The 55,469-nt window shown below is 66.1% G+C and carries 55 protein-coding genes and 1 riboswitch (1 of these 56 running past the window's edge); of the genes, 18 read left to right on the forward strand and 37 right to left on the reverse strand.

What is annotated here, in order from left to right:
* The 6 genes from GEU84_RS17650 to pcaD form a co-directional block, all read right to left on the reverse strand.
* The coding region (locus tag GEU84_RS17650) for a CoA transferase subunit A (protein ID WP_174539965.1) at window positions 1-331 on the reverse strand (331 nt) is incomplete at its 3' end.
* A 10-nt stretch (window positions 332-341) separates the two neighbouring features.
* Window positions 342-1,178, reverse strand: coding sequence for a 3-oxoadipate:acetyl-CoA acetyltransferase (locus GEU84_RS17655; RefSeq protein WP_152828393.1), 837 nt, complete (start codon window positions 1,176-1,178; stop codon window positions 342-344).
* Between the two features lie 7 nt (window positions 1,179-1,185).
* Complete coding sequence (pcaG, locus tag GEU84_RS17660) at window positions 1,186-1,788, reverse strand: protocatechuate 3,4-dioxygenase subunit alpha (protein ID WP_152828394.1); 603 nt, start codon at window positions 1,786-1,788, stop codon at window positions 1,186-1,188.
* On the reverse strand, window positions 1,788-2,522 hold the full coding sequence (gene pcaH / locus GEU84_RS17665) for a protocatechuate 3,4-dioxygenase subunit beta (protein ID WP_152828395.1): 735 nt from the start codon (window positions 2,520-2,522) through the stop codon (window positions 1,788-1,790). Before pcaH ends, pcaG begins: the two co-directional genes overlap by 1 nt.
* On the reverse strand, window positions 2,515-2,910 hold the full coding sequence (gene pcaC / locus GEU84_RS17670; RefSeq protein WP_152828396.1) for a 4-carboxymuconolactone decarboxylase: 396 nt from the start codon (window positions 2,908-2,910) through the stop codon (window positions 2,515-2,517). The genes pcaH and pcaC overlap by 8 nt, the downstream gene beginning before the upstream one ends.
* Window positions 2,903-3,688: a 3-oxoadipate enol-lactonase gene (pcaD, locus tag GEU84_RS17675; RefSeq protein WP_152828397.1), complete on the reverse strand. Its 786-nt coding sequence runs from the start codon at window positions 3,686-3,688 to the stop codon at window positions 2,903-2,905. The genes pcaC and pcaD overlap by 8 nt, the downstream gene beginning before the upstream one ends.
* An 84-nt stretch (window positions 3,689-3,772) precedes the next feature.
* Here pcaD and GEU84_RS17680 point away from each other — a divergent pair, with 84 nt between their 5' ends.
* From GEU84_RS17680 to GEU84_RS17690, 3 genes are all read left to right on the forward strand, one after another.
* A complete protein-coding gene (locus GEU84_RS17680; protein ID WP_174539967.1) occupies window positions 3,773-4,678 on the forward strand; it encodes a LysR substrate-binding domain-containing protein in 906 nt (301 codons plus the stop codon).
* A gap of 81 nt (window positions 4,679-4,759) precedes the next feature.
* Window positions 4,760-4,966: riboswitch (cobalamin riboswitch) on the forward strand.
* 57 nt (window positions 4,967-5,023) lie between these two features.
* Entirely contained in the window at window positions 5,024-6,262 is a 1,239-nt protein-coding gene (locus GEU84_RS17685) for an aromatic ring-hydroxylating oxygenase subunit alpha (RefSeq protein ID WP_152828399.1), read from the forward strand.
* Between the two features lies 1 nt (window position 6,263).
* On the forward strand, window positions 6,264-7,337 hold the full coding sequence (locus tag GEU84_RS17690) for an FAD-binding oxidoreductase (protein WP_152828400.1): 1,074 nt from the start codon (window positions 6,264-6,266) through the stop codon (window positions 7,335-7,337).
* Window positions 7,338-7,367: 30 nt separating this feature from the next.
* On the opposite strand, the gene GEU84_RS17695 is transcribed toward GEU84_RS17690, so the two are convergent.
* The gene (locus GEU84_RS17695) at window positions 7,368-8,726 is read right to left on the reverse strand and encodes a BLUF domain-containing protein (protein ID WP_174539968.1); all 1,359 of its coding nucleotides are present in this window, start codon (window positions 8,724-8,726) and stop codon (window positions 7,368-7,370) included.
* A gap of 532 nt (window positions 8,727-9,258) precedes the next feature.
* Here GEU84_RS17695 and GEU84_RS17700 point away from each other — a divergent pair.
* Window positions 9,259-9,996: an SDR family oxidoreductase gene (locus GEU84_RS17700; protein ID WP_152828402.1), complete on the forward strand. Its 738-nt coding sequence runs from the start codon at window positions 9,259-9,261 to the stop codon at window positions 9,994-9,996.
* Between the two features lie 115 nt (window positions 9,997-10,111).
* Window positions 10,112-10,948, forward strand: coding sequence for an amidohydrolase family protein (locus GEU84_RS17705; protein WP_152828403.1), 837 nt, complete (start codon window positions 10,112-10,114; stop codon window positions 10,946-10,948).
* On the opposite strand, the gene GEU84_RS17710 is transcribed toward GEU84_RS17705, so the two are convergent.
* The 13 genes from GEU84_RS17710 to GEU84_RS17770 form a co-directional block, all read right to left on the reverse strand.
* Window positions 10,949-11,725 (reverse strand): class I SAM-dependent methyltransferase, encoded by a 777-nt coding sequence (locus GEU84_RS17710; protein WP_152828404.1) that lies wholly within the window; start codon window positions 11,723-11,725, stop codon window positions 10,949-10,951.
* Window positions 11,726-11,750: 25 nt separating this feature from the next.
* A complete protein-coding gene (locus GEU84_RS17715; protein WP_152828405.1) occupies window positions 11,751-13,373 on the reverse strand; it encodes an amidohydrolase family protein in 1,623 nt (540 codons plus the stop codon).
* Window positions 13,370-14,236 (reverse strand): dimethylsulfonioproprionate lyase family protein, encoded by an 867-nt coding sequence (locus GEU84_RS17720; protein ID WP_152828406.1) that lies wholly within the window; start codon window positions 14,234-14,236, stop codon window positions 13,370-13,372. Before GEU84_RS17720 ends, GEU84_RS17715 begins: the two co-directional genes overlap by 4 nt.
* Window positions 14,237-14,248: 12 nt before the next feature.
* Window positions 14,249-15,088 carry an ABC transporter permease subunit gene (locus tag GEU84_RS17725; RefSeq protein WP_152828407.1) on the reverse strand — a complete coding sequence of 280 codons (840 nt, stop codon included), beginning with the start codon at window positions 15,086-15,088 and terminating at the stop codon, window positions 14,249-14,251.
* On the reverse strand, window positions 15,085-16,026 hold the full coding sequence (locus GEU84_RS17730) for an ABC transporter permease (protein ID WP_338144830.1): 942 nt from the start codon (window positions 16,024-16,026) through the stop codon (window positions 15,085-15,087). Before GEU84_RS17730 ends, GEU84_RS17725 begins: the two co-directional genes overlap by 4 nt.
* 118 nt (window positions 16,027-16,144) lie before the next feature.
* Complete coding sequence (locus tag GEU84_RS17735; protein ID WP_152828408.1) at window positions 16,145-17,323, reverse strand: ABC transporter ATP-binding protein; 1,179 nt, start codon at window positions 17,321-17,323, stop codon at window positions 16,145-16,147.
* A gap of 4 nt (window positions 17,324-17,327) precedes the next feature.
* A complete protein-coding gene (locus tag GEU84_RS17740) occupies window positions 17,328-18,428 on the reverse strand; it encodes a polyamine ABC transporter substrate-binding protein (RefSeq protein ID WP_152828409.1) in 1,101 nt (366 codons plus the stop codon).
* A 49-nt stretch (window positions 18,429-18,477) separates the two neighbouring features.
* Window positions 18,478-19,704, reverse strand: coding sequence for an aromatic ring-hydroxylating oxygenase subunit alpha (locus GEU84_RS17745; protein ID WP_152828410.1), 1,227 nt, complete (start codon window positions 19,702-19,704; stop codon window positions 18,478-18,480).
* Window positions 19,691-20,803: an aromatic ring-hydroxylating oxygenase subunit alpha gene (locus tag GEU84_RS17750; protein ID WP_152828411.1), complete on the reverse strand. Its 1,113-nt coding sequence runs from the start codon at window positions 20,801-20,803 to the stop codon at window positions 19,691-19,693. The genes GEU84_RS17745 and GEU84_RS17750 overlap by 14 nt, the downstream gene beginning before the upstream one ends.
* Complete coding sequence (locus tag GEU84_RS17755) at window positions 20,803-21,981, reverse strand: aminomethyl transferase family protein (RefSeq protein ID WP_152828412.1); 1,179 nt, start codon at window positions 21,979-21,981, stop codon at window positions 20,803-20,805. The genes GEU84_RS17750 and GEU84_RS17755 overlap by 1 nt, the downstream gene beginning before the upstream one ends.
* The gene (locus GEU84_RS17760) at window positions 21,978-23,516 is read right to left on the reverse strand and encodes a phytoene desaturase family protein (RefSeq protein WP_152828413.1); all 1,539 of its coding nucleotides are present in this window, start codon (window positions 23,514-23,516) and stop codon (window positions 21,978-21,980) included. Before GEU84_RS17760 ends, GEU84_RS17755 begins: the two co-directional genes overlap by 4 nt.
* Window positions 23,503-25,116: a phytoene desaturase family protein gene (locus GEU84_RS17765; RefSeq protein ID WP_152828414.1), complete on the reverse strand. Its 1,614-nt coding sequence runs from the start codon at window positions 25,114-25,116 to the stop codon at window positions 23,503-23,505. The genes GEU84_RS17760 and GEU84_RS17765 overlap by 14 nt, the downstream gene beginning before the upstream one ends.
* Window positions 25,113-26,450: an aspartate aminotransferase family protein gene (locus GEU84_RS17770; protein WP_152828415.1), complete on the reverse strand. Its 1,338-nt coding sequence runs from the start codon at window positions 26,448-26,450 to the stop codon at window positions 25,113-25,115. Before GEU84_RS17770 ends, GEU84_RS17765 begins: the two co-directional genes overlap by 4 nt.
* A gap of 185 nt (window positions 26,451-26,635) precedes the next feature.
* Here GEU84_RS17770 and GEU84_RS17775 point away from each other — a divergent pair, with 185 nt between their 5' ends.
* Window positions 26,636-27,304: a TetR family transcriptional regulator C-terminal domain-containing protein gene (locus tag GEU84_RS17775; RefSeq protein WP_152828416.1), complete on the forward strand. Its 669-nt coding sequence runs from the start codon at window positions 26,636-26,638 to the stop codon at window positions 27,302-27,304.
* On the opposite strand, the gene GEU84_RS17780 is transcribed toward GEU84_RS17775, so the two are convergent.
* Complete coding sequence (locus GEU84_RS17780) at window positions 27,305-28,072, reverse strand: NYN domain-containing protein (RefSeq protein WP_174539969.1); 768 nt, start codon at window positions 28,070-28,072, stop codon at window positions 27,305-27,307.
* 212 nt (window positions 28,073-28,284) lie between these two features.
* Here GEU84_RS17780 and GEU84_RS17785 point away from each other — a divergent pair, with 212 nt between their 5' ends.
* Window positions 28,285-29,439 (forward strand): aromatic ring-hydroxylating oxygenase subunit alpha, encoded by a 1,155-nt coding sequence (locus GEU84_RS17785; RefSeq protein WP_152828418.1) that lies wholly within the window; start codon window positions 28,285-28,287, stop codon window positions 29,437-29,439.
* Between the two features lie 140 nt (window positions 29,440-29,579).
* Window positions 29,580-30,323, forward strand: a complete 744-nt coding sequence (locus GEU84_RS17790) for a sirohydrochlorin chelatase family protein (protein WP_174539970.1) — start codon at window positions 29,580-29,582, stop codon at window positions 30,321-30,323.
* A gap of 34 nt (window positions 30,324-30,357) precedes the next feature.
* Here the strand turns inward: GEU84_RS17790 and GEU84_RS17795 are convergent, their stop codons facing one another.
* The 5 genes from GEU84_RS17795 to GEU84_RS17815 all read right to left on the reverse strand — a co-directional run bounded on the left by GEU84_RS17795 (window position 30,358) and on the right by GEU84_RS17815 (window position 36,775).
* Complete coding sequence (locus tag GEU84_RS17795) at window positions 30,358-31,752, reverse strand: glutamine synthetase family protein (protein WP_152828419.1); 1,395 nt, start codon at window positions 31,750-31,752, stop codon at window positions 30,358-30,360.
* Between the two features lie 28 nt (window positions 31,753-31,780).
* Entirely contained in the window at window positions 31,781-33,169 is a 1,389-nt protein-coding gene (locus GEU84_RS17800) for an aspartate aminotransferase family protein (RefSeq protein ID WP_152828420.1), read from the reverse strand.
* Window positions 33,170-33,366: 197 nt separating this feature from the next.
* The gene (locus GEU84_RS17805) at window positions 33,367-34,929 is read right to left on the reverse strand and encodes a 5-guanidino-2-oxopentanoate decarboxylase (protein WP_152828421.1); all 1,563 of its coding nucleotides are present in this window, start codon (window positions 34,927-34,929) and stop codon (window positions 33,367-33,369) included.
* Window positions 34,926-36,125 carry a pyridoxal phosphate-dependent aminotransferase gene (locus GEU84_RS17810; protein WP_152828422.1) on the reverse strand — a complete coding sequence of 400 codons (1,200 nt, stop codon included), beginning with the start codon at window positions 36,123-36,125 and terminating at the stop codon, window positions 34,926-34,928. The genes GEU84_RS17805 and GEU84_RS17810 overlap by 4 nt, the downstream gene beginning before the upstream one ends.
* A complete protein-coding gene (locus GEU84_RS17815) occupies window positions 36,122-36,775 on the reverse strand; it encodes a TetR family transcriptional regulator C-terminal domain-containing protein (RefSeq protein ID WP_174539971.1) in 654 nt (217 codons plus the stop codon). The genes GEU84_RS17810 and GEU84_RS17815 overlap by 4 nt, the downstream gene beginning before the upstream one ends.
* Before the next feature lie 77 nt (window positions 36,776-36,852).
* Between GEU84_RS17815 and GEU84_RS17820 the strand changes: the two genes are divergently transcribed.
* The 4 genes from GEU84_RS17820 to GEU84_RS17835 all read left to right on the forward strand — a co-directional run bounded on the left by GEU84_RS17820 (window position 36,853) and on the right by GEU84_RS17835 (window position 40,089).
* Window positions 36,853-37,641 carry an ABC transporter ATP-binding protein gene (locus GEU84_RS17820; RefSeq protein ID WP_152828423.1) on the forward strand — a complete coding sequence of 263 codons (789 nt, stop codon included), beginning with the start codon at window positions 36,853-36,855 and terminating at the stop codon, window positions 37,639-37,641.
* Between the two features lie 63 nt (window positions 37,642-37,704).
* Window positions 37,705-38,475 carry a transporter substrate-binding domain-containing protein gene (locus tag GEU84_RS17825; RefSeq protein WP_152828424.1) on the forward strand — a complete coding sequence of 257 codons (771 nt, stop codon included), beginning with the start codon at window positions 37,705-37,707 and terminating at the stop codon, window positions 38,473-38,475.
* A gap of 15 nt (window positions 38,476-38,490) precedes the next feature.
* Window positions 38,491-39,234 carry an ABC transporter permease gene (locus GEU84_RS17830; RefSeq protein ID WP_152828425.1) on the forward strand — a complete coding sequence of 248 codons (744 nt, stop codon included), beginning with the start codon at window positions 38,491-38,493 and terminating at the stop codon, window positions 39,232-39,234.
* A gap of 87 nt (window positions 39,235-39,321) precedes the next feature.
* A complete protein-coding gene (locus GEU84_RS17835; RefSeq protein WP_152828426.1) occupies window positions 39,322-40,089 on the forward strand; it encodes an ABC transporter permease in 768 nt (255 codons plus the stop codon).
* 34 nt (window positions 40,090-40,123) lie between these two features.
* Here the strand turns inward: GEU84_RS17835 and GEU84_RS17840 are convergent, their stop codons facing one another.
* Entirely contained in the window at window positions 40,124-41,047 is a 924-nt protein-coding gene (locus GEU84_RS17840) for a DMT family transporter (RefSeq protein ID WP_152828427.1), read from the reverse strand.
* Window positions 41,048-41,226: 179 nt separating this feature from the next.
* Between GEU84_RS17840 and ade the strand changes: the two genes are divergently transcribed.
* Entirely contained in the window at window positions 41,227-42,924 is a 1,698-nt protein-coding gene (ade, locus tag GEU84_RS17845) for an adenine deaminase (RefSeq protein ID WP_152828428.1), read from the forward strand.
* 182 nt (window positions 42,925-43,106) lie between these two features.
* On the opposite strand, the gene GEU84_RS17850 is transcribed toward ade, so the two are convergent.
* From GEU84_RS17850 to GEU84_RS17885, 8 genes are all read right to left on the reverse strand, one after another.
* On the reverse strand, window positions 43,107-44,183 hold the full coding sequence (locus GEU84_RS17850; RefSeq protein ID WP_152828429.1) for a DUF1513 domain-containing protein: 1,077 nt from the start codon (window positions 44,181-44,183) through the stop codon (window positions 43,107-43,109).
* Between the two features lie 2 nt (window positions 44,184-44,185).
* Window positions 44,186-45,181: an imelysin family protein gene (locus GEU84_RS17855; RefSeq protein WP_420899291.1), complete on the reverse strand. Its 996-nt coding sequence runs from the start codon at window positions 45,179-45,181 to the stop codon at window positions 44,186-44,188.
* Between the two features lie 23 nt (window positions 45,182-45,204).
* A complete protein-coding gene (locus GEU84_RS17860; RefSeq protein ID WP_152828430.1) occupies window positions 45,205-46,749 on the reverse strand; it encodes a di-heme oxidoreductase family protein in 1,545 nt (514 codons plus the stop codon).
* 103 nt (window positions 46,750-46,852) lie between these two features.
* Entirely contained in the window at window positions 46,853-47,338 is a 486-nt protein-coding gene (bfr, locus tag GEU84_RS17865; RefSeq protein WP_152828431.1) for a bacterioferritin, read from the reverse strand.
* Window positions 47,286-47,582 carry a (2Fe-2S)-binding protein gene (locus GEU84_RS17870; RefSeq protein WP_152828432.1) on the reverse strand — a complete coding sequence of 99 codons (297 nt, stop codon included), beginning with the start codon at window positions 47,580-47,582 and terminating at the stop codon, window positions 47,286-47,288. The genes bfr and GEU84_RS17870 overlap by 53 nt, the downstream gene beginning before the upstream one ends.
* Window positions 47,583-47,649: 67 nt before the next feature.
* On the reverse strand, window positions 47,650-48,924 hold the full coding sequence (locus tag GEU84_RS17875) for an imelysin family protein (RefSeq protein ID WP_152828433.1): 1,275 nt from the start codon (window positions 48,922-48,924) through the stop codon (window positions 47,650-47,652).
* A gap of 97 nt (window positions 48,925-49,021) precedes the next feature.
* The gene (gene hemP, locus GEU84_RS17880; protein WP_241427759.1) at window positions 49,022-49,156 is read right to left on the reverse strand and encodes a hemin uptake protein HemP; all 135 of its coding nucleotides are present in this window, start codon (window positions 49,154-49,156) and stop codon (window positions 49,022-49,024) included.
* Window positions 49,157-49,179: 23 nt separating this feature from the next.
* On the reverse strand, window positions 49,180-49,320 hold the full coding sequence (locus GEU84_RS17885; protein WP_174539972.1) for a hypothetical protein: 141 nt from the start codon (window positions 49,318-49,320) through the stop codon (window positions 49,180-49,182).
* Between the two features lie 317 nt (window positions 49,321-49,637).
* On the opposite strand from GEU84_RS17885, the gene GEU84_RS17890 reads away from it, so the two are divergent.
* Window positions 49,638-50,402, forward strand: coding sequence for a tellurite resistance TerB family protein (locus GEU84_RS17890; protein ID WP_152828435.1), 765 nt, complete (start codon window positions 49,638-49,640; stop codon window positions 50,400-50,402).
* A 78-nt stretch (window positions 50,403-50,480) separates the two neighbouring features.
* Here GEU84_RS17890 and bhcR read toward each other — a convergent pair whose 3' ends face one another.
* Both bhcR and GEU84_RS17900 read right to left on the reverse strand, forming a co-directional pair.
* Window positions 50,481-51,320: an HTH-type transcriptional regulator BhcR gene (gene bhcR / locus GEU84_RS17895; protein WP_152828436.1), complete on the reverse strand. Its 840-nt coding sequence runs from the start codon at window positions 51,318-51,320 to the stop codon at window positions 50,481-50,483.
* 5 nt (window positions 51,321-51,325) lie between these two features.
* Window positions 51,326-51,526 (reverse strand): hypothetical protein, encoded by a 201-nt coding sequence (locus GEU84_RS17900; RefSeq protein ID WP_174539973.1) that lies wholly within the window; start codon window positions 51,524-51,526, stop codon window positions 51,326-51,328.
* Here GEU84_RS17900 and bhcA point away from each other — a divergent pair.
* From bhcA to bhcD, 4 genes are all read left to right on the forward strand, one after another.
* Window positions 51,501-52,691 (forward strand): L-aspartate--glyoxylate aminotransferase BhcA, encoded by a 1,191-nt coding sequence (gene bhcA, locus GEU84_RS17905; protein WP_152828437.1) that lies wholly within the window; start codon window positions 51,501-51,503, stop codon window positions 52,689-52,691. The two genes, GEU84_RS17900 and bhcA, sit on opposite strands and share 26 nt — an antisense overlap.
* A 67-nt stretch (window positions 52,692-52,758) precedes the next feature.
* Window positions 52,759-53,730 (forward strand): beta-hydroxyaspartate dehydratase BhcB, encoded by a 972-nt coding sequence (gene bhcB / locus GEU84_RS17910; RefSeq protein ID WP_152828438.1) that lies wholly within the window; start codon window positions 52,759-52,761, stop codon window positions 53,728-53,730.
* Between the two features lie 10 nt (window positions 53,731-53,740).
* Window positions 53,741-54,904, forward strand: coding sequence for a 3-hydroxy-D-aspartate aldolase BhcC (gene bhcC, locus GEU84_RS17915; RefSeq protein WP_152828439.1), 1,164 nt, complete (start codon window positions 53,741-53,743; stop codon window positions 54,902-54,904).
* 71 nt (window positions 54,905-54,975) lie between these two features.
* Window positions 54,976-55,469 carry the 5' portion of an iminosuccinate reductase BhcD gene (gene bhcD, locus GEU84_RS17920; protein ID WP_152828440.1) on the forward strand. It continues 469 nt past the right edge of the window, so only the first 494 of its 963 coding nucleotides appear in the window; the start codon lies at window positions 54,976-54,978; the stop codon falls past the right edge of the window.

Consider the following 55,469-nt stretch of genomic DNA (forward strand, 5'->3'; position numbering starts at 1 on the left):
CCGCCCGCATCCGCTCGGCCAAGGTGCCCTGCGGGGTGAACTCCAGCTCCAGCTCGCCCGCGAGATACTGGCGCATGAATTCGGCATTCTCGCCAACATAGGAGGAGATCATCTTGCGCACCTGCCGGGTTTCAAGAAGCTGCCCCAGCCCGAACCCGTCAACCCCCGCATTGTTCGACGCCACCGTCAGATCTTTCGTGCCCGCATCCCGGATCGCCGCAATCAGCAGCTCCGGGATCCCGCACAGCCCGAAGCCACCCGCCGCAATCACCATCCCGTCAAACAACACACCATCCAGCGCCGAAGACGCATCCGCGTAGAGTTTTCCCATGTCGTCCTCCCTAGGCCGCGACCGGGCGCAGGCCCAGAATGCTGCGCGCCTGCTGCCATGTTGCCACGGGCCGTTCGTATTTGTCGCACAATTCCACCGCGCGCCGGACCAGCGCCGCATTGGACGCGGCCAGCGTGTTGCGGTCAATCCGCACGTTGTCTTCCAGCCCGGTGCGGGTATGGCCGCCCTTGCGGATCGCCCAGTCATTGATCGTGTGTTGCGCCGCACCAATGCCCGCCGCGCACCATTGCGCATCGGGGGCCAGACGTTTCAGCGTTTCGATGTAGAAATCGAAGATCGGCTCATCCGCAGGCATGGCGTTTTTCACGCCCATGACGAATTGCACATAAAGCGGGCCTTTCAGCCGCCCGTCCGCGGCCATCCGCGTGGCCTGCACGATATGGCTGAGGTCAAAGGCCTCAATCTCGGGCTTTACATCATGCGCCAGCATTTCCGAGGCCAGCCAGTCGACCAGATCCGGCGGGTTTTCATAGACCCGGGTGGGAAAGTTGTTCGACCCCACCGAGAGCGAGGCCATGTCGGGCCGCAGGGGCAGCATGCCGCCGCGTGCCTGCCCGGCACCGGACCGCCCGCCGGTGGAAAGCTGCACGATCAGGCCGGGGCAGTGCTTTTCCAGCCCTTCCTTCAGCGCCGCGAAACGCTCGGGGTCTGCCGTGGGTTTGCCCGCATCGTCGCGCACATGGCAATGGGCGATGCTGGCCCCGGCCTCGAACGCTTCCTGTGTGGATTCGATCTGTTCAGCAATGGTGATCGGCACCGCCGGGTTGTTTTCCTTGGTGGGCAACGAGCCTGTGATGGCGACGCAGAGGATGCAGGGGGTGGTCATGGGGCCCTCAGATATCGAAGAAGACGGTTTCGGCGTCGCCTTGCAGGTGGATGTCAAAGCTGTAGGTGCCGGGCGCGGTTGCATGGGCCAGCAGGGTGGCGATGCGGTCTTTGTGCTCGACCCGCGCGAGAACGGGGCAGGCGGCGTTGGCTGGCGCTTCATCCGCGAAACAGATGCGGGTCTGCAACCCGATGTTGATGCCGCGCGCCACGATCCACAGCGCGATATGTGGCGTCATCAACTGGCCATTCGGGGCGGGCGCGCGGCCCGGCTTGATGGTGTGCAGCGTCCAGAAGCCGGTGTCGAAATCGGCGGCAAAGCGGGCCCAGCCGGTGACATTGGCATCGGCGCCGGGCTGGCCCGGATAGTGGCCCGCAGCATCGGCCTGCCAGCTTTCGATCATCACATCGCGCAGCACCATGCCCGCGCCGTCGATCACGCGGCCGGTGATGGTGATTGCCTGGCCCAAGGCACCGTCAAGCATCGGCGACACACCCAGATCAACCGGATAGGTGCCTGTATTGCCAAGGAAATTCGGCATGCAGCCGATATGCACATAGGGGCCGGCGGTCTGTGAGGGGCTTTCCTTCAACTGGTGCAGGTTTTGCATCACATCCCCTCCAGCCGGTTCTCGAAACGGGTCTGGCGGCGACCGCGCAGCACGATATCGAATTTGTAGGCCAGACAATCCATCGGGATCGCGGCGTTCATGTCCAGCGGGGCCACCAGTTGCCCGACGCCATCGGCGCTTGGAACCGTGTTGACGATGGGGCAGCGGGCGATCAGCGGGTCGCCCTCGAAATACATCTGGGTGATCAGGCGCTGGCCAAAGCCCGTGCCGAAGACCGAGAAATGGATGTGCATCGGTCGCCAGTCATTCGTGCGGTTCGGCCAGGGATAGGCCCCGGGCCGCACTGTCAGAAACTCATAGCGGCCGTCGGGCGCGGTGATCGCGCGGCCACAGCCGGCAAAATTCGGGTCCAGCGGCGCAAGATAGCCGTCTTTCTTGTGGCGGTAGCGGCCCCCGGCGTTGGCCTGCCAGATTTCCACCAGCACGCCCGGCACGGGACGCGCGCTATCGTCCAGCACCCGGCCGTGCACGATGATGCGTTCGCCGATGGCGGGCTGGCCGGTGAAGTTGAGGATCAGGTTGTTGTCCAGCGGCCCCAGGATGCTGTGGCCAAAGGCCGGGCCGGTTTCCTCGGTCAGGGTGGAGCCCAGGGCCACCAGCGCCCGCTGCGGTGCCCGCGTGACCGAGGTTTTGTAGTGCGGCGTATAGGCCGGGGGGTGCCAGTTGCGGTCGCGCCCGATCAGTGGGCCGGTGGCGGGGGCGGTGTCAGGCATTCCGGGCCTCCATTTCGGCAAAGGTATCCTTGGCGATCTTGATGGCATGGTTGGCGCGCGGCACTCCGGCATAGATGGCGACATGCAGCAGCGCCTCCAGCACGTCGTCGCGGCTGGCACCGGTGTTGGCGGTGGCGCGGATATGCATGGCAAGCTCGTGGTCATTGCCCAGACCCGCCAGCAGGGCGATGGTCAGTATGGATCGTTCGCGCAGGCTGATCGTGTCGCGCGACCAGACATGGCCCCAGGCGGCCTCGGTGATAAGCGATTGAAATGGTGCGTCAAAAGCGGTTTTGGCGGCCTCGGCGCGGTTGACATGGGCGTCGCCCAGCACGCGGCGGCGGGTGGCCATGCCGACGATGTGGCGGTCGGAGGGGGCGTCAGACATGGGCGATGTCCTTCAGGAAAGTCGTGATAAGGGCGGCATGGGCCGCAGGTGCCTCGACGCAGGGCAGATGGCCCGCGCCGGGAATGCAGTGGTAGGCGGCCCGGGGGATCAGCCGGGCGGTGGCCTGCACCAGATCGGGCGGTGTCGCCCCGTCCTCCGATCCGGCGATCACCAGCACGGGCAGCCGCAGGGTGGCGGTATCGGCGGTCAGGTCGGCCGCGGCGATGGCCCCGCAGGCAAGGGCATAGCCCTCGGCGGGGCTGCGGGCCAGCATGTTGCGCCAGGGGGCAAGGGCGGGCGTCGCGCGGAAGGGGGCGGCGAACCAGCGTTCCATCACCCCATCGGAGATGGAGCCCAGACCGCCCGCCTGCACAGCGTCAATCCGCGCCTGCCAGCTTTCCGCCGTACCGATTTTCGCGGCGGAGTTGGAGATGACCAGCCCGCGCAACACCTCAGGGTGCCGAAAGGCCAGCGATTGCCCGATCAGCCCGCCGATCGACAGGCCGACAAAAACGACGGGCCGCAGTCCCAGTGCCGAGATCAGCGCCGCCGCATCATCCGCCAGATCGGCAATCGAGAATGCGCCCGATCCATCTGACAGCCCATGGCCGCGCTTGTCATAGCGGACCACCCGCAGGCCCGGGGGCAGCAGGGGCAGCAAGGCATCCCATAGCCGCAGATCGGTGCCCAGCGAATTGGCAAAGACCACGGCGGGGCCATCCTGCGGGCCATGGTCGGCAAAATGCATCGCCCCCCAGGGCCGCGTCAGAACTTGCATGAATGTCTCCTCTTATCCATAATCTGCCACAAAAGAACGGGGCGGAATAATGCAAAATGCGGCTTCACTCATAACCGTATGATTATGCATCCGGGCATTAAGCTGCGGCATATCCGGGCGTTTCTGGATATTGCCGCCGAGGGCAGCCTGACGGCGGTGGCCCGGGCGCAGGGCATCACCCAGCCCGCGCTGTCGCGCAGCCTTGCAGAGCTGGAGGCGTTGCTGGGCCAGCCCTTGTTTCACCGGCAGGGCCGCAGGCTGGTGCTGACCGAGGCGGGCGCGCTGTTTCGCCGCCATGCCGGGCAGGGCGTGCAGGCGTTCGAGGCGGCCTGGGGTGCCTTGCGGCCCGGCACCGGCGGCACCTTGCGGCTGGGCGTGTTGCCCACGGCGGCCACGCGGCTGGTGCCGCTGGTTGCGCTGCGGTTCCGCACGCTGAACCCCGATACGGTTCTGTCGGTCATATCCGGCCCGCATGCCTATCTGATGCGCAACCTGCGCGAGGGCGGCATCGACCTGATGGTGGGCCGCATGCCGCAGGCCGCCGACATGCCCGACCTCAGCTTTGACCATCTGTATGAAGAGCAGGTGGTGCTGTGTGCCCGCGCCGGGCATCCGCTGGCGCGGATGCCAGTGGCCGAGGTCCTGCGCCGCGTGCCGCTGGTCCTGCCGCCCGAAGGCGCCGTCATCCGCCCGGCGGTCGAGGACTACATGGCCTCGCTGGGTCTGGCCGGGGTGGGGGCGGCGTTTGAAACCGTGTCCTTTGCCATCGGTCGGGGCCTTGTGCTGGGGTCGGATGCGGTCTGGTTCATCTCCAAGGGTGTGATCGGCGACGATCTGGCGCGCGGCGATCTGATGCTGATCCCGACGGGCGACCGTTTTCTGTCCGGCTCGGTCGGGCTGACACGGCGGCAGGCGGCGGCGGGTGGGGCAGGTGTCGATCTGCTGGTCGAACTGACCCGTGCTGCGGTGGCCGAAGGCGCGCATCGCTGACCAAAGCCCTGTCTGCGACATCAAATGTCAGAATTCAGCGCGGAAATGTCGAGTTTCTGCCGCGCGGCATCGGGCGGATCGCCTAATCTGGGCAGGCAAGGTGTTCTGCTGCCGGTTGCCCGGCGTCGGGAAGAATTGGGAAGCCGGTGCAAGACCGGCGCTGCCCCCGCAACGGTAAACGACGTGCGGTGCTGCGGGAGACCACTGGGAAAACCCCGGGAAGGTGCAGCATCCGGGCCGCAAGGCCCGCGTCCCAGCCCGGAAACCAGCCTTGCGCCGAATCAACCGCCGGGCTCACGCTCCGGCATACCCATATGTCGCGGGGCGCGACCACCGGAGGCTTTCATGCTGGCAGACCACGATGCCCTTACCCTGTTGCGCAACCGCAAACCCAATCACGCGCTGGAACAGCCACTGTATTGCGACCCCGGGGTGTTTCAGGCCGATCTTGATCAATTGTGGTACAAGGACTGGCTGTTCGCCATTCCAGCCTGCGAAATACCCAAGACCGGCAATTTCGTGACGATGCAGGTGGGGGCCTATCCCGTGGTGATCGTGCGCGGGGCCGACAAGCAGATACGCGCCTTTCACAACGTCTGCCGTCACCGGGGCCAGCGCCTGTGTTCGGTCGTCAAGGGGTCCAGCCCCAAACTGGTCTGCCCCTATCACCAGTGGACCTATGAGCTGGATGGCCGGCTTTTGTATGCCCGCGACATGGACAAAGGCTTTGACCCCGCCGCCCATGGCCTGAAACCCGTGCATTGCGCCGTGGCGGGGGGCCTTGTGTTCATCTCGCTGGCCAAGGATGCGCCTGCGTTTGAGCCGCTGGGGGCTTCGCTGAACGATTATCTGGCCCCGCACATGCTGGACGAGGCCAAGGTGGTGCACACCTCGACCATCGTGGAAAACGGCAACTGGAAACTGGTGATCGAGAACAACCGCGAATGCTATCATTGTGGCGGCAACCACCCGTCGCTGTGCCGCACATTTTCCGACAAGCCGGTGATCACCGCGCCCAATGATCTGGGCGAGGCGACCGAAGTGACCCGTCACTGGGACAGGTGCGAGGCCGCTGGCCTGCCGTCGCGTTTCCTTTTGCACCCCACGGCACAATGGCGTCTGGCCCGCGTGCCGCTGCTGGACGGTGCAGAAAGCTATACGATGGATACGAAACGCGCGGTGGCCAAGCCGCTGGGCCGCATGCCGTTCTTTGACGCGGGAAGCCTCTTGTTCTTCCATTACCCGAACAGCTGGAACCATTTCCTTGGCGATCATGCCATCGTGTTCCGCATCCTGCCGCTGACGCCCACGACCACCGAGGTCACGACGAAGTGGATCGTCCACAAGGATGCCGTCGAAGGCGTGGATTTCGACATGAAGCGCATGACCGAAGTGTGGCTGGCCACCAATGACGAGGATCGCCGCGTGGTCGAGGAAAATCAGGCGGGCATCCTGTCGCCGGCATACGAGCCCGGCCCCTATTCCAGCCTGCACGAAGATGGCGTGATCCAGTTCATCGACTGGTATGCCAACACGATGATCCAGCGCCTGTCGCCGCAGCCCTCTGCCATGGCGGCGGAATAACATGGTCGCCGCAAGCCTGGCCCGCACCGCACCCTGGCGGGATGATGAGTTGCTGGAGTGCGTCATGGTGGTGCCCGAGGCGCCCAATGTCGCCACTTTTGCCTTCCGCGCGCCGTCGGGCGGGTGGTTCGACTATCTGCCCGGCCAGTTCATGACGCTGGAATTGCCGGTCCCCGGCGGCACGATTCACCGCACCTACACGATTTCCAGCAGCCCCTCGCGCCCCCTGTCACTGTCGATCACCGTCAAGGCGCAGGCGAACAGCATCGGGTCGCGCTGGATGCTGGACAACCTGAAACCGGGGATGAAAATCCGCGCCTTTGGCCCGGCGGGGATTTTCTCGGCGCTGAATGAAAATGCGCCCAAGCACCTGTTCATTTCCGCCGGGTCGGGCATCACGCCGATGATGTCGATGACCACCTATCTGTGGGATCACGGCACCCAGCCCGACATCGTGTTCATCAACTGCGCGCGCCGCCCGTCGGAAGTGATCTTCCGCGAACGGCTGGAGCATATGGCCTGCCGCGTGCCGGGACTGAAGCTGAAATTCGTGGTCGAAGAGCCCGATCCCTACCGCGTCTGGACCGGCTATCAGGGCCAGTTCAACCAGCTGATGCTGGGGCTGATGGCACCTGATTACCTGGACCGCGAGGTGTATTGCTGCGGGCCGGAGCCGTTCATGCAGGCTGTGCGCGACATGCTGATCGCGCTGGGCTTTGACATGGCGCATTACCATCAGGAAAGCTTCCAGGCCCCGGTGACAACCGAGGCCGAGGCCCCGGTGCTGGATGATGTGGTGCCCGATGCCGACACGGCGGCTGAAATCGTGTTTGACAGTTCTGAAGTCACCCGCGCCTGCGACCAGACCGATACCGTGCTGGCGGTGGCCAAAGCGGCGGGGCTGAACATCCCGTCGGGCTGCACATTCGGCCTGTGTGGCACCTGCAAGATCCGCAAGCTGGAGGGTGAGGTGCATATGGTCCACAACGGCGGCATATCGGATGACGACATCGCCGAGGGCTATATCCTAGCCTGCTGTTCCAAGCCCATCGGGCGGGTGGTGGTCGAAGTGTGACGGGCGCTTGACCGTCCTCAGCCTCCACCCTCAGCCCTCGGTCATCCGCCGTTCGCTCATCCGGTGCAGCACGCGGGGCATCACATTGGCCAGCAGAAAGCCGGTGGTGATACCCTGACGCGGCGTTTCGGTTGGTATGGCGGGCCTTGCCTTGCGGCGGGCCTCGCCCGGGGCGATGCGCGACACGGCTTCGGCCACATCAAGAATATGCTCGAACGCCGCATCCGCGCCGATCACGGCGATTTCGTCTGCGGGCATCCGGGCCATGCGCCCGCCCACGATGATCTTCAGCGCGGGCAGGTCAGGCTCGGCCCGCAGCGCGCCGATCAGCCCGATCATCCGGTCATCGCCTGTGCCCGGGTCCATCTGTCCGGCAGCCAGCACCAGCGTTGACGCGCCGTTGCGCTTCACCCGGTCGATCAGCGCCAACTCGCTTTCGGGATACAGCACCGAGGTGGACCATCCTGCCCCGCGCAGGATCTCGCCCGAAATCGTCGCTTCCAGAAACTGCGCGTCGCCGGGGGCCGAGGATACCGTGACTTCGCCGCGCGCATGTTCGGGGTCGGGCAGGTGGTGGATGCGCCGCAGCACCATCTGCAAGGCCGCCGAGGCCAGCGTGGCCTGCGCCTTTGACAGCCGGTCGCCGGACAGCGCCTCGCCCATCGTGGCGGTGATCGCCTGATACAGCCGGCCGAAATCAGACGGCAGCGGGCCATAACCGCGCACCAGCCCCTCGATCTCGCCCACATGGCTGAACGGGTCAGACTGCACCAGCAGGGCGGTCAACGCCGCTGCCGTATCCTGCAACGTGTTGCGGCTGACCTTGCGCAGCGGGGCCGCCCGCAAGGCCACGCGGGCAATCGGCTGCGGCCGGGCACGCCACACCGGCACCAGGTTTTCAAGCGGCTCATGCACGGCGCGGCAGGCGTCGGCCAGAAAACCGCCGATGGCCTGCACCTCGGTTGCGGCGATCGGGTGGCCCGCGTCGGGCATCATCGCCTCGCCCAGAACCACGACATGCTCGCGTTCGGCCAGGGTCATCAGCTCGGCATCCTCTTCGCCGCAGCACAGTTGCATGTGCCATTCGGCATAGCGGCGCACCGGCAGCGGCTCGATCACCAACACTTCGATGTCGCTGTGCCGCCGGTCGGTGCGGATCATGCTCATCACCTCGGTCACGGCGCCGTTCGTGCCCTCCAGCCATTGCAGGAAGCGGCCATGGTCATAAAACAAGACCCCGGTGACGTTTCTGGCGTTGTTCTGGCGCTGTGCGCTTTCGACGATGGCCAGAACATCGGGCACGTCAAGGCCCGGCTGCGCAACGCTGCGGTAACAAAGCGAGACGAGCCCGGCTGTGGCCCCGTTTACGCTGCTGATCGAACCGGACATGCGCTCCACTCCCCACGGGGCGGGCCGGACATGCAGAAGCGGGTGCAGCATTTGCATGCCACCTGACCCCGAACCTGTCTGAACGACAATCCCCCCGACCGTCACTCCGCATAGCGCCATCACTGGCGCTGCGGTCATCTTTTGTTAAGCGCCACAGACCACGTTTCCGCGCCCCATGCCGCCTCAGCAATGTTCCGCTTCGATCCGCGGGGGTTTCGTGACGACCTCAGGCAAACACCCTGTCACGATCCCGTCTCACCTGTCGCAACATCGCTGCGAAAGACTCATCCTTGCGTTGACCAGAATTAAATGGAGGGCCAAATGTGTCAAGGGAATCCTTCGAAAAATGCAGACGCCCGTGTTTCGGTCAGGGTCAGGCCCGTCGCAGCGGCCCTCAGCCTGCTGGGCATAGCAAGGGTTATGGACATTTCGGCAGCCACTGTGCTGGATGGTGCGACAGACAGGGATGCGGCGAGGCGGCAGCACCCGGGTGCCCAAGGGGCACCACGCACGAGGCTGGGGAGAGGGCGATATGGGACGGTTGACAGGCAAGACCGCGCTGGTGACGGCGGCAGGGCAGGGGATCGGGCGGGCCTCGGCGCTTGCCATGGCAGCGGAAGGCGCACAGGTGTTGGCCACCGATGTGAACGAGCAGGCGCTGGCCGGGCTGGCCGAGGCCGGGCTTGCCACGCTGCGGCTGGATGTGCGCGACCCCGCCAGCATCGCGGCTGCTGTGGCCGCTGCGGGCGACGTGAACGTGCTGTTCAATTGCGCGGGCTTTGTCGCATCGGGCACGATCCTCGACTGCGACGAGGATCAGTGGGCGTTCTCTCTCGACCTGAACATGACGGCGATGTACCGCATGTGCCGCGCCTTCCTGCCGGGCATGCTGGCGCAGGGCGGCGGCAGCATCATCAACATCGCCTCGGCGGTGTCGTCGATCATCGCGGCCCCCAACCGTTTCGTCTATGGCGCGACCAAGGCGGGGGTCATCGGCATGACCAAGGCGATTGCCGCCGATTTCATCACCCGGGGCGTGCGCTGCAACGTGATCTGCCCCGGCACGGTTGAAAGCCCCAGCCTGGAGCAGCGCCTGCGCGACACCGGCGACTACGAGGCGGCACGCAAGGCCTTCATCGCGCGCCAGCCAATCGGGCGCATCGGCAAGGCCGAGGAGATCGCGGCGCTGGTGGTCTATCTGGCCAGCGACGAATCCGCCTATACCACCGGCGCGCAGCATGTGATCGACGGCGGCTGGGCGAACACCTGACCCGCGCGGCGGGCGAGAGGGCGGAGGCCTCCGGCGGGGATATTTAGAGACAGAAAATGCCGAGGGGCTGCGCGCCGCTGGTGTCTTTGGCGCGAGGGCCGGGCGGAGAAAGCCTATGGAATTCATCGACACGCATCAGCATCTGATCCTGCGCGACCGGCTGGGCTATGGCTGGACAGCGCAGATACCTGCGCTGGCCACGGGCGATTTCGGTCTGGCCGATTATCACGCGCTGGTCGCCGGCCGGGGCATCACGGGCACGGTATTCATGGAAACCGGGGTCGATGACGCCGATTACCGGGCCGAGGCGCGGCTGGTGGCGGGATTGATCGGCGCGGGCGGCATGCTGGGGCAGATCGCATCCTGCCGCCCCGGTGAGGCCGGATTTGCGGGCTGGATGGACGAGGCGGCGGGGCTGGGCACCGTGGGGTTTCGCCGCATCCTGCATGTGGTGCCCGATGATGTGTCCCAAACCGCCGCCTTTCGCGCCGATCTGCGCGCGATCGGTCGGGCGGGGCTGAGTTTCGACATGTGCTTTCTGGCCCGGCAGCTGGGGCTGGCGCGCGATCTGGCGCGGGCCTGCGACGATCAGGTGCTGGTGCTGGACCATTGCGGCGTGCCCGACATTGCCGGGGGGGCGTTTGACACCTGGGCAGCGGGCATCACGGCGCTGGCGGACCTGCCGCATGTGGTCTGCAAATTGTCGGGCATCACCGCCTATTGCGCGCCGGGCACCGCGACGGTTGCCCTGCTGCGGCAATGGGTTGATCATGTGCTGGCCAGTTTCGGACCAGACCGGGTGTTGTGGGGAGGTGACTGGCCGGTGGTGAACCTTGGTTCCGGCTTGCCGGGGTGGATCGACATGAGCCGCGAGTTGCTGGCGGGGTTGTCGGAGGCCGAGCGGTTTGCCGTGGCGCAGGGCACGGCGCGGCGGGTTTACCGGCTGGGATGATCAGCCCGGTTTGCGGGCGTGCAGATGGGTCGGGCAATGTTCGCCCGTGTCCAGCACGGGGATCATCCGCTGCCATATGCCGATGTTGTGGTTGACGAAATCCCGGCCCACCAGACCTGCCGCCGCCAGACCTTCCGGCCCATGCAGGCGGGCCAGTTCCTGCCGGGCGGCATCGCGGTACCACAGGTTGCGCGAGGTGGTGGTGATGCCGGTGAACCCCGCCGCCGCCATGGCATCGCGATAGCGCGCGGGGCTGGCCATGCCGAAATCCAGACCCTCGGCGGCGATATAGGCCGCCATGGCAGGCGAGGGTGCGTCATCATGGCCGATCAGCCAGTCCGACGCGATGAAACAGCCCCCGGGTTTCAGCACGCGGAACACCTCGGCCATCAGCGCGTGCTTGTCGGGGATATGCACGATGCTGTCCTTGGAAAACACCACGTCGAAACAGCCGGGCGGAAAGGGCAGCGGGCCGGGGGCCACCTTGGCCAGCCCGATGCGGTGGGTCAGCCCGTGCCGCGCCACCAGCGCGCGGGCGTGGCGCAGCACGGTATCCTCCACGTCGATGCCGGAGACATGGGCCGCTCCATGCGCCTCGGCCAGCGCCACGGCAATGCCGCCCGCGCCGCAGCCGATATCCAGCACGGCCAGCCCTGACAGGTCGGCGTCACCGATCAGGCGGGCCACCTCGGGCCTGCCACCGGGTGACAGAAAGCCGATCCCCCAGATGGCTTGAAGCATGATGACCATGCGGTCGGGGTAATGTTCGTCAGTCATGGCGGCCCCTTGGGGTGGTGCGGGTCTAACCGCAGAAATCCGGCGCGCGATGCACCTCGCCGCCCTTGAACAGCGTCAGCAGCACCTGCGTCTGGCTGATCGCCTGTGGCGCGCAAGTGAACAGGTCACGGTCCAGCACGATCAGATCGGCGGAAAATCCGGGGCGCAGCATGCCGGTGTGATCGGCCCGCCAGCAGGCCTGCGCCGCGCCGATGGTATAGCCGTGGATCGCCTCGGCCACCGTCAGGCATTCGGCGGGGAAAAACGCGGGGGTCACGGCGCCGGGGGGCTGGCGTGTCACGGCGGTTTCGATGATCTCGAACGGGTTCAGCGTGGTCACGGGCCAGTCAGACGACAGGCACCAGCCCGCGCCATGATTCAGCATCCGGCGGAAGGCATAGACATTTGGCGCGCGGGCGGGGCCAACCAACGCCAGCCATTCATCCGGCACCACCGGGTCATACCGCGCCCACAGCGGCTGAATATTCGCCATCGCGCCAAGGGCTTGCAGGCGGGCACTGTCTGCCGGGTCGATCATTTGCAGATGCGCCAGCTGGTGCAGCGCCGGCCATGGGCCATTGGTATTCCGTGCCAGCTCAAGCCCGTCGAGCGCGGCGCGCGCCGCCGCATCGCCGATCACATGCACATGGATCTGCAACCGCACAGCATCCAGCGCGATGAACAGCGCGGCAATCTGGGCGGGTGCGAACATCACCGGGGCATTGCCGCCCAAGGCATCGGCATAGGGGGCCAGCATGGCCGCCGTGCGGTTTTCCAGCACGCCATCGAAAAAGAACTTGGCCGCGTTGATGTGGAAATCCGGGCCGGGGTGGGCCGCGCGCAGGTCGGTCAGCCGGGCCAGCGCCGTTTCCGCCGTATCGGCTGGCGTGACCGATGCTGCCCCTGCCACCCGCAGCGTCAACCCACCCTCTGCCGCAAGCGCGCCATAGATGCGGGCGTGATAATCCACTACCTTTGGGTCGATGATGCCGGTGATCCCGTGGCGGTTGGCATGGGCCTGCCCGGCCCGAAGCCCGGCCATGCGGGTGGCATCGGTCAGGCCCGGCAGCCGCGCCTCGGCCCAGATCACCGCATCTTCATGCAGCATGCCGGTGGGCCGCCCCGCCGCATCGCGCACCACATGGCCGTTGGGCGGATCGTCGATGCCGGGGGCCAGCCCCAGCAGATCGCAGGCCACCGAATTCAGGCAGGCATTGTGAAAGCTGGAATCAAGCACCATGCAGGGCCGGTCGGGCACCGCCCGGTCAAGCACATCGCGGGTCAGGTTGTGATCGCCAAAGATGCCAGCCTGCCAGCCTGCGCCCACCACCAGCGCCGCATCGCTGCCTGCGGCATGGGCGGCCATCACGGCCAGCAGTTCTGCCTCGGATGTCACGTCCCACAGCGGCGCGTCATGCACCAGACTGATGCCACCATCCAGAAGATGCACATGTGCGTCCTGAAACCCCGGCAGCACCAGCCGCCCGCCCGCGTCGATCACCCGGGTCTGCGGCCCCGCCAGCGCGCGGATCGTGGCCGTGCTGCCCATCGCGCTGATCCGCCCCGCCGTGACCGCCAGCGCCTCGGCCCTCGGGCGGGCCGGGTCCATCGTGTGAATGGCGGCGTTGATCAGGATCAGGTCGGTCACAGCCGCAGCGCCTCCAGCGCTGCCCAGTCATCCGCCGGTATCACCTGCGCCGGGCTGTCTACATCCGCCGTCCAGCCATAAAGGCACAGGAAAGGCACCGCACCCACCTTGGTGGCATGCGGCGCGTCTGGGTCGTTCCAGACGGGTTCATGCGCGGGTTTCACGATCAGGGGTGAGGCGGGGCCAAAGCGCCAGCCATGCGGGCCGGTCAATGGCGCGTAAAGTTCGGGTGCCTTGTGGTGATGGTCGCGGTAGAGGACGTGCGGGGCGACCAGAAACAGCCCGAAATCAAATCCCTGCGCCTTGATCGGCCCATCCTGCCCGATGATGATGCAGAATGCGTTGCCACTGCGGAAATCCGCGCCGATTTGTTCCGCCGGGTATTGGTCAAAGGTCTGCCAGTTCAAATGCGGCACCGTGGCCGCAATCGCCATGGCCAGCGCCGGATGCGTCAGGGCCAATGGTTCCAGCGCCGCCGCCAAATGCGCGGCCAGCACCGCATTTGGCGGGGCTGGCACCGGATGAAACGGCTGCCCGCGCACCCCGGCCAGCCCCATCCGCACCTCGGCCACGCCGGGGCCGGGCAGGGTGGCCAGATAGCGGTCAGCCTCGGCGATCAGCGCCCGCAACTCGGCTTCGGGCGGCAGGGCCACGGCCTCTGGCACAGCCAGCCCCTGCTGCGCCAGCAAGACCGCGGGATCCTCGGCATCCAGCGGCGCGCAGATGCGATACACCTCCAACGCCTCGGCCGACAGCAGCCCATCGGCATAAAGCGCCATCGCCGCGCCATAGCGCAGCCGCCCCGATCCGGGCTGCCCCACCGGCGTGGCCAGATGCGCGCAATGGAGGTTCTTGACTGTCATCGCTTGACCCTTTCAGTCATGGGCGCGGTAGGCCATCTGCATGTCCCTCTCGCGCCGCTTTTCAGCCCGGTGCAGGATCCATCCCGCCAGGCCAACCCCGATGCCCACCACCACCACGGTCAGCGTGGCCAAGGCGTTGATGTCGGGCGTCACCCCCAGCTTGACCTTGGACCAGATCAGCAGGGGTAAAGTGGTATTGCCCGGCCCTGTGGTGAACGAGGTAATCACCACATCATCCAGCGAAATGGTAAAGGCCAAGAGCCACCCCGACAGGATTGCGGGCGAGATCACCGGCAGCGTGATGTCGCGCAGCACCTGCCAGGGCCGCGACCCCAGATCCATCGCCGCCTCTTCAATGGCCACATCGGCCTGCACCAGACGCGAATGGACAACCGTGGTCACGAACACCATGGAAAAGGTGATATGCGCCAAGGTGATGGTGGTAAATCCGCGCGACCCCGGCCAGCCGATCCACTCCGCCATCAGGATGAACAGCATCAGCGACGATATGCCGGTGATCACCTCGGGCATGATCAGCGGCGCCGTCACCAGCCCGGAAAACAGCACCCGCCCCCGGAACCGCCGGAACCGCGCCAGCGCAATTCCCGCCATCGTGCCCAGAATCGTCGCCATCGTGGCCGAAATCAGCGCAATTTTCAGCGACAGCAGCGCCGCCCTGATGACCTGGTCATTGTCCAGCAGGGCAACATACCATTTGGTCGAAAAACCTCCCCACACCGTCGCCAGCCGTGAGGCGTTGAAGGAATAGACCATCATCGACAGGATCGGAATGTAGAAAAACGCAAAGCCGAAACACAGCACGGTCATCAGGAACACGGGCCGCCGGTTCATTGCCGCCCCTCCGCCCGTTCCCGGCCTTCGGCCCGACCCTGGTAGTGCGTATAGGCCATCATCGGCAGCACCATCAGCACCAACAGCGCCACCGCCACGCTCGACGCCATCGGCCAGTCGCGGGCGCTGGCGAATTCATCCGAAATCACCCGCCCGATCATCGGCCGCCCGGCATCGCCCACAAGGCTGGGGATCACCAGTTCACCCGCCGCCGGAATGAACACCAAAAGCCCGCCCGCAATGATGCCGGGGATGCTTTGCGGCAGCGTGATGTCCCAGAACACCCTTGATGGGCGCGACCCCAGATCCATCGCCGCCTCGTCCAGCGTCCGGTCCAGCTTTTCCAGATTGGCATAAAGCGGCAGGATCATGAACGGCAGGTAGGTATACACCGTCACCAGCACCACCGCAAAATTGCTGTTCATCATCGGGATCGACCGCACCGCCCAATCTACCGGCACCAGCCCGTTCCAGGCCCCTGTCAGCAACTTGTTGAACCATGAATTCGACCCCATCAGCCCCATCCACGCATAGACCCGCAAAAGGAACGAGGTCCAGAACGGCAATATCACCAGCATCAGCAGTATGTTGCGCCAGCCGCGCCCGATCCGCGTCAGCCCCAGCGCCATCGGATAGCCGATCAGCAGACAGAACAGCGTCGCAAAGCCCGCGTTCATCAGTGACGTCAGAAAGGCCCGCAGATACAGATCATCCTGAAACAGCCGGGCATAGCCCTCGGGGTTCAGTAGCGGGTGGTCGCCACCAAAGGAAAACGGCGGCGCGGTGGGGGTGCGGGTGGCGAAACTCATCGCCAGCACGATCAGAAACGGCACCAGAAAGAAGGCGATCAGCCAGACATAGGGCGCGCCGATGATCACATCACGCCAGCCCCGCCGGTTGAACCAGTTTTCGCGCTTGTCGGCTGTTGTCGTCTTCACACAATCAACCCCGTCAGAATGTGCATTTCACCACTGTTCCTTGCAGCTATCGAACATTCGCCCCGTCCAGCTATCACCTTGGCGAAATCCGCGCCCCAGGCCGCCAGACCGGCCACGATCACTCCCCCAGCAGTATGGCGGCCGACGGATCGAACGACAGCCAGACTGCATCCTCCCAGTCGGCCACCCGTTCCGCCTCGCCCGCCCGCCGCGCGTTCACCGCATGCACTGACACCAGCCCGCCCGACGGCAAAGCCACGCGGTAAAGTGAATCCTTGCCGAAATACCCCAGATCGCGCACCACACCCGCCAGCACATTCGGTCCTTCGGGGCGGTGGCGAGAAATGCTGAACTTCTCGGGCCGGATCGCCAGTGTCACCTTTTGACCCGGCTTCAGGCCGGCGGTTGGCCGGGCCTGCACCGTGCCGGTTGCCTGGGGCCCGGCAAAATCCGGCACAGCGATACGCGCAGTATCGCCCAGGCTCTCCACCACACCCTCGAAAAACGTGATCGCCCCGATGAATCCCGCCACGAACCGGCTGGCGGGGTATTCATACACATCTGTCGGCGTTCCGACCTGCCGCACCTGCCCCTTGTCCATCACAGCAATGCGGTTTGACAGGGTCATCGCCTCGTCCTGGTCATGCGTCACGACGATAAAGGTAACGCCGGTCTTGTCCTGGATGTTCATCAGCTCGAACTGTGTCTGTTCGCGCAGCTTCTTGTCCAGCGCCGCCAGCGGTTCGTCCAGCAGCAGCAGCTTGGGCGCCCGTGCCAGGGCCCGTGCCAGCGCCACCCGCTGCCGCTGCCCGCCCGAAATCTGATGCGGTTTGCGCCCGGCATAGGGGGCAAGCTGCACCAGTTCCAGCATCTCGCGCACCCGGTCGCGCCGCTCTGCCGCCGTCATCGCCTCATGCTGCAAGCCGTAACCCACGTTGCGCTCTACCGTCATGTGGGGGAACAGGGCATAGCTCTGGAACATCATGTGCACCGGCCGCGCCCAGGGCGGCACGCCGGTCATGTCCTGCCCGTCGATGAAGATGCGTCCCGCCGACGGGTCTTCAAAGCCCGCCAGCATCCGCAAGAGCGTGGTCTTGCCGCAGCCCGATCCGCCCAGCAGGGCGAAAATCTCGCCCTTTTCAATGGTCAGCGACACGTCCTTCACAGCCTGAAACGTGCCAAAGGATTTCGACACGTTTTCCACCCGGATGAACGGGTCTGTCTGGGAAAGGGGCCGGGGAGAGTGGTGCGCCGCGCCCCCCGGCCCCCCGCGTTGCAATTCCGGTTCCAGCGGCATCGCCTCAGCCCGCCTTGATCGTGGTCCAGGCCCGGGTCATCGCGCGTTCCTGCTCATCGCTCCAGGGTTTTGGTGCCCACATCCGCGCTGTGGTTTCCGCATTGGGGTAAACCGCCGGGTCATTGAAGATCGCCGGGTCCACCAGCGCATTCGCCGCCTTGTTGGCATTGGCATAGCCGGTGAAATTGGTGCAGGCCGCAATCACCTCGGGGCGCAGCAGATAGTCGATGAAGGCATAGGCATTTGCCAGATTTGGCGCGTCGCTGGGGATCGACATCACGTCAAACCACGCTGGAGCCCCGGTTTTCGGCACGAAATAGGCCAGGTTCATTTCAATTCCCGCCTCGGTGGCCCGCGCCTTGGCCACGGCATAGTCGCCCGACCAGTTGTTGACCACACAGACCTCTCCGTTCGGGATGGCGTTCAGGTAGTTGGAATTGTCAAAGGTCAGGATATGTTCGCGGATCGGCGCAAAGGCAGCAATCACCTTATCATAATCCGCCAGATCGGTCGTGTCGCCGTCCAGCCCCAGATATTTCAGCACCATCAGCATGATGTCGGTCGGGCTGTCGAGGATCGAGATCCCGCAATCGGCCAGTTTCGCCGCATTTTCCGGCTTGAAGATCAGATCAAGGCTTTCCAGATCGGCATCGGGTATGCGTTCCTTCACCATGTCCACGTTGAAGGTCAGCCCCACCGACCCCCACATGTAGGGCACCGAATGGGCCACACCGGCATCCCACCCCTCCATCACCGCCAGGATAGCCGGGTCAAGGTTGGCCCAACCGGTCAGCTTGCTGCGGTCCAGTTTCTGATAGACGCCAGCGGTGATCATCTGCGGCTGGCTGATGCCCGCGGTAAAGCACACGTCGTAACCCGTTGATCCGGCCAGCATCTTGGCCTGCATCTCTTCGGATGACGCATAAGTGTCATAGACCGGGGCGATGCCCGTGGCCGCCTCGAAATCGGCCAGCGTCGTCTCGCCGATGTAATCGGCCCAGTTGTAGACGTTCACCGTTCCCGCCTGCGCCCAAGACGGGCGCACATAGGGCAGGGCCAGCGCCCCCCCGAGGGCGGTCAGCGTATGGCGGCGGGTCAGCTTCATGGCATGGCTCCTCTGTGGGGTTCAGATCTGGGCGGCGGTCATGTTTCTGTCATGTTAAGCCCGATCGCGCGGCATCCTTAAGCAATTTTTCGTTGAGGCTGGCCATTTCACCTTCGGGTGGTGCGTCCTCCAGCCGGGTCACGGGCAACACTTGGCGCAACTGGTCGTGATGCGCGCGCACGCCATGTTCCAGGTCGGACAAATGGAAGCCCTCAAACGCCGATGAGGCCATGGATTCGTTGGACCAGACGATCAGTTGCTGGTCTTCGGCCGAGGTCTCGCGGTCGATCCGGTAGGCCAGATGCCGCGCGGCACGCATCGCGCGGTCTTCTTGCGGGTGGCGGTAAAGGCGGCCCGTCAGCCGAGTCTGGCCCGCCGACAGCGGAATGTCCTGATAGAACATCACCGATTCCGGGGTAAAGGCGATGACCGTATTTGGGAACAACCCGTAGTAATTCCACGCCTTTTGCAGATGTGCCGGCAGCCAGGCCTGCAGCGGGGCCAGTTTGACATAATGTTTCACCGACCAGCGCCGCCCCGGCTGGTCGCCGAATTCCGCCGTCGAATGCGACAGGCCATCGGGCAAGGTCATGTCGCGGTAGCTGCGGCCATACAGGTCTTGCAACGCCGGATGCGCCATGGCGACGTGATAGCCTTCGTTGTCCACATCGCGCACCGATTTCCAGTTGACGGGCAGCGTTGTGGACCAGTCGGGCACCTGCACCGGCAAGACACCCGCCGTCCGGTAGCCCCTGAAATCGGCATCGAAGGGGGCCAGCCAGACTGCCACATCCGGCTGCGGGCCGGGGGCAAAGCGCAGGAACAAAAACCCGTGCCAGATCTGCATCTCGATGGGTTTCAGCCCGAAATCGGCCCGGTCCATCGCGCCAAAACTCTCGGGCCGTGCCGCGCCGCGCAACGTGCCGTCCAGATTGTAGACCCAGCCATGGAACGGGCAGACCAGCGCGCCCTTGCACTGGCCCTGTGCGCCATCCACCACCCGCGCGCCCCGGTGACGGCAAAGATTGTGAAACGCGCGCAATGTGCCGTCGCGCCCCCGGATCACCATCGCGCGCTCGCCCAGCAGATCGAAGGTCAGCCAGTCGCCCACCGCAGGCAAGTCACTGGCATGGCCTGCCAGTTGCCAATGGGTCAGGAACAATTGCCGCCGTTCAAGATCGAACAATGCGGCTGAGCGGTAGGTCCAGGCGGGCAGGCCACGGCGATCCGCGCCTTCGGGAATTTCATGGAGTTTTGCTGTATTATGGGCGGTCATTGATGTGCCCCGGTTCAAGGCGCGACAGCACCCAGTGGTGGAAGTTGTGAATATCGAACTCTTGCGGCATAAGCCGCCCCGTTCGGTGGCGTGAGGATCGCAAACCCCGCTGGTTCATCTCGCAGGCCCGCGCATCCTGCGTCAACACGGTGGTGGCGAAGTCTGTGACTGCGGCCAGATCGAACCCGGGCTGCGCCAGGGTTTCCGGCAGGAACAGCCATTCGGCGGTCAGGCGCGTGGTCTCCGGCCCCAGCGGCACCAGCGACACCGCGCGGGCGTGGTCCACATGGGCCACGATGAACATCGTAGGGTAAAGCGTCACAAAGTTGTGCCCGCTCGCACGCTCTTGCGCTGTGAGGCGGGGAAACTCCGGCCCGCAGGGCTGGCCCGAGACGGTCCAGGTTGATGTGCCCGCCTTCAGCACCGGGCCATCGGGCGGCGTGGGTGTTTCCGCCGCCGACATCACGCCCTGGCGATACACCGGAACGCGGTCTGACAATTCGGGGTGAATGCCGGGGCAATGCAGGCATTCGTTGTAATTCTCCCAGAAAATCTTCCAGTTGCAGGCCAGGTCCGTGACCATCCGGTGCCCGGTCACCAGATCACGCATCGGCCAGTTGTCCAGCGCATGGGTGCCCGCATCCGGGCAGAAGGGCGGCGTGTCATCGGCAAGACAAAGGTAGAGGAACCCGTTCCAATCCTTTGTCTGCACAGGATAAAGCGCGTGATCCTCGCGCCGGAAATCCGCTGTGGGTGTGGCATGGGCCACCGATACCAGCCGCCCGTCGGTGGCATAGGCCCAGGCATGGTAGGGGCAGGTGATCAGCCGGCCCAACGGGCGATCGGCCTCGGCACAAAGCTCCGCCCCCCGGTGACGGCACGTGTTGTGAAAGGCAGTGACATGACCTGCATCATCCCGGCACAGGATCAGGTTCTGGCCCGCCACCTGCACCCGCCGCATGGTGCCCAAAGCGGTGTCGTTCAGGCGCCCGGCATAGACCCACTCGCGCGCCCAGATGGCAGATTGTTCCGCGCGAAACCAGTCAGCATCGTAATAGGCCCGCGAGGGAAGGGTTTCCGGGCATTGGTCCAGCAGCATCAGAACGCCCCCGGCGGTGTGGCGCGGCGGCGGGCCGGTGCGAAAAACGGCCGTTCCGTGACATGGGCGCGCAGCATCAGCTTGTGATACTGCAATTCGCGCAGCGCGTAGACCTCAACCCACAGCGTATCGCCGGTATGGTGGGGGCGGCGCACCTGCGCCAGCGCGATGTTGCGCTTGGTCGCGGGCGACCACGCGGCGGCGGTAACATGGCCCACCTCGGTCTTGCGGTTGTGGTAGATCAGCGAGCCTTCGGCGCTGACATTGCCTTCGATATCAAGCCCCACCAGCGCCCAGCTGCTGCCCCTGGCCTTTTCCGCCAGCAGGGCGCGCCGCCCGGTGAAATGCCCCTTTTCCCAGTCGATCATCCAGTCCAGCGACAGCTCAAAGGGCGAACGTGCCCGGTCTTCGCGCACCGCCTGATCGGCGGGGATGAAGTCCATGTTGGTGATGATGAACCCCGCCTCGATCCGCGCGAGATTCAGCGCGCTGGTGCCGATGGGGCGGATGCCCCAGGGCGCGCCCGCCCGCATCAGCGCATCCCACAATGGCAGCGCCTGCGCGGGGGTGGCCCAGATTTCATACCCCAGATCGCCGGTGAAGCCTGTGCGCGAGATGGTGATTTCCACACCTTCAAAGCCGAGTTTCGCCATGCGGAAGGGTCTAAGATTGCACATATCGAACCCTGCGGCCTGCAAGACCGCTGCGGAACAAGGCCCTTGCAGCGACAGTGCTGCCACCTCCTCCGTCACTTCGCGCACCTGCACTTCATAGCCCGTGGCCGAGTCGAGCAACCAGGGCAGATGCCGTTCCTGACAGCAGAGCATGAAGTCCTCGGCCCCGTGGCGGAACAACGTGCCGTCGTCCAGCACCTTGCCCGCATCGTCGCACCAGACGGTGTAATGCACCCCGCCGACCGACAGTTTCGCGGCGTTGCGGATCGTCAGCCGATTCAGATAGGCCGCCGCATCCGGGCCGGTGATGCGGTATTTCACCATCGGGCACAGGTCATACAGCGACGCGCCGTTGCGGATGGCGGTGTATTCCATGGCCTCGTCATCAAAGGCCAGCGCGGTGGTATAGCCCGCCCAGGCGCCCCATTGGTTCAGCCTGTTCAGGGCCGATGTGCGGGGGTGAAACGGGGTCTGCCGCAGGGGCGTGTGAAAATGGTCTTTCATTTCAGCACCTTGATGATGCGATCCGCCGCGTTCCAGCCTGCGGCCCCGGAAATGCCGCCGCCGGGGTGGCTGCCTGCGCCGGCCAGCCACAGGCCGGGCAAGGGCGTGGCGTATTGCGCGGCTTCGGGCAGCGGGCGCAGGAACAGCATCTGTTCCACCGCCAGTTCGCCATGGTGCCAATTGCCGCCCTCCATGCCGAATTTGGCAGCAATATCATAGGGCATCAGCAGTTCGGCGTGAAGGATCAGGCCGCGCAGACCGGGGGCGTGAGCCTCCAACTGCCGCAGCGCCGCCTCCAGCATCTGCGCACGGGCGGCATCGGGGTTTTCGGGCGCATGGGGGGCGAATTGCACGATGGCAGAAAGGCTGTGGCAGCCGTCGGGTGCCATGCCGGTGCCATGCGCCGAGGGCAAGATCACCTCCATCACCGGGGCATCGGGCACTTCGGCGTATTTCACGGCGTTGAAGGCGTTTTCGACCACGCCCACCGAAGGCGCGATGACAAGCCGGGTCGTGGGATCGGCCCCCCGGAAATCCGGCAGGCCCTTCAGGGCAAGGTGCAGTTTCGCCGCACCGCCCCGGCTGCGGATATGCCCGGTGCGGGTGAAGAAACCGGCATCCAGATGCTGCGGTCCGACAAGCCGCTGAAACGTCACGCGCGGGTTGATGGCCGAGATCACCAGCGGGGCGTGCAATTCCTCGCCCGTGTCCAGCATAACACCCGAGGCGGCATCGCCTGTCACCAGCACCCGCGCCACCTTTGCGCCACACCGCAACGCGACCCCCGCCGCGGTGGCCGCGCGGGTCATCGCACCCGCCACCGCCCCCATGCCGCCCTGTGGCACCGCCAGCGCGCCTTGCGCGCCCGCCAGCCGGTTCAGAAGCAATATCAGAGAGTTGGGCGAACGCGGCCCCAGCCAGGCGCCCAAGGTGGCATCAAAGGCCAACGCGCCGCGCAGGCGGTCGTCGGTCAGGTCATCCTCCAGCACATCGGCCACGTTGATCAGGATCATCCGCAGGAATTCGCGGAATTCCTCTTTGCCCAAGGCGCGCACGCCAAGCCCCAGCTTTGCCAGCCGCAGGGTGTCATTGCCCGCGCGGCGGGCGATGCGGGGCGGGGCCATGGCGTTGAACGGGGCCAGAACGCGTGCGAAGGCCAGAAGCCGCGATCGCAGCGCGGCCCATGCGGCGCGGTCAGCTTCGGACAGGCCCGGGGCATGCGCGCCGAACGGGCCGTCCAGCCTCAGGTGGTCGCCGGTCGCGGACAGGGCGGTGGTGGCGAGGTTGGTCGTGGCATAGCCAAGGCCATGGCGGGCCAGATCCATCCCCTGCACCACGCGCGGATCGAGGTTCAACACCAGATGCGCCAGCCCCGACACGCGGTAGCCGGGGGCAAATTCCACCGTAGAGGCCCCGCCACCCATCGCGGGCGCAGCCTCGAGCACCGTCACGCGACGGCCAGAAGCGGCAAGGCGCGCGGCGCAGGCCAACCCGTTGGTGCCGCCACCGATGATGATCGCATCACAGGACGGCATAGGCATCGCTCATGTCAGACCCCAGCCGCGCCTCGCGCAACACTTCGGCGGCGGCGTTGCGGCCCGGTGCCCCCATCACGCCACCGCCGGGGTGGGTGGATGATCCGCACATCCACAAGTCCTTGATCGGGCTGCGGTATTGCGCATATCCCGGCACGGGGCGGTTGAACAAAAGCTGGTCGAACGTCAGCTCGCCCTGAAAGATGTTGCCTTCGGTCAGGCCCACCTCGGCCTCCAGCTCTCGCGGGGTGCGCACCTCCATGTGCAGGATCAGGTCTTTGAAGCCGGGGGCGTAGGTTTCGATCTGGTTTATGCAGGTCTGGCCAAAGGCGTCACGGTCGGCATCGGTCCATTCCGCGCCCGCAATCCTTGGCGGGGCATATTGCACGAAGCACGACATGAAATGCTTGCCCGGCGGGGTCATCGTCGGGTCGATCATCGTGGGGATCATCACATCCTGAAACGGGTCGCGGCTGAACCGGCCGGATTTCCAGTCGTCATAGGCGCGTTCCATCCGTTCGATGCTGTCAGTGAAATGCAGGTCGCCGCGATACATCGGCGCGCCATCGGGCAGGGCGGTGAAGCGTGGGGCGGCATCCAGCGCGATGTTCAGCTTGCCGGATGAGCCGCGCGTCTTGAAATTGCGGACCTTTTTCACGAAACCGGCGGGAAGCTGGGCCTCGTCCACATGTTTCAGGAAGGTGCGTTTCACATCCATGTTGGAAATCACGCGGTGGCCCAGCACCTCGTCCCCGCCTTCCAGCACCACGCCCTTGGCCTGACCGCCCGCCACAAGGATACGCTCCACCCCCTTGCCCGCGCGGATCTCGCCACCGGCGGCGGCAAAAGATGCCCCCAGCGCGCGTGAAATCGACCCCATGCCGCCGCGCGCAAAGCCCCAGGCGCCCACATTGCCATCCACATCGCCCATGTAGTGATGTAGCAGCACATAGGCCGAACCGGGTGACATCGGCCCCAGCGCCGTGCCGATAATGGCAGAGACGGCGAGATAGGCCTTGATGACCGGGTTTTCGAAGTATTCGTCCAGATAGTCGGAAATGCTCATCGTCCAGAACCGGATCATCTCGTAAATCCGGGTTTCCGACAAGTCGAACATCTGCCGCCCCAGAAACGCAAGTTCCGACAGGTCTCGCGGGCGAAAACTGCTGGGGTCCGGCGGGGTGCGCATCAGCAGCGGGCGGATGAAGCGGCAATGGCGCAGGATGTCGCGCGAATAGCGGTCATAAGCCTCGGCATCGCGGGGGGAATGGCGGGCGAATTCGCGGCGGTTGGCATCATGGTCGCGGAACATCGCCAGATAGCCGCCGTCGCGGGTCAGAACCGCGCCGCCCTCATATGGCAGGATTTGCAGGCCGTGTTTCGGCAGTTCCAGATCGCGCATGATCTCGGGCCGGAACAGCGACGAGACGTAGGAGCAGTTGGAATAGGTGAAGCCGGGGTATAATTCGCGGCTGACAGCCGCCCCGCCGATCCAGTCGTTCTTTTCGACGATGCACACCTTCATGCCCGCCCGCGCAAGATAGGCCCCGGTGACAAGCCCGTTGTGGCCCGCGCCGATGATGACCGCATCGTAGATCATTGGGCCGCCTGCACCTGTTCCAGTGTCAGATCGACGGCGGTTTCCACGGCTTTCAGCGTGTCGGACAGGCAGGCGGCGTCATGCGCCTCACAGATGAACCACGGTTCGCGTGAATCAGGTTCACAGATGATGCACAGGTCATGCAGATGATGCGCCATCGTGTCGTAGAAGGTGTAGTCCGACAATTTCCAGTCGCGGTAATTGTCGGGGGCATGTGGCGCAAAGAACAGGCCGAACATGCTGGAATGCCCGGTAAAGCTATGCACGATGCCACGGCGTGTCAGGATGTCTGAAAGACCGGATTTCAGGGCCTCGCCATAGCTGGCGATCGTGGCCAGCGCCGGGGTTTCATCCAGAATGCGCAGGCATTCCTCGGCTGCCGCCAAAGACACGGAATGCGCGGTATAGGTGCCGCCATGCGCCGCCCCGCCATAGCGGAAGGTGCGCATCACCTCTTCCCGCCCGGCAATCGCGGCGATGGGATAGCCGTTGGCCATCGCCTTGGCGAAGGTGGCAATGTCGGGCACCACGCCATGCAGCGATTGCACCCCGCCCTTGGCAACGCGGAAGCCGGTTTTCACCTCGTCGATGATCAGCAGCACGCCATACTGGTCGCACAGGCTGCGGGCCAGCCGCACGAATTCGGTCGTGGCCGAGATGCCACAGCAATTGCCCTGAATCGGTTCGATCAGCATCGCCGCCAGCGAGCTGCCGTGGCGCTTGAACACATCCTCCAGCTTTTGCGGGTCATTCATCGGCGTCAGATGCGCCAGAGCCTTCAGATCCTGCGGGATGCCTTTGGAATAGCTGACAACTTCGGGGTCAAGGTTGCCACCCGGCTGCCAGTCTTCGACATTCACCATCCACATCGCTGCGTCGAACAGGCCGTGATACGACCCTTCGATCAGCAGATAGCTTTCGCGCCCGGTATGCGCGCGGGCCAGCCGCAGCGCCCCCATCACCGCCTCGGTGCCCGAGTTGGAAAAGCGCACAAGGTCCATCCCCGGCACCATGTTGCAGATGCGGTCGGCCACCGCCAGTTCGCGCTCGGTGGAAAGGGCGAATACGCCGCCCACATTCATGCCGCGCATGGCCGCAGCATCCACCCGCGCATCGGCATAGCCCAGTATCGCCGGGCCATAGCCCAGCCGGTAATCGACATAGGCATTGCCGTCGATGTCCCAGAACCGCCCGCCCTTGCCGTGATCGACATAGATCGTGCGGTCATCGCCCCAGTAGCGGAAGGTCGATGCCACGCCCAAGGGCAGGCGCTGCACCGCGCGGCGGTAATGGGCGTTGGAACGGGTCAGGTCACGCGGGGGGGCTTTGGTCATCGCAGGCTTTCCGGGCAGGTCTGCCCTTTTCGCGGCCGCCGCGCCGGGCGGGTGGGGATGGCTCAGGATGGGTTTGTATTGACTGGTCTGTCAATCAGAATTTTTGACCCCGTTCGATTTCCCCCTTTTCCCCCGCCCGCTTTCGCCTAAATAGGGGTGATCCCCCGCCGGGGCAGGAGAGCGCCGTGACCGAAACCATTGCCCAGCAGGCCCTTTCCGCCGAACCGCCGCCACCGCCGCGCAAACTGAGCCGCGAGGCGCGGCGCACACAGCTTATCGAGGCGACCATCGAAACGCTGGCCACACGCGGCTATGCCCGCACCACGCTGACCGAGGTGGCCCAGCAGGCGGGCCTGTCGCATGGGCTGGTGAATTTCCACTTTCAGACCAAAGAGGGGCTGCTGACCGAGACCCTGCTGTATCTGGCCGAGGAATACCGCCAGAACTGGCTGGCCGCGCTGGAGGCCGCACCGAAAGACCCCGCCAGCCAGCTTGACGCGCTGCTGCGTGCCGATTTCAACCCGGCGATCTGCACGCCCGCGCGGCTTTCTGCCTGGTGCAGTTTCTGGGGCGAGGCGCAAAGCCGCCCGATGTATCAGGAACGCTGCGGGTCGAACGACGAGGATTACAACCGCCGGCTGGAAGCCATCTGCGCCGCCCTGCTGGCCGAGGGCGGCTATCCCGGCAATCCCGCCCGCATCGCCCGCGTCCTGCGCGTGACCATCGAGGGGGTGTGGCTGGACCTGATGACAATGAACCACCCCTATAGCCACACCGAGGCGCAGGCCACGGTCTATGCCTGCGCGACGGCGTTTTTTCCGGGGCATTTCGGTGAGGATGGGTTGCTGGTGTGATCAGACCCGGCTGTCGGTTGCAAATCCGGTAGGAATGAAACGCACACGGCCTTCGCTTCCCTTGCCATCCACGGCGAACATGGGTTGTCGGGCCAGCAGGTAGTCTCGCCAAGTGGCTGCACCCAGGCGGGTCGGTTTCAGCCCCTGTTCGCGGGCCTTCGCCTCCAGATGCGAAAGCAGAACGCCCTGACCTTTCTGGCTGCCCGCCGCGATGATGCGGCGCAGCGCTTCATCAACGGAAATTGCCGTCTGCGGCGGAAAGACGGTTGATCCATTGGGCAGCGCCTTGGTTGGCGCAATGGGCGGGGTTACGGGCGCCGGTGGCAGTTTTGCTTTTGGCACCAGCGGGGTAAACCGCGTGCAGGCTTGTCGGAAACTGTCGGGGGTCTTTTCCTCGCCCATGCCGATGACGCACAGGCCGCGTTCGCGCAACCGGTGCGCGACATGGGCGAAATCACGGTCGGACGAGGCGATCAGCACAGTGTCGATGCCGCCGCCAAAGGCCAGTTCCATCGCGTCGATGGCCAGCAGCAGGTCGGTCGCATTCTTGCCCGTGCCGGAATGGATCAGGCGGAAACCCGGTTGCGCATCCCATGCCGGAATGGCTTTGGCGTTGCCATAGACGCGGATGATGTCGGCCCGCCCCTCGCCCCGCGCTGTTGCCAGAATGCATGCAGCATGATCCGCCGCCAGATTCTCGCCATCGACCAGCACCGCCACGCGGCGTTGGCTGGTTGTCACATCGGCAAACCGCAAGTCGTCTTTCATCAACACACCACTTTGGCAATTTCCGCAGGCTTGCAGGGAAATGTGGCCGTCCTGAGGCGGGATGCGCCGGATTTTTCGTCGCTTGTATGGAAAAGCCTCTGCCATGGGGGTTGCGGCATCTGTAGGCTTGACAGACTCGGGTTGCGGGTAAAATCATATGCAGACAAATGATATTCCACCGCCTCCCAGCCGCCCCCTTCAGCGAGGATGCCATGACACGCCATTCCCCCGACCTGACCCCGCCCGGCGCGACACCGCTTGATGAATTGCGTGCCAATGTCGGCGTGCCGTTCGCTCAGGCGCGGGCGATGCCGAAATCGGTCTATACCTCGGCGGAGTTTCTGGAGCTGGAGATGCGCCACATCTTTGCGCAGGACTGGCTGTGTGCGGGGCGGGCCGATGCGTTGCCGAACCCCGGTGATTACCTGACGATGGATATCTCGGGTGAGCCGGTGATCGTGCTGCGCGACCGCGAGGGGGCGTTGCGCGCCATGTCAAACGTCTGCCGCCACCGCATGTCCACCCTGCTGGAGGGGCGGGGCAATGTGCGGTCGATCGTCTGCCCCTATCACGCCTGGACCTACAATCTGGACGGATCCCTGCGCGGGGCCCCCGCCATGGCGCTGAATGAGTCGTTCTGCAAGGAACAGACCGGCCTGCCGCAGGTGCGCTGCACCGAATGGCTGGGCTGGATCATGGTCACGCTGAACCCCGGTGCCGCCCCGCCGCAGGAAAAGCTGGCCGAGGTGGAGGCGCTGGTGGGCAAGTTCCATATGGAGAATTACGTTGAGGCGTTTCGCGAGCAGTTCCGCTGGGGCACCAACTGGAAGGTGCTGGCCGAGAATTTCATGGAAAGCTATCATCTGCCGGTCTGCCATGCGGCCACCATCGGCGGCACGGTGGACCTGCTGAAGATGACCTGCCCCGAAGGCCTGCCCGCCTTCAACTATCACTATATCATCAAGAATGATGCGCTGGATCTGACGCTGGCCCATCCCACCAACACGGTGCTGGAAGGCGAGGAGCGGCGCACCACGTGGCTGATCTCGGTCTATCCCTCGCTGCTGATCACGCTCAGCCCCGGCTATTTCTGGTATCTGTGCCTGACGCCTGACGGTCCGGGCCATGTGAACGTGCTGTTCGGCGGCGGGCTGGCACCGGAATTCGTGGCCGACCCGAAAGCGGCGGAACATTTCGCCCGGCTGAAGGCGCTGCTGGATGATGTGAATGTCGAGGACAAGGGCTGTGTCGAGCGGGTCTATCGCGGGCTGTGTGCGGGGATGTCGGAACCCGGGCCGCTGTCGCATCTGGAGCGGCCGAATTTCGATTTTGCACGGTATATTGCGGGGATGATGCCGGGGCAGTGATCTGAAAGGCTGCTGCCTTCGCCAATGGCGGAAGCGGGGGTTTCACACCCCCGCACCCCCGTGGGATATTTTGAGACAGAAAATGCAGAAGGGCGGATCACGGGCTTTGCATCGGGCTGTTGCCGCAGTAGTTACTGCCGATGATGCATCCTGCCGCCTTGATCGTGACCCATGGCCAGCCGTCCGACCCCGCTCCGGCGGAGGCGGAACTGGCGTTGCTGGCGGCGCGGGTGGCGGGGCATCTGCCGGGCTGGCAGGTGGGGTCGGCCACGCTGGCAGGGCCGGGGGCGCTGGCGGCTGCGGTCGCGCAGTTGGGGCCTGCGGGTCTGGTTTACCCGCTGTTCATGGCCTGTGGGTGGTTTACCCGCACGCATCTGCCCGCGCGGCTGGCCGGGGCCGGGGGGGCGGGCTGGCACATCCTGCCGCCGTTTGGCTGTGATGCGGGGGTGCAGGCGCTGGCGGTGACAATCGTGCAGGAGTCGGCGGCGGCGCGGGGGCTGGCCCCGGCGGATACATCGGTGCTGCTGGCCGCGCACGGGTCGTTCCGCAGCCCGGCCCCGGCGCAGATCGCGGATGCCGTGGCGGCGCGCATCGCGGCGGCGGGGTTTGGCCGGGCCGAGGCGGCGTTCATCGACCAGTCGCCGCAGATTGCCGGGGCGGTGGGTTTTGGCGCGGCCTCGCTGTGCCTGCCGTTCTTTGCCGCCGGGGGCGCGCATGTGAGTGATGACATTCCGCAGGCGTTGGCCGCCTGTGGGTTTGGCGGGCACCTGCTGCCCCCGGTCGGGCGGGACAGCCGCGTGCCGGGCCTGATTGCCCGTGCGCTGCAGGACAGGCAGGAAAACCCGGCGCTGGCCTGTGCGGGGACGGTCTGCGCCGCTGGCTGACGGCCAGCGCCCGCAGCTCCCGAACAGCCTCTTGTCAGACGGTGTGCAGATAGAGGTCGAAATCCACCTCTGACACGGTGCGCGCCACGCGTGCATATTCCGCAGCCTTGATCGCGGTGAAGGTGCGGTGCATGTCATCGCCCAGGGCGTTGCGCAGAAAGGCCGAGCCCTGCGCGGCCACGATGGCGCTGCGCCAGTCCACCGGGATGGGCGGGGCATCCTGCGCATCGGTATAGCCGTTGCCGGTGGTTTCCGGCCCGGGGTCCAGCCGCGCGGCCAGGCCGTGCCGGATGCCCGCCAGCACGGTCGCGCCCACCAGATAGGGGTTGGCATCCACCCCGGCGGGGCGGTGTTCGATCCGCCGCGCCCTGATGTCACCGGCCGGTATGCGCAGCGCGACTGACCGGTTGTTGACGCCCCAGGTGGGCGACACCGGTGCATAGCTTTGCGCGGCAAAGCGCCGCCAGGAATTCGCATGCGGGGCAAAGACCAGCATCGATTCGCCCATCGTGGCGCGCAAGCCGCCGATGGCATGCAGGATCGGGGCGGAATATTCCCCCTCCACCGCCTCGACAAAGATGTTGGTGCCGCCCGCGTCCAGCATCGACACATGCAGATGCATGCCCGATCCGGCATAAGCCTCCACCGGTTTGGCCATGAAACAGGCGGTCACGCCATGGGCGCGGGCCTGCGCCCGCACGATGCGTTTCAGCCGGATCAGGTCATCGGCGGCCTGCATCATGTCGGTGCGGTAGTTCAGTGTCAGCTCATACTGGCCCGGGGCATATTCCGAAATCAGCGTTTCCGCCGTGATCCCGGCTTTGGCCGCCCCCGCGTAGATGTCGGAGAACAGCGGCAGCATGCCATGCAGGTGATCGACGGAATAAACCTCGGTCTTGTGGCTTGCACGCCCGTCCAGCACATCGCGGGCGGGCTGCACGCGGCCATCGGGGCCGCGTTCATTGTCCAGCAGGAAGAATTCGAGTTCGAACGCGCCCGCTGGATAAACGCCTTCGGCCGCCAGGGCATCGACCTGCCGTTGCAGGGCATGGCGCGGGTCGGATGTCATGGGGCGGCCAGCGAGGTCGTAAAGGCTCATCAGCACCTCGCCGCGCGGCGGGGTGGTGCCATGCAGCGGCACAAGGCTGCCGGGGATCGGCCAGGCGCGCAGGTCGCCATCGCCTTGATCCCAGATCAGGCCGGTTTCGTGCACATCCTCGCCGCAGATATCCAGCCCCATGATCGAGATCGGCAGATGCCGCCCGTTCTTGTAGAACCCCGCCAGTTCATGCCGCCGGATGATCTTGCCGCGCCCGATGCCATTGGCGTCATGCAGCACAAGGTCGAAGGCCTCGATCTGGGGATGGGCGGCAAGAAAGGCTTCGGCTTCGGCAAGGGTGGAGCCGGAGGGGCTGGGATATGCGGTCATGGGGTCTCGTGGGAAAAAAAGGGCGGGGTCAGGCGAAAAGCTCGGTCAGCACCTCGTCAAAGGCGGCGACAAGCCGGTCGATCTGGCGTTTGCGGGTGGCGGGGCTGACCAGCATCATGTTGTGGAACGGCGCGATCAGGCAGCCCCGGTTCAACAGCGCCACATGCAGCGCGGCCTCCAGCTGCGGCTGATGCGCTGCTGCCGCCTCGGTGCCGTTGCGCAAGGGCGATGGCGCACAGATGAATTCCACCCGCGCGCCCACACGCACCACATGCCAGGGCGCGCGATGCGCCTTGATCACGCGGGAAAGGCCGGCGGCCAGGCGCGAGGCCCCCACCTCCATCCGCGCATGGTTGTCTTGTGTCATCACCTCGGCCAAAGTGGCGACAAGGCAGGCGAATTGCATCGGGTTGGCCGAGAGCGTGGTGCCCATGCCGGAGTGGCCCGAGGCGCGGTTGGCATTCACCGCGACATAGCGGTCTGCCAGTTCCGGGCGCAGGCCCCAGACCGCTGTGGGCATGCCGCCCGCAACGCATTTGCCCACGACAAGAATGTCGGGGTCCAGATCATGCACCTTTGTATAGCCGCCATGGCCGGACGACAGCGTATGCGTCTCGTCGATGATCAGGAGCGCGCCATGCTGCGTCGCCAGCCGCCTGAGCCCCGCGTGGAAACCGGCATCCGGCAGCACCATGCAGGAATTTGTCATGACCGGCTCGGTCAGGATCGCCGCGACATCGCCCTGCGCCAGCGCCGCAGCAACCCCTGCCAGATCGTTGAACTCTACCGCCACCGCGCCTGCCGTCAGATCGGCGAACTGGCCCAGCAGGCCGGGGCGGTTGACGGTCTGGCCATCCACCAGCGCCACCATCGTGTCGTCCACCGTGCCGTGATAGCAGCCGTTGAACACCAGCACCTTTGGCCGCCCTGTCACCGCCCGCGCCACGCGCAGCGCGAAACGGTTGGCATCGGTGGCGGTGGTGGCGACCTGCCAGCGGAAATCGCCGAAGGTGGCGGTCAGCAGGCGGCCCGCCTCCAGCGCCGCCGGGCTGGGCAGCATGTAGGTCAGCCCCAGCCGCGCCTGCCGCCGGATGGCCCTGGCCACCGGCTCGGGTGAATGGCCGAACATGCTGCCGGTGTCGCCAAGGCAGAAATCGTCAATCTCGATGCCGTCGATATCGGTGATCGTGGCCCCTTCGGCCCCGGCAACCAGCATGGGAAAGGGCATCGGCCAATCTTTCATCCAGTGCATCGGCACGGCGTCGACAAAGGCCCCGGCCCCTGCCGCCAGTGCGGCCCTGGTGCGGGGCCGGGCAGCGGCAAAGCGTTTGGCCTCGCGCGCGGCCAGCTTTTCCAGCCGGTCACGGGCCACCCCGGCGATACGGTTGGCAGCAGCGGGGGTCTGGCGTTGCGGCATCGGGGCACCTGTCGGTTTGGCAAGGCGTTATCCGATGTAAGCGAACAAAACGGAAGATGCGGCAGGCGAAATGCGCAATAATCAGGCGAGGAATCGGCGCCGTTCTGCCGAAAACCCGCTTTCATCCTGGCCCAGGCATCCCCGCCCGGGGGCGGCAACGCCTGCCGGTTGCGCCACAGCCGCCCGGTTAGCGCCGGTCATTCCACCCGGATCTCGATCAGCCGGGGGCCGGTCTGCGGCATGGACAGGGCGGCGCGCAGCGCATCCGCGTTGGGCAGGATGCTGGCGAAGGGCAGATCGCAGGCCGCTGCAAAAGGCTCCATCCGCAGGGGCGAGGGCGAGCAGCCCAACACCTCGGTCCCCGCCGCCTGCATCGCTTCGGCAATCTCGCGAAAGCCCGCGTTGTTCCAGACAAGGAAGGTGATCGCCAGCCCCTCATCCACCGCCGTGCGCAATTCGCCGGGGCTGAACTGCAAGCCGCCATCGCCGATCAGGCAGACCACCGGCACGCCGGGGGCTGCCAGTGCCGCGCCCACCGCGGCCCCCGGGCCAAAGCCCAGGGCACCATAGCCGGTGGCCGCGTTGAACCAGCCGCCGGGGCGGTCGTGGTCGTAATGCAGGTTCCCGGCATAGACCGGCTGCGTGCTGTCGCCCACGATGATCGCACCGGGCAGCGCATCGCGCAGCGTGTTCAGCAGCGCCACCTGAGCCTGCATCGGCGGCGAGAGTTCCGCCCATGCCGCCGCCCGTGCCTGCGCCGCCCGCGCGGTCCCGTCGCCCTGGGCCTGCGGCACGGCGGGCAGCAAAGCTGCCAGTGCCGCCCCCGCATCGGCCCGCAATGTGACCGCCGCCGGGTGCCGGGACAGTTGATCGCCGCAGATGTCGATGCGGATCATCGCGGCCATGTCGGGCAGGCCGCCCTTCACATACATGTCGTAATCGGTCTGGCCGAATTCTGTGCCCACGGCCAACAGCGCGTCGGCCCCGGCGATCAGCGCACGCACGGCGTCAAGGCTGGGGCTGGCGGGCACGGCCAGCGGATGGCCATGCATCAGCCCGCGCGCGTTGGTGGTCTGCACTACCGGCGCATCCAGCCGTTCGGCCAGCGCCAGCAATTCAGGGCCTGCCCGCCGCGCGCCGCCCCCCGCCAGAATGACCGGGCGTTGCGCGCCGGCCAACCGGCGCGACGCCTCGGCCAGTCTGGCCGGATCGGGGGCGGGGGCCGCAGGCATGGCCTGCGCAGCCGGCGGGGCACAGGGCAGGGGCATCACATCGGTCGGCACCTCCAGATGCACCGGGCCGGGGCGGCCGGTTTCGAGCGCGGCAAAGGCCGCGTCCAGCGCACCCTCCAACGCCTCCGGCCCCGTGACCTGAAGCGTGGGGCAAAGCGCCGCCACCATCCCTGCCTGATCGGGCAGTTCGTGCAGCAGCCCCAGACCCCGGCCCAACGAATCCCGCCGGTTCACGCCGGAAATCACCAGCAGCGGTATCGAATCCGCCCGCGCCTGCGCCATCGCCGTCAGCGCATTGGTCAGCCCCGGCCCGGTGATGACAAAGGCCACGCCGGGCTTGCCCGATACGCGGGCATAACCATCGGCCATGAAGACCGCGCCCTGTTCGTGCCGCGCCGTGACATGGCGGATGCCCGATCCGGGCAGGCCGCGATAAAGCTCGATCGTATGCACGCCCGGGATGCCGAACACCACCTCGACACCCCGGGCCACAAGGCCCTGCACCAGCGCCTGCCCGACCGTGATCATGCGTTCACCGCGCGGGCTTGCGTGGTTGAAGCCTGCACATGCGCCACGATCCGGTCGCACGCGGCGTCGATCAGCGCATCGGGTTGGGTCAGCGCGACGCGCACCCAGCCGTGCAGCGCCGCTCCGAAGGATTCCCCCGGCATGACCGCCACGCCCGCCTGTTCCAGCAGATCCATGGCAAAGCTGCTGCTGTCCAGCCCGGTGCCGCGCACGTCGATCAGCGCGAACATGCCCGCTTCGGGGCGATGCACCCGCAGGCCCGCCACGCCATCCAGCCGCCGCACCAGCAGGTCGGCCCGGGCGGCAAAGCGCGCACACATGCCGGGGGCCACGGGCGACGGAACCGCTACCGCCGCCGCCGTCATGTCGGCGATGAAGGGCTGGTTGCCGAACAGCATGGTTTCCGACAAGGGCAGCAGGTGCTGGCAGAATTCGGCCGGGGCCACGCACCACCCTGACCGGAACCCGGGCGCGGCGTGGGATTTCGAGATGGATGACGCCACGATGACCCTTTCGGCCAGGGCCGGATCATCCAGAGGCGAGGCAAAGGCCACACCTTCAAACACCAGATCCTCATACACCTCGTCGCAGACAATCCACAGGTCATGCGCCACGGCCAGTTGCCCGATGGCGGCAATGTCGGCCCGCGTCAGCACCGCGCCGGTCGGGTTGTGCGGCGAGTTCAGGAAGATCACCCGGCTGCGCGGCGTGATGCGTGCCGCCACATCGGCGGCCTGCATGCGAAACCCGTGTTCCGGGCGCAGCGGCACGGGCACCATGGCAGCCCCGGTGGCGGCGATCACGCCCTCATAAGTGGCATACATCGGGTCGCCCATCAGCACCTCGTCACCCGCCTGCACCAGCCCGGTCAGCACGGCGTAAAGCACGGTCTGCGTGCCGGGAAAGCACATGATCTGGTCAGCCCCGATCTGCCGCCCCCGCCGCGCGGAATACCGTGCAGCCAGTGCCGCCACCAGCGCAGGCTCGCCCCGCCCGTTGGAATAACCGGTGCGCCCGGCGCGCATGCCTGCCGCCGCCACTTCGGTCAGGGCCGCAGGCGTGGGCACATCAGGCTCGCCGATAGTCAGTTCGATCACGTCGCGGCCAGCGGCGGCCAGCGCGCGGGCACGGGCATGGATCGCCCATTTCGCCCCGCCAAGCCCCGACAGGCGGGTTGTGATGTCGGCATATCTCATGGCATGTCCTTTGCGGTTTCCGGCGGCAGGGCAGCCACCAGATCAAGTTCCAGCAGCGCGCCCACGGCGCCCAGCCCGATACGTTCCAGCTCGCCCGGGCCAAAGGCCTCGGGCAGCGCGCCACCCTCCAGCCACAGCCCGTCGATCACGGCGTTGCAGGCGATGGCCTGCGCGCGCAATGTGGCGGGGTCGGCGGGGCGGGGCAGGGCGGCGATCAGGCCCTGCAACAGATCACGGTAGCCCAGATAATGCGCGCGGTGCACCTCGCGCATCGCGGGGTCGCGCTGCACAAGGTGCAGGAACCCGGCCCAGATGCTCAGCGCCGCAGGGTCAACCACCGGCGGGCGCAGCGATGCCGCCACGAACACCGCCAGCCGCGCCGCAGGATCGGCGGGCGCTGCGGCCAGCACCGCGCTGCTGTCGGCGATCATGCGCTGCATCACTGACGCATAGGCGGCACGTGTCAGGTCTTCCTTGGTCTCGAAATAATGCCGGATCAGGCCCGGCGTCACGCCCGCCCGGTCGGCAATGGCGCGCACCGTGGCCGCAGGCGCGCCGCCCTCGGCCACCAGATCGAGTGCCGAGGAAATCAGCGCCTCGCGCCGCCGTTCCTCGCCCTCGCGCACATATTTCCGCCGCTCGCCGGTCACGCCGACCCCCGTGAATTATACGCTTGCATAATTGCAAACCGCTTGTCTTACTGCAATCAGATTGTGACGGAGCCCGGATGCCAGCCACCGCCCGACAGCCCGCAAGCCACCCGCGCCCCGAGGCGATACGCATCGAGGGGCTGCGCAAATCCTTTGGCCCGCTGGAGGTGCTGAAAGGCGTGTCGCTGCGGGCCTGCGAGGGCGATGTGGTGGCGATCATCGGCGGCTCCGGTTCGGGCAAATCGACGATGCTGCGCTGCATAAACTTTCTGGAGACGCCCAGTTCCGGCAGGATCGTGATCGGCGGCGAGGAGATTGCCCTGCGCGCCGATGGCACCCCGGCCAGCCGCAAACAGATCGAAAAGGCGCGGCAAAGCCTGGGCATGGTATTCCAGCAGTTCAACCTGTGGACGCACAAGACCATTCTGGAAAACCTTATCGAGGTGCCGGTTCATGTGCTGGGCACGCCGAAGGCCGATGCCGTGGCGCGGGCGCGCAAGCTCTTGGCGCGGGTGGGGCTGGCGGAAAAGGAAAGCGCCTATCCCGCGTTCCTGTCGGGCGGCCAGCAGCAGCGCGCGGCCATCGCCCGGGCGCTTGCGATCGAGCCCCGCGCCATGCTGTTCGACGAACCCACCTCTGCGCTGGACCCCGAACTGGTGGGCGAGGTTCTGGGTGTCATCCGCGATCTGGCCGCCGAGGGGCGCACAATGATCCTGGTGACGCATGAGATGAAATTCGCGCGCGAGGTGGCGTCGCATGTGATCTACCTCCACAATGGCGTGGTCGAGGAAGAAGGCCCGCCTGATGCCCTGTTCGGCAGCCCGAAATCCGACCGGCTGAAACAATTCCTGAAATCCGTCGCCTGACGCCAACATACCGGGATCACCCGGAACCCAAAACAAGCCACGTCCAACAGAGAAGAGTATATCATGAAGAAAATCGCCCTCACACTGGCCGCATCGCTGCTGTTCAGCACCGCCGCTCTGGCTGATCCGATCAAGGTCGGCGTTGCCGCAGAACCCTATCCGCCCTTCGCCGCCCCCGATGCCTCGGGCAATTTCACGGGGTGGGAGGTGGACATGATCAACGCCGTCTGCGCCGCCGCCGCACTGGAATGCGTGGTCACGCCCGTGGCCTGGGATGGCATCATCCCCTCGCTGACGTCTGGGCAGATCGACGCCATCATGGCCTCGATGTCGATCACCGCCGAGCGGATGGAAACCATCGACTTCTCGGACAAATACTACAACACCCCCACTGTGGTCGCAGCCGCCAAGGGCGCGGGCATCGCGCCGACCCCCGAAGGCCTGGCGGGCAAGATCATCGGCGTGCAGGTATCCACCGTGCACGAGGCCTACGCGCAAAAGCATTTCGCGGCCACGGCGGCCGAGATCAAGATTTACCAGACGCAGGATGAGGCCAATCAGGATCTGGTCGCGGGCCGGATTGATGCGACACAGGCCGACAGCATCGCGCTGGATGCCTTCCTCACCTCTGAAGCCGGGATGGCCTGCTGCGAAAGCATGGGCGCGGTGGCCGATGACCCGGAGGTGCTGGGTCTGGGCGTGGGCGTGGGCCTGCGCAAGGGCGACGAGGAACTGAAGGCCAAGTTCAACGAGGGCATCGCCAAGGTGATCGCCGACGGCACCTATGAGGCGATCAGCAAGCCCTATTTCGCCTCGTCGATCTACGGCGGCTGACACCCTGTGCTGGGCATGACCGGGGCGCTTGCCCTTGGCTCGACGCTGGATCTTCTGGCCTATTCGCCCCCCGGTTGGGGGGCGAACCTGCTGCGGGGTCTGTGGAACTCGGTGCTGATCGCGCTGGGGGCCTTTGGTCTGGGGCTGGTGATCGGCACGGCGGGGGCTTACGGCAAGCTTTACGGCGGGCCGGTCACGCGCGATTTGCTGGCGGTCTACACCACGGTTGTCAGGGCGGTGCCGGAACTGGTGCTGATCCTGATCCTGTATTTCGCCGTCACGGATGTGGTGAACCAGTTGCTTGTGGCCTGGGGGCAAAGCCGCATCCAGATTTCCGGCGTGGCGGCGGGGATCACCGTGCTGGGCGTGGTGCAGGGCGCCTATGCCACCGAGGTGCTGCGCGGGGCCATTCTGGCGGTGCCTGCGGGCCAGATCGAGGCGGCACGGGCCATGGGCATGCCGCCCTTCCTGCTGGCGCGGCGCATCACCTTGCCCGCGATGCTGTCTTTTGCCATTCCGGGGCTGGCGAACCTGTGGCTGGTGGCGACGAAGGATACCGCGCTGCTGGCGGTGGTGGGCTTTGGCGAGCTGACCCAGGAGACCCGGCAGGCGGCAGGCACGACCAAGGCGTTCTTCACCTTTTTCCTGGCCGCCGGGGTGCTGTATCTGGCGCTGTCGCTGGTATCGGGCGTGATCTTTGGCCGTATCGAGAAATGGGCACGGCGCGGTCAGCCGAATGTGGGGGGAAGCGGGCGATGAACGACCGGCGCGACCCAAAAATTTTCCATAAAATTTTTCAAGGATTTTGGAAAATCCTTGCAGCGCACCGTCAGACAGGCTGCGCCCATGTCTAGGGTCGCGCCGCACCGCATCATCCTTGGCGGCATCGCTCTGGCCATCGTGGTCTGGTGCGTTTTTGCCCTGCGCTGGGACTGGCTGCCGAAATACCTGCCGCTGATCGGGCAGGGCATCTGGCGCACGGTCTGGATACTGGCTGTCACCACCGCGCTGGGGTTTCTTCTGTCGATCCCGCTGGGTTTGGCGCAGGCGGCGGGGCCGTGGTATCTGGCCGCACCGGCCCGTGTGTTCTGTTCGGTGATCCGGGGCACGCCGCTGCTGCTGCAACTGTGGCTGCTGTATTTCGGTCTGGGGTCACTGTTTCCCCAATTTCCGTGGATCCGGGAAAGCGATCTCTGGCCCTACCTGCGGCAGGCCTGGCCCTATGCTGTGGTGGCGCTGACGCTCAGCTTTGCGGGCTATGAGGGCGAGGTGATGCGCGGTGCGTTCCGGTCGGTGCCGCGCGGGCAACTGGAGGCGGCGCGTGCCATGGGCATGCCGCGTTTCACCATCCTGCGCCGCATCTGGCTGCCGCAGGCCATCCAGCGCGCCCTGCCCACGCTGGGGGGCGAGACGGTGCTGCAACTGAAGGCCACACCGCTGGTGGCCACGATCACGGTGGTCGATATCTATGCCGTGGCGTCCCGGGTGCGGCAGGACACGTTCATCGTCTATGAACCGCTGCTGCTGCTGGCGGTGGTTTACATGATCATCACCGGGGTGATCGTGCTGGCTTTCCGCCAGCTGGAACGGCGGCTTCCCAGCCGGGTGGCCTGAGCCTGACGCTGCAACACCGCAGCGCAGGCGGGGCCTATCCCTGCGGCGTCATTGCCTTGCGCTGCCGCGCGCGTTCCAGCCCCAGCTTGCGCTCGCGCCAGATGATCAGGCAGCCCGCCGTCATCACCAGTGCGGCGCCGCCCAGCATGGTCAGCGTCGGCACCTCGGAAAACACGAAGTAACCGATGGCCAGCGCAAAGATCATCGAGGCATAATCAAACGGTGCCACCACGGACGCATCCGCCTCGCGGTAGCTGGAGGTCAGCAATATCTGCCCCACCCCGCCCAGCAAGCCACAGCCGACCAGCAGCGCCATTTCGCGCCCGTCGGGCATCACCCAGCCAAAGGGCAGCGTGGCCAGTGACAGCACCGTGGCGGTCAGCGAGAAGTAGAACACGATGGCAGGGGTCTTTTCGGTGTTCACCAGTTTGCGCACGAACACCTGCGCAAGTGCTGCGAACACCGCGCCGCCCAGCACCAGCATGGCCCCCAGCGCCTGTGCATGGCTTGGGCTGCCCGCCGCCCCCACCGTCAGGCGGGGCGACAGCACGATCAGAACGCCCACCAGCCCCAGCACCACGGCTGAAATGCGGAAGATGCGCACCTCTTCGCCCAGAAACATCGCGGCGAATATCACGGTCAGCAGGGGGGCGGCATAGCCGATGGCCGTCACCTCGGGCAGCGGCAGATAGCCAAGGCCCGCAAAGCCCAGCCCCATCGCCAGCGTTCCCACCACCCCGCGCCAGACATGGCCCATCGGGTGACTGGCGCGCAGCCCGGTCGTCAACTCGCCCCGCAGCGCCAGCCAGACCACGATCACCGGCATGGCGAACAGCGAGCGGAAGAATACCGCCTGCCCCGCTGGCACATGATCGGCGGTGGCCTTGATCAGCGAGGCCATGACGATGAACACGATGACCGAGGCGATTTTCAGGGCAATGCCGCGCAGCGGGCGCATGGGTGATCTTTCCGGCAGGGGCTGTGCCGCCAGATGGATCACCCCGCGCGGGCAGGTGCAAGGGCGAAAGGCCACTGGACGCCGCGCGTTGGCTGCGCTTTGCTTGGGACCGACAGCCTGCCGCGCCGGCCCATCGCAGGAAGCGGGGCCGCGCGGCGGGCACCTTGCAGGAGAATGCCATGCCACGCAGCCTTTCCGACCGTATCGACCAGGGCCGGGGCCTGGCCCCCGCCGACATCGTGTTGCGCGGCGGGCGGGTGTTCGACCTGATCACCGGCGATCTGGTGGAAAGTGACGTGGCGATCTGCGGCGATACGATCGTTGGCGTCTACGGCGACTATGACGGGGCCCAGGTGATCGACTGCACCGGCAAGATTCTGGTGCCGGGTTTCATCGACACCCATCTGCACATCGAATCCTCGCTGGTCACACCGTTCGAATTCGACCGCTGCGTCACGCCGCGCGGCGTCACCACCGCGATCTGTGACCCGCATGAGATTGCCAATGTCTGCGGGCTGGCGGGGATACACTATTTTCTGGAGGCCTCTGCCCGCACAGTGATGGACATAAGGGTGCAACTGTCATCCTGCGTGCCCTCGACCCATATGGAAACGGCGGGGGCACGGCTGGAGGCCGCCGATCTGGTGCCGCTGATGGATCATCCGCGCGTCATCGGGCTGGCGGAGTTCATGAACTTTCCTGGCGTGCTGATGAAAGACGAAGGCTGCATGGCCAAGCTGGAGGCATTTCAAGGCCGTCATATCGACGGCCACGCGCCCTTGCTGCGCGGCAATGACCTGAACGGCTATATCGCGGCGGGGATCAGGACCGAGCATGAGGCGACGACGGCCGAGGAGGGGCTGGAAAAGCTGCGCAAGGGGATGCGCCTGCTGATCCGCGAAGGGTCGGTGTCAAAGGATCTGCATGCGCTGGCCAGCCTGATCACCGAACGGCACTCGCCCTTTATCGCCTTTTGCACCGATGACCGGAACCCCTTGGACATCGCCGAACATGGCCATCTGGATTACATGATCCGCACGGCCATTGCCCTGGGCGCCCCGCCGCTGGCGGTTTACCGCGCCGCGTCGCTGTCGGCCGCCGAAGCCTTTGGCCTGAAAGACCGAGGGCTGATCGCGCCGGGCAAGCGCGCAGACATCGCCGTGATTGACAGTCTGGAGGGGTGCCATGCCAGCCTTGTGCTGGTGGCCGGGGTGCGCGCCGATGCCGCTGCATTCTCGGCGCGCCAGCCGGTTGCGCCCGTGGCGCGCCATTCGGTGAAGGCCGCGCGGGTGGAACCGCAGCATTTCCGCGCCGGGGGCAACCGGGCCGAAACCCCGGTGATCGGCATCCTGCCGGGCAAGATCATCACCGAACACCTGACCTTCACCATCACGCCGCAGGATGGCGACAAGCGCCCCGATGTGGCCCGCGACCTGATCCGCATCGGGGTGATCGAGCGGCACGGGTTGAACGGCAACCGGGCCATGGGCTTTGTGCAGGGGTTCGGCATGCAGCGCGGGGCCATCGCCTCTACCGTCTGCCATGACCATCACAACATCGCCGTGGTGGGGGTGGATTACGCCGACATGGCGCTGGCCGCGAACCGGCTGGGCGAGATCGAAGGCGGGTTCGTGGTGGTTGACGGCGGCCGGGTGCTGGCCGAACTGGCGCTGCCGGTGGCCGGGCTGATGAGCCTTGAGCCGTTCGAGGCGGTGCAGGCGGCGCTGGTCGCGCTGCGCGCGGCGGCAAAGGGGCTGGGGGTGGTGCTGGAGGAGCCGTTCCTGCAACTGGCCTTTCTGGCGCTGCCGGTCATCCCGCATCTGAAGATCACCGATCACGGCATGGTGGATGTGGACCGGTTCGAGGTGATGGCGTGACGGGGCAATCTGGCGTCGCTCCGCTGGCTTGTGACGGGGGGGCCAGCCCCGTCGCCGGTTGGTTCTGGAACCGATCGCGATCAACCAGCGACCCCTGGGACAGTTTACCTGGATGAAAGCCGCATGTCCGTCTGAATCTGCCCTCAGGTTGGCAGCGGGTGAAGGCTGCTGTGGCCCGAGGTTCAGGTTGCCAACGGCACCAGATGATTGTCCCATGCCGCCGCCCCCCGGCAGAGCGGGGCAAAGCCGCTGTCGGTCAGGTGGCTGACCGTGCCGCCGCCATCGGTGACGATGAACCCCGCCGCATCCGCTGCCGCGATGCCGCAGGCGTCGGGGCGGGAGTGGGTGGCGATAAAGGCACCTTCCGCGCCAAAGATCTGCACCACGCCACCCTTGGGTGACGTTAGGCCGATCAGCCCGCCGCTGGCGTCAAAGGCGATGGAGCCGGCATAGCCCTGCATCGCATAAGCCTCTGCCTCGGGCGCGGGGCAAAGGCGGGCGGACGTGCCCATCCGGTGCAGGCCCAGCAGCGGCACGGGATCGGCGGGGTCGCCCTCCCATTGCAGGGCGAAGGCCACCGCGCCATCCGGGCCAAGCGCCAGATGGCGGATCGAGTTCTGGTAATATTCCGCCGCCAGTTCCACCTGATCCTGCACCGCGCCCTCGGGCGTCAGGTAGCAAAGGTTGGGGCGCATCGTGGCGATGTTCAGTTTGGTGCGGTCATCGGGGTCGGTCTGGATGCCGCCATTGGCCACCACCAGCACATCGCGCCCCGGCAGGCGGCGCAGGTCATGCGGGCCGATGCCGCCCGAGGCCCATTCGCCCATGCGTGCATAGCCCCGGGCCGCATCCCACAGCCCGATGCGGCCCTCGCTGGTTTCGGCCACCACCTCGGATGTGTAAAGCACCGCGCCATCCTGCGAAAAGCAGCCATGGCCGTTGAACTGGCGGCCTGCGGGCGGGGTCAGGCGGGCCTGCACCTGCCCGGTCACGCAGTGGATGACCAGCGCATAGATGCCGGGGCGGCGGGCAAAGGCCACAGCCTCGGGGCGGGTCGGGTGGGCGGTGGCGGCATGGCCGCGCGCGGGCAGGGGGATGGCGAACAGGCTGGCGCCCGCAGCGTTCAGCCCATGCAGGTCGAACCCGCCTCCCGCCCCCTGCGCGGCGGCCAGATAGGCCGGGTTGCCCGCATCGGCCCAGCCCAGGCGGGGCAGGGTGGTGGCCAGCAGACCGGCTAGGATATGGCGGCGGGTGGCCATGTTCAGTCGCCATCCGCTGCGTTGAAGCCCAGCGACACACCAAGGCGCGGCCCGATTTCAGCCTCGGCAGCTGCGCGCACCGCCTGTATGGCCTGTTGCAGAATCTCCACCTTCAGCCGCCCGCCCGGCGTGGCCACCCCGGCCAGCACCGGGTCGGCCAGGGCGGTGGCCAATGCGCGCGCCTTGGCAAAGGCGGCGATGGTGGCCGGGCTGTCGGGGTGCAGCGTGACGGCCAGACTTTCCAGCGCGGCCAGCGACAGGGCCACATTGCGCAGGCTGCGGCCCGACAGCCGCGCCTCGGCCCGTTCAGGGCGGGGGCGGTCGAATGTGCCCAGCGGGCGGCCAAGGCGCTGGTCGGCGGTGAAATTCAGCCCGGTGATCAGCTGGGTGAACAGCGCCTGCCGCGCCTCGGCGGTGGTCAGATACCGGGTGTTGCCGGGCTGGCCCGCTGTGAGCATGAGTTCGGCAAAGCCGCCTTGCCAGCCGATATCCACCTCGGCCGCCATGCGGGCCAGATCGGCGGCCACGGCCCGGGTCAGGGTGCAAGCATAACCGCCGGTCAGCGCGGGGTCATGCAACAGGCGTTCCAGCGTGGTCAGGCCGCGCCCGGCCACCGACACGTCGGCAAAGGCGGCGGGGTCAGTGGCCACGGGGTCGGCATCGGCGATCAGGCGGGCCAGCGTCCGTGCGCCCGCGCCCTTCGGGTCGGGCCAGAAGGCGATGGCCAGCGCGCGGCCATCCTCCTCGACGGGACCAAGACGCAGATGCGCGACCGCGATCCAGGCATCAAAGGCGGCGTGGAAGGCCGGTTGCAGGGCGGCCGGGCTGCAATCATCCGCCGCCTTTTCCGCCAGTTCCTGCGTGGCCGCACTGAAGGCGGCATAGCCGGGCAGGATGTGCTTTTGCACGGATTCGGGCACATCGGCGCGGGCCATGGCGGCCCAGCCCAATGCAAGTGCCAGGATCAGGCCGCCGGTCAGGGCCCGGTGCGGGCGCAGGGCACGGGCTTGGGTGCGGGTCATCACAGACTCTCCAGAAAGGCGATCAGGGCGGCGCGGTCGGGCGCGGGCAGGGCTGCGACGCCATCGCGGGCGGTCTGAGCCTCTCCGCCATGCCACAGCAGCGCCTCCAGCAGGTTGCGGGCGCGGCCATCGTGCAGGAACTGGCTGTGGCCGGTGACGGTGGCACTGAGCCCGATGCCCCAGAGCGGCGGCGTGCGCCATTCGCGGCCCGTGGCGCGGGCTTCGGGGCGGTTGTCGGCCAGACCTTCGCCCATGTCATGCAACAACAGGTCGGTATAGGGCCAGATCAGCTGGAAACTCTGCTCGGGCTGGTCGTGCAGGCGGTGGGTGACGTGTTTGGGGGTGTGGCAGGCGGCACAGCCAAGGTCATGGAACACGGCCTTGCCGCGCAAAACCTGCGGGTCATCCATGCCCCGGCGCGCGGGCACGCCCAGATTGCGGGAATAGAATGTCACCAGATCAAGGCTTTGGCCGTCCACCTCAAGCCCGTCGCGCAGCCCGGGTTCCTGCCCCGCGGGGGCATCGCGGCAAAGGGTTTGCGCCATGGTGCATTCGCCGGACGGGTCGGGGAACAGCGGGTTTGACAGGCCCATGTCACCGGCAAAGGCCGCCGCCGATTGCTGCCGCACCGTGGGCGCGCCGGCCTTCAGCCCGAAACGGCCCAGCATCGGCACCTGATATTCGACCGACCAGACGATGTTGGGGCGGCCCGAGATGCCGTCGCCATCGGCATCATCCGGGTCGGCCAGTGCCAGAATATCCGCCGCCGGTATCGCCTCCAGCAGGCCCAGCCCGATCATCTGCGGGGCCACGCGGGGCGACAGCATCACATCGGGATGCAGCGGGCCATAACCAAGGTCAGCCACGGCATAGCTTGGCGCGCGCAGGCTGACCACGCTGCCATCGGCCAGCGTCACGGGGGTTTCGGTATAGGTGATGACCATCCGCCCCTCGGCGGCTTGGCCTGCAATCGCCAGATCCTGCAATTGCTCGCCATAATTGGGGTCGGGCAATGTGGCGAGGTAGTCGGCGATGCCCGCGGGCCCCGTGCCGCCCGGCACCGACAGGCGCAGGAACATGGATACCGCGCCGTCATCCGGGCCTTCGGGGGCATGGCCGCGCCCGTCCTTGATATGGCAGTTCTGGCAGCCCCGGGCGTTATACAGCGGGCCAAGCCCGTCAGAGGCAAGGGTGGAGGACGGGGCCGATACCCACAGCTTCTTGAACAGCCCGTTGCCCAGCTTGAAATCCATCTCGCGGTCAAAGGCGATGTTGCCCGAGGGCAGGGAAAACGCATCGGCATTGGCCCGTGCCCGCACGGTGGCCTTGCCGGCGGGCAGGCCCTCGAACGCTTCGGGTCTGGTGAAATCGGTAGGTGCGGCGGTGACGGCGCGGATGCGGGCGGCCTCGGCCTCGGTGCGGGGGATCACGGACAGATGCCGGTCATCCAGCGCGGGGCCGAAGGTGGCCGGATCATCGCTCTGCGCGGTTGCCGTCTGGGTGGCCGCAAGCAGAAAAGACAGGGCAAGGGCATGGCGGATCATGGCGGCATCCTTTCGCCCTTGGTGTCGCGCCGTTTCCTGACAGTTTCAATCGGAAAACGGCGCGGCCCCTTGCCGCAGGCAATCGCCTGCCGTGGCTGAGGCGTCAATCCGCCTCGTCAGCCGGTTTGGCGTTCAACAGGCCATAGCGTTCTTCGCCCAGCTTTTCGAACAGGCCCAACTGGGTTTCGAGAAAGTCGATATGGCCTTCCTCGTCCTTCATCAGATCTTCGAACATCTTCATCGTCACGAAATCGCTGACGGAATGGCAATATTCCCGCGCCTCGCGGTACAGCGTGCGCGCGCCATATTCCGCCGCCAGATCGCATTCCAGCGTTTCCTTGATGGTCTGGCCGATGCGAAGCGGGTCAAGCCGTTGCAGATTCGGATGGCCTTCCAGAAAGATGATGCGGGCAATCAGCTTGTCGGCATGGTGCATCTCTTCGATGCTTTCCTCACGCGATTTGGCAGCAAGGCGACCAAAACCCCAGTCTTCCTGCAAGCGGAAATGCAGCCAGTACTGGCTGACGGCGGTAAGTTCAGACCTCAACGCCGCGTTGAGAAACTCGATAACCTTGGTGTCGCCCTTCATGTCCGTCTTTCCCTGTGCGGTGTGCGCGGCCAAGGCTGCGCAGGTTCATGGGTACCTCGAAGTTGTCGCATCCGCGCAGGGTGTCAAGCAGCAACGGCATGCAACCGCCGCAATCGGCGCGCTTGCCAAGGGCGTGATAGACCTTGCCGGGGGTGATGATGGTCTGGGCGTCCGAGGCGCGCATCCAGTTCACGGCGGCGCGGATATCATGGTCGGTGATGTTCATGCAGTGGCAGACGATCATGGCTGGGCCCGGCGCTGGTGATCATGTGATGGGCGGGGGCATACCGGCCCCCGCCGCGCGCTTTGGTTTACTGGAAAACCGCCTCGGGGTTGTCGAGGCTGTCGGAGCCCTCGAATGCGATGCCGTTCAGCCCCAGCGCGGTGACGGCACGCTCGATGGATGCCGTCTGCGTCACCAGCCCGTTCACCGCCGCCATGATCAGCGCCTCGCCTTCGGCATTGCCAGAGGCCAGCATCTGATCATAGGCGAAACCGCCATCCGCCGCCGCCTTGAGCGCGGCCAGCGCAGCCATCGTGGCCTCAAGCTCGGCCTTCAGCGCCGCATCCAGCGCCGGATCCTTTTCCGCCACCAGATCAGACAGCGACGGACCGCTGACCACGGAACCATCGGGGCGGGTGTAGCTGCCCAGATAGACGTTCTGCACGCCCAGCCCGTCATAGTAATGGCTGTTGTGGGTGTTGTCGGAAAAGCAGTCATGCTCTTCTTCCGGGTCGTTCAGCATCAGGCCCAGCTTCATCCGCTCGCCCGCCTGTTCGCCGTAGGAAAGGCTGCCCATGCCGGTCAGCATGGCCTGAAGCCCCGCTGCGGGGTCGGTCGTCACGGCTGCGCGGGCCTCGCCACCTTCGGCCCATTGCGCGGCCATGTATTCCAGATCGGCCACCAGAAGGTCGGTCGCCGCCTTCAGATAGGCCGCGCGCCGGTCGCAATTGCCACCGGTGCAGGTGTCACCCGTCGCGTAATCGGTAAAGGGCCGCGCGCCCGCACCCGGGCCGGTGCCGTTCAGATCCTGGCCCCACAGCAGGAATTCCACCGCATGATAGCCCGAGGCGACGTTGCTCTCGATCCCGTCGGCCTCTTGCAGCGTGCCACTGATCAGGTCGGGGGTGATGGTGGTTGCATCCACCGCAACGCCCGACAGGGTGAATGTCGGCGTGGCGATCACGTTCAGCGCGGCGAATTCGTTTTCCTCGGTCGGCCCGCCGTAAGAGGCATCGACATAGTCGATCAGCCCCTCGTCCAGCGGCCAGGCGTTCACCTTGCCTTCCCAATCGTCCACGATGGCATTGCCGAAACGGAACACTTCGGACTGCTGATAGGGCACCCGCGCGGCCAGCCAGGCGGTTTTTGCAGCCTCCAGCGTTTCGGCTGAAGACGTGGCGATCAGCGCATCCACCGCCGCTTGCAGCGCCTTGGCGGTGGTCAGGCTGTCGGCGTATTTGGCCGCCGCAATATCGGCATAGGTTGTGACCACTGCCGCAGGTTCTGCCGCAAAGGCGGGCAGCGGGGCCAGCAGGCCAAGCGCGGTAGCGGTGTAAAGGGGTGCAATCAGGCGTTTCGTCATGATGTCTCGCTGGGCTGAGGGGCCGGGCTGGGTGAATTTTGCCTTGCCGTCGGGTTTCATGCGGAAAGGCGCGCTGCGGGCACGCCTTTGCCGGGGGTCATTTGGTCAGGATCAGCTTTCCCGCACGGGTGATGCGCAGGCTGTAGATCTGGCCGTTCAGCACGATGCGGGCTTGCGTGCCGCCTTCGGTCAGGCGGGTTGCGTCATGCACCGGAATGCCGGTTTCGATCATGTCGGAAAGGTCGGTCATGGCGTTCATGCTCTGCGCTCCATCCGGTCAAGCAGGGCATTGAGGCCGGCAGAGGGCAGAAAACCGGCCATGGCCTGCCGCAGAAGTTCGGTCAGGCCGGTGTCGGATTGCGGTTCGGTTCGGGGCAGGGGGAGCGCGTGTGTCATGGGGACTCCGGCGGTTTGAAGGGCTCCGGGCTTATCCCCCATGGGATTGGCTTGGACTGTCATAAAGGTGACTGAAACACTTGGGTTTGTAAAGCCTGATTCTTTTGATCGGAATATTGTCGGGTCGAATTGCGCGCCGGGTGCAAGGGCAGGAATGGCGCTGTCGCGGGGGCATTGCCGCCAAGCCCGCCCGCGCAAGCAGCATGGCGATTGCGCAAGCCCGCCCGCGCAAGCGGCGAAGCGATTGCGCAAGCGCGATTGAACCGCGCCGAACCGCCCCCCATATCGGGCGTCAACAACCGGGTGTGGAGACGGACATGAAGAATGCGAAATCCTTGCTGGATGGTCTTATGGGCGGTCTGAGCGGCAGCGGTGGCGGTATCGGCGCGGCGCTGGGCGGTCTGACCGGGGGCGGTGCGGCGGGCGGCGCTTCCGGCGGGCTGGGCGATCTGGCGCAAAAGGCCAAAGGCGTCTGGGATGGCCAGTCGGGTATGGCCAAGGGCGCTGCGGCGGGCGGTTTGCTGGCCTTGCTGCTGGGTGGCAAGGACACGCGCGAACTGGCCGGTTCGGCGCTGAAGGTGGGCGGAGCGGCGCTGATCGGCGGGCTGGCCTACAAGGCCTGGCAGGATTGGCAGGCGGGCAAACAGGCGCAGATCGACGCGCCCGCCACGCCCATGGCCCTGCCTGCGCCCGAAGGCACGGCGTTTCTGCCCAGCGATGCTGCGGCTGCCGATGATCTGGCCACCCGTCTGGTGCAGGCCATGGTCGCGGCGGCCAAGGCCGATGGCCATGTGACAAGCATGGAACGCAGCCGCATCGGCACGCAGTTGCAGACCCTGGGCCTGGGGGATGAGGCGCAGGCGCTGATCACCGCCGAACTGGATGCGCCGCTGGACGTGGGCCGCGTGGCCGGTCTTGCCCGCACGCCGGAAGAGGCCGCCGAGGTCTATACCGCGTCCCTGCTGGTGGTTGACCCCGAAGCGCCCGCCGAAAAGGGCTATCTGGCCATGCTTGCGGCGCGGCTGCAACTCGACCCCGGGCTGGTCCAGCACCTGCATGCACGGGCCGCCTCGCTGGCCTGAAACGCTGCTGCGGGCCAGCGCGCAAGACCAGCGCGGTGGCCCGCGAGGGGCCCCAAAGCCCCCCTTCCGCGTGACAGGTCAGGGCCGCACGCCACCCGTCGCCTCTGTCACCCGGTTTGCCGCATCGCGCACCAGCGCACCGATGCGGCCCGCGTCGGCTAGGCTGACGCGGAACGCGGGGCCTGACACCGACAGCCCCGCCACCGGCTCGCCATAGGCGTTGAACACCGGGGCCGCGATGCAGCGCATGCCCTCGGCGCGCTCCTGATCATCCACGGCATAGCCGCGCCCCCGGGTCAGCGCCAGATCGGCCCCCAGCCCCGGCGCATCGGTGATCGACAGCGCGGTGAACCGTGCCAACCCCTGCCGCGCGATGATGCCTGCAACCTTTTCCGCCGGATACCAGGCCAGCAGCGCCTTGCCGATGCCCGACACATGCATCGGCCCCTTGGTGCCCGGCGGGAAAAAGGCGCGTATCGCCTCGTGCGTTTCGACCTGGCTCAGGAACAGCACCTGATCGCCGCTTTCCACCCCCAGATTGGCGGTCTCGCCCGTGGCGCGCATCAGCGCCTCCATCGGTTGCCGGGCGCGTTCAACCACCTTCGTGCGGCGCAGAAAGGCCGAGCCGATGCGGAAGGCCCCGCCGCCAATGTGCCACAGCTGGCCTGCCTCTTCTACCTCGGCCATGCCATGCGCCTGCAGGGTCGCCAGCGCACGGTAAACGGTTGCAGGGGCTTGCCCGCTGCGTGAGGCCAGTTCCGACAGCGTCAGCCCCGGCGCGTCGGCCAGCACGCGCAACAGGCCAAGTGCCCGGTCCAGCGACTGCACGGTGTTCTGTTCCGTGGTGTCGTGAAACGCCTTGGGCCGCCCGCGCGGGCGAGGGCTGGCTTGGCCGTCAGGGGGGCGGGATTCGGCCATCAGCTTCACTTTCCTGATTTCGTGAAAAACACTTTCGGCCAATGAAAAACTCCGGCGCCCTGTTTTGCAAGGGGAATCCGGCATTTTTTCATAAGGTGAAAAACAATTCCGAAAAAATTGATAAATCCGCGTGGTGCGCGCAGGATCACAACATCATCACGGGTCATCGGAGGAAAGCCCATGTCTGCCCAGAATCCGCTGTTCATTCCCGGCCCCACCAATATCCCCGACCGCATCCGCAAGGCCTGCGACATGCAGACCATCGACCACCGCTCGCCAGCCTTTGCACGGGTGTTCAAACCCGCCATTGCCGGTGTGAAACGTGTGTTGGGCATGGGCGCGGGTGAGGTGTTCATCTTCCCCTCCACCGGCACGGGCGGATGGGAGGCGGCGGTCAGCAACACCCTGTCGCCCGGCGACACGTTGCTGGCGGCGCGGTTCGGCATGTTCAGCCACCGCTGGATCGACCTGTGCCAACGCCATGGCCTGAACGTGCAGGTCATCGAGGCACCCTGGGGACAGGGCGCACCGCTGGCCGCGATCGAGGCCGCTCTGCGTGCCGATACCGGCCACGCCATCCGTGTGGTGCTGGCCACGCACAACGAAACCGCGACCGGCGTGCGCAGCGACATTGCGGGCATCCGCCGCGCGCTGGATGCGGCGGGCCACCCGGCGCTGCTGTTTGTCGATGGCGTGTCATCCATCGGGTCGATGCCCTTCGACATGGCGGGCTGGGGGGTGGATGTGGCGGTGGCGGGCAGCCAGAAGGGCTTCATGCTGCCCGCAGGACTGGCGATTCTGGGCGTCAGCCCCAAGGCGCTTGCGGCGATCGAAACGGCAACCCTGCCGCGCACCTTCTTTGATTTCCGTGACATGGCAAAGGCTTATGTGGCCGGCGGTTATCCCTATACCCCCGCCGTGGGCCTGATCGCCGGCCTGGCCGAAGCGGTGGAGATGCTGGAGGAAGAGGGGCTGGAAGCGGTCTATGCCCGGCATCACCGGCTTGCCGAAGGTGTGCGGCGCGCCGTTGCCGCCTGGGGCATGCGGCCCTGCGCCGCCTCTGCCGACCTATACTCCGATACCGTCACGGCGGTTCTGGTGCCCGAGGGCTGCAACGGCACCGATCTGGTGCGGCTGGCCGCCGACAAATACCGTGTGGCCTTTGGCGTGGGGCTGGGCGAGGTGGCGGGCCGTGTGTTCCGCATCGGGCACCTGGGCAGCCTGACCGATGTGATGGTGCTGGCGGGGCTCGCCACGGCGGAAATGTGCATGGCCGATCTGGGCTGGCCGGTGCGGCTGGGCTCGGGTGTGGCGGCGGCGCAGGAGTTTTACCGCGGGTCGGTGCCGGCCATGCTGGCGGCGGCGGCGTGAAGCAGTTCCCGGGGCTCTGCCCCGGACCCCGGGATATTTTGAGACAGAAAATGAAGAAAGAGACGCGATGAAGGACTTGGCAGGCATGGACATTCCCACATTCGACGATGTTCTGGCGGCGCATGACCGCATCCGCCCCTATATCCACCGCACGCCGGTGCTGACCTCGGCCTTTCTGAACGCGCTGACCGGGGCGGAGTTGTTCTTCAAATGCGAGAATTTCCAGAAGGCGGGGGCGTTCAAGGTGCGGGGCGCCAGCAATGCGGTATTCGGGCTGGCTGACGACCAACTGGCGCGCGGCGTCGCCACCCATTCCAGTGGCAACCATGCGCTGTCGCTGTCATATGCCGCCGGGCGACGCGGCATTCCCTGCACGGTGGTGATGCCGCGCACAGCCCCGCAGGCCAAGAAGGACGCGGTGCGCGGCTATGGCGGGTTCATCGTGGAATGCGAACCCTCCACCTCCAGCCGCGAGGCGGTGTTTGCCGGGGTGGTCGCCGCCTCGGGCGCCGATTTCGTGCATCCCTACAATGACCCGCGCGTGATCGCCGGGCAGGCCACCTGTTCGCGCGAATTGCTGGAACAGGTGCCGGGGCTGGATGCGGTGATTGCCCCGATCGGCGGCGGCGGGATGATTTCGGGCACCTGCCTGACGGTTTCATCAACCGCGCCGGGCGTTCAGGTTTATGCCGCCGAACCGGCGCAGGCCGATGACGCGGCCCGCAGTTTCCGCGCGGGCCATATCATCGCCGATGATGCGCCCGATACGGTGGCCGACGGGCTGAAGGTGCCGCTGAAGGATCTGACGTGGCACTTCGTGAAAAACCACGTCAGCGATATTTTCACGGCTTCGGAGGCCGAGATCATCGCCGCAATGCGCCTGACCTGGGCGCGGATGAAGATGGTGATCGAGCCCAGCTGCGCCGTGCCGCTGGCCACCATCCTGAACAACCCCGACGTGTTTCGCGGCCGCCGTGTCGGTGTCATCATCACCGGCGGCAATGTCGATCTGGACAAGCTGCCCTGGATGCAGGGCTGAGGAGGATACAATGAACAAGAACGTGAGGTTTGAGGGGCTTGAGGTCGGCTATGACATTCCCGCCCTGCCGGGGATGGATGCGGCCGACATCCAGACGCCCTGCCTGATCCTCGATCTGGACGCGCTGGAGCGAAATGTGGTGGCGATGGGCGAACGCGCCCGCGCCATGGGCATGCGGCACCGTGTGCATGGCAAGATGCACAAATCGGTGGATGTGGCGCTGTTGCAGGAACGGCTTGGCGGGTCGGTCGGGGTGTGCTGCCAGAAGGTGTCCGAGGCCGAGGTGTTCGCGCGCGGCGGCATCAAGGATGTGCTGGTCAGCAATCAGGTGCGCGACCCGGCCAAGATCGACCGTCTGGCGCGGCTGCCGAAACTGGGCGCGCGCACGATTGTGTGCGTGGATGATGTGGCCAATGTGGCCGATCTGTCGGCGGCGGCGCAACGGCATGGCACCCACATCGAATGTCTGGTGGAGATTGACTGCGGCGCGGGGCGTTGCGGCGTGACGACGACGCCGGATGTCGTCGCCGTGGCGCAGGCCATCGCCGCGGCCCCCGGCCTGCGCTTTGCCGGGCTTCAGGCCTATCAGGGTGCGATGCAGCATCTGGATCATTTCGCCGACCGCAAGGCCAAGATCGACATCGCCGTGGCGCAGGTGCGCGATGCGGTGGAGGCGTTGGAGGCCGTGGGTCTGGAATGCGACATCGTGGGCGGTGGCGGCACCGGCAGCTACTATTTCGAAGGCGCGTCGGGGGTGTATAACGAGCTGCAATGCGGCAGTTACGCCTTCATGGATGCCGATTATGGCCGCATCCTGGACGAGAACGGCCAGCGCATCGACCGGGGCGAATGGGAGAACGCGCTGTTCATCCTGACATCGGTGATGAGCCATGTGAAACCGGGCCGCGCGATCTGCGACGCGGGACTGAAGGCGCAGTCGGTGGACAGTGGCCTGCCGGTGATCTTTGGCCGCGATGACGTGACCTATGTCAAATGCTCGGATGAGCATGGCGTGATCGACGACCCGCAGGGCGTGTTGCGGGTGAATGACAAGCTGCGGCTGGTGCCGGGCCACTGTGACCCTACCTGCAATGTGCATGACTGGTATGTGGGCGTGCGTGGCGGCAAGGTCGAGGTGGTCTGGCCCGTCTCGGCGCGCGGCAAGGCCTATTGAGGCTGCGGGGGCTGCGCACCCCCGTCTTTCCCCGAACCGATCCCGCCCCCTCTCTTCCCAAGGACAATGCCATGAAAATCGTGCCCGAGGCGCGCATCGCCGAACTCGTCACCCCCGCCGATGCCTACGCGGCGGTGGAACAGGTCTTTGCCGCCATGGCACGTGGCGAGGCGGGCAATTTCCCCGTGGTGCGCGAGGCGCTGGGCGGGGGGCGGCTTTACGGCTTCAAGTCAGGCATCGACCGGGCGGGCGCGGTGCTGGGGGTCAAGGCGGGGGGCTATTTCCCCGGCAATGCCGAACGCGGGATGACCAACCACCAGTCCAGCGTGTTCCTGTTCGATCCCGACACCGGCCAGCCCCGCGCCATGGTGGGTGGCAACCTGCTGACCGCGCTGCGCACCGCCGCCGCCTCGGCCCTGTCGATCGCCCATCTGGCGCGGGCTGATGCGCGGGTGCTGGGCATAGTGGGGGCAGGGCATCAGGCGGCGTTCCAGTTGCGCGCCGCCGCAAGGGTGCGGACATTCGACCGGGTGGTGGCCTGGAACCTGCACCCCGACATGCTGCC

The sequence above is a fragment of the Fertoeibacter niger genome, from assembly GCF_009380135.2.
GTDB classification, from domain to species: Bacteria; Pseudomonadota; Alphaproteobacteria; order Rhodobacterales; family Rhodobacteraceae; genus Fertoeibacter; species Fertoeibacter niger.

Coding starts and splice junctions, on each gene's coding strand:
- GEU84_RS17655 (WP_152828393.1), bottom strand. CDS start 1,178: ATGACCACCCCCTGCATCCTCTGCGTCGCCATCACAGGCTCGTTGCCC.
- pcaG (WP_152828394.1), bottom strand. CDS start 1,788: ATGCAAAACCTGCACCAGTTGAAGGAAAGCCCCTCACAGACCGCCGGC.
- pcaH (WP_152828395.1), bottom strand. CDS start 2,522: ATGCCTGACACCGCCCCCGCCACCGGCCCACTGATCGGGCGCGACCGC.
- pcaC (WP_152828396.1), bottom strand. CDS start 2,910: ATGTCTGACGCCCCCTCCGACCGCCACATCGTCGGCATGGCCACCCGC.
- pcaD (WP_152828397.1), bottom strand. CDS start 3,688: ATGCAAGTTCTGACGCGGCCCTGGGGGGCGATGCATTTTGCCGACCAT.
- GEU84_RS17680 (WP_174539967.1), top strand. CDS start 3,773: ATGCATCCGGGCATTAAGCTGCGGCATATCCGGGCGTTTCTGGATATT.
- GEU84_RS17685 (WP_152828399.1), top strand. CDS start 5,024: ATGCTGGCAGACCACGATGCCCTTACCCTGTTGCGCAACCGCAAACCC.
- GEU84_RS17690 (WP_152828400.1), top strand. CDS start 6,264: ATGGTCGCCGCAAGCCTGGCCCGCACCGCACCCTGGCGGGATGATGAG.
- GEU84_RS17695 (WP_174539968.1), bottom strand. CDS start 8,726: ATGTCCGGTTCGATCAGCAGCGTAAACGGGGCCACAGCCGGGCTCGTC.
- GEU84_RS17700 (WP_152828402.1), top strand. CDS start 9,259: ATGGGACGGTTGACAGGCAAGACCGCGCTGGTGACGGCGGCAGGGCAG.
- GEU84_RS17705 (WP_152828403.1), top strand. CDS start 10,112: ATGGAATTCATCGACACGCATCAGCATCTGATCCTGCGCGACCGGCTG.
- GEU84_RS17710 (WP_152828404.1), bottom strand. CDS start 11,725: ATGACTGACGAACATTACCCCGACCGCATGGTCATCATGCTTCAAGCC.
- GEU84_RS17720 (WP_152828406.1), bottom strand. CDS start 14,236: ATGACAGTCAAGAACCTCCATTGCGCGCATCTGGCCACGCCGGTGGGG.
- GEU84_RS17725 (WP_152828407.1), bottom strand. CDS start 15,088: ATGAACCGGCGGCCCGTGTTCCTGATGACCGTGCTGTGTTTCGGCTTT.
- GEU84_RS17735 (WP_152828408.1), bottom strand. CDS start 17,323: ATGCCGCTGGAACCGGAATTGCAACGCGGGGGGCCGGGGGGCGCGGCG.
- GEU84_RS17740 (WP_152828409.1), bottom strand. CDS start 18,428: ATGAAGCTGACCCGCCGCCATACGCTGACCGCCCTCGGGGGGGCGCTG.
- GEU84_RS17745 (WP_152828410.1), bottom strand. CDS start 19,704: ATGACCGCCCATAATACAGCAAAACTCCATGAAATTCCCGAAGGCGCG.
- GEU84_RS17750 (WP_152828411.1), bottom strand. CDS start 20,803: ATGCTGCTGGACCAATGCCCGGAAACCCTTCCCTCGCGGGCCTATTAC.
- GEU84_RS17755 (WP_152828412.1), bottom strand. CDS start 21,981: ATGAAAGACCATTTTCACACGCCCCTGCGGCAGACCCCGTTTCACCCC.
- GEU84_RS17760 (WP_152828413.1), bottom strand. CDS start 23,516: ATGCCGTCCTGTGATGCGATCATCATCGGTGGCGGCACCAACGGGTTG.
- GEU84_RS17765 (WP_152828414.1), bottom strand. CDS start 25,116: ATGATCTACGATGCGGTCATCATCGGCGCGGGCCACAACGGGCTTGTC.
- GEU84_RS17770 (WP_152828415.1), bottom strand. CDS start 26,450: ATGACCAAAGCCCCCCCGCGTGACCTGACCCGTTCCAACGCCCATTAC.
- GEU84_RS17780 (WP_174539969.1), bottom strand. CDS start 28,072: ATGAAAGACGACTTGCGGTTTGCCGATGTGACAACCAGCCAACGCCGC.
- GEU84_RS17785 (WP_152828418.1), top strand. CDS start 28,285: ATGACACGCCATTCCCCCGACCTGACCCCGCCCGGCGCGACACCGCTT.
- GEU84_RS17790 (WP_174539970.1), top strand. CDS start 29,580: ATGATGCATCCTGCCGCCTTGATCGTGACCCATGGCCAGCCGTCCGAC.
- GEU84_RS17795 (WP_152828419.1), bottom strand. CDS start 31,752: ATGACCGCATATCCCAGCCCCTCCGGCTCCACCCTTGCCGAAGCCGAA.
- GEU84_RS17800 (WP_152828420.1), bottom strand. CDS start 33,169: ATGCCGCAACGCCAGACCCCCGCTGCTGCCAACCGTATCGCCGGGGTG.
- GEU84_RS17805 (WP_152828421.1), bottom strand. CDS start 34,929: ATGATCACGGTCGGGCAGGCGCTGGTGCAGGGCCTTGTGGCCCGGGGT.
- GEU84_RS17810 (WP_152828422.1), bottom strand. CDS start 36,125: ATGAGATATGCCGACATCACAACCCGCCTGTCGGGGCTTGGCGGGGCG.
- GEU84_RS17820 (WP_152828423.1), top strand. CDS start 36,853: ATGCCAGCCACCGCCCGACAGCCCGCAAGCCACCCGCGCCCCGAGGCG.
- GEU84_RS17825 (WP_152828424.1), top strand. CDS start 37,705: ATGAAGAAAATCGCCCTCACACTGGCCGCATCGCTGCTGTTCAGCACC.
- GEU84_RS17830 (WP_152828425.1), top strand. CDS start 38,491: ATGACCGGGGCGCTTGCCCTTGGCTCGACGCTGGATCTTCTGGCCTAT.
- GEU84_RS17835 (WP_152828426.1), top strand. CDS start 39,322: ATGTCTAGGGTCGCGCCGCACCGCATCATCCTTGGCGGCATCGCTCTG.
- GEU84_RS17840 (WP_152828427.1), bottom strand. CDS start 41,047: ATGCGCCCGCTGCGCGGCATTGCCCTGAAAATCGCCTCGGTCATCGTG.
- ade (WP_152828428.1), top strand. CDS start 41,227: ATGCCACGCAGCCTTTCCGACCGTATCGACCAGGGCCGGGGCCTGGCC.
- GEU84_RS17850 (WP_152828429.1), bottom strand. CDS start 44,183: ATGGCCACCCGCCGCCATATCCTAGCCGGTCTGCTGGCCACCACCCTG.
- GEU84_RS17860 (WP_152828430.1), bottom strand. CDS start 46,749: ATGATCCGCCATGCCCTTGCCCTGTCTTTTCTGCTTGCGGCCACCCAG.
- bfr (WP_152828431.1), bottom strand. CDS start 47,338: ATGAAGGGCGACACCAAGGTTATCGAGTTTCTCAACGCGGCGTTGAGG.
- GEU84_RS17870 (WP_152828432.1), bottom strand. CDS start 47,582: ATGATCGTCTGCCACTGCATGAACATCACCGACCATGATATCCGCGCC.
- GEU84_RS17875 (WP_152828433.1), bottom strand. CDS start 48,924: ATGACGAAACGCCTGATTGCACCCCTTTACACCGCTACCGCGCTTGGC.
- hemP (WP_241427759.1), bottom strand. CDS start 49,156: ATGATCGAAACCGGCATTCCGGTGCATGACGCAACCCGCCTGACCGAA.
- GEU84_RS17885 (WP_174539972.1), bottom strand. CDS start 49,320: ATGACACACGCGCTCCCCCTGCCCCGAACCGAACCGCAATCCGACACC.
- GEU84_RS17890 (WP_152828435.1), top strand. CDS start 49,638: ATGAAGAATGCGAAATCCTTGCTGGATGGTCTTATGGGCGGTCTGAGC.
- bhcR (WP_152828436.1), bottom strand. CDS start 51,320: ATGGCCGAATCCCGCCCCCCTGACGGCCAAGCCAGCCCTCGCCCGCGC.
- bhcA (WP_152828437.1), top strand. CDS start 51,501: ATGTCTGCCCAGAATCCGCTGTTCATTCCCGGCCCCACCAATATCCCC.
- GEU84_RS17900 (WP_174539973.1), bottom strand. CDS start 51,526: ATGAACAGCGGATTCTGGGCAGACATGGGCTTTCCTCCGATGACCCGT.
- bhcB (WP_152828438.1), top strand. CDS start 52,759: ATGAAGGACTTGGCAGGCATGGACATTCCCACATTCGACGATGTTCTG.
- bhcC (WP_152828439.1), top strand. CDS start 53,741: ATGAACAAGAACGTGAGGTTTGAGGGGCTTGAGGTCGGCTATGACATT.